The 50,683-nt window shown below is 69.6% G+C and carries 49 protein-coding genes and 4 pseudogenes; 27 read left to right on the forward strand and 26 right to left on the reverse strand.

Going from position 1 to position 50,683, the window contains the following annotated elements:
• The coding region (locus ABZV91_RS21665) for a nitronate monooxygenase (protein WP_355244509.1) at positions 1 to 568 on the forward strand (568 nt) is incomplete at its 5' end.
• A 249-nt stretch (positions 569 to 817) separates the two neighbouring features.
• Here ABZV91_RS21665 and ABZV91_RS21670 read toward each other — a convergent pair.
• Both ABZV91_RS21670 and ABZV91_RS21675 read right to left on the reverse strand, forming a co-directional pair.
• The gene (locus tag ABZV91_RS21670; RefSeq protein ID WP_355244512.1) at positions 818 to 1,186 is read right to left on the reverse strand and encodes a hypothetical protein; all 369 of its coding nucleotides are present in this window, start codon (positions 1,184 to 1,186) and stop codon (positions 818 to 820) included.
• Positions 1,187 to 1,284: 98 nt separating this feature from the next.
• On the reverse strand, positions 1,285 to 1,440 hold the full coding sequence (locus tag ABZV91_RS21675; RefSeq protein ID WP_085995534.1) for a DUF6131 family protein: 156 nt from the start codon (positions 1,438 to 1,440) through the stop codon (positions 1,285 to 1,287).
• A gap of 668 nt (positions 1,441 to 2,108) precedes the next feature.
• Here ABZV91_RS21675 and ABZV91_RS21680 point away from each other — a divergent pair.
• Complete coding sequence (locus tag ABZV91_RS21680; RefSeq protein WP_355244515.1) at positions 2,109 to 3,146, forward strand: cupin domain-containing protein; 1,038 nt, start codon at positions 2,109 to 2,111, stop codon at positions 3,144 to 3,146.
• 365 nt (positions 3,147 to 3,511) lie between these two features.
• Here ABZV91_RS21680 and ABZV91_RS21685 read toward each other — a convergent pair whose 3' ends face one another.
• Together ABZV91_RS21685 and ABZV91_RS21690 are read right to left on the reverse strand one after the other, a co-directional pair.
• Positions 3,512 to 4,168, reverse strand: a complete 657-nt coding sequence (locus tag ABZV91_RS21685) for a MerR family transcriptional regulator (protein ID WP_355244518.1) — start codon at positions 4,166 to 4,168, stop codon at positions 3,512 to 3,514.
• A 57-nt stretch (positions 4,169 to 4,225) separates the two neighbouring features.
• Positions 4,226 to 4,609 carry a hypothetical protein gene (locus ABZV91_RS21690; protein WP_355244521.1) on the reverse strand — a complete coding sequence of 128 codons (384 nt, stop codon included), beginning with the start codon at positions 4,607 to 4,609 and terminating at the stop codon, positions 4,226 to 4,228.
• Positions 4,610 to 4,841: 232 nt separating this feature from the next.
• Here ABZV91_RS21690 and ABZV91_RS21695 point away from each other — a divergent pair, with 232 nt between their 5' ends.
• Positions 4,842 to 5,747, forward strand: coding sequence for a LysR substrate-binding domain-containing protein (locus ABZV91_RS21695; RefSeq protein ID WP_355244524.1), 906 nt, complete (start codon positions 4,842 to 4,844; stop codon positions 5,745 to 5,747).
• 11 nt (positions 5,748 to 5,758) lie between these two features.
• Here the strand turns inward: ABZV91_RS21695 and ABZV91_RS21700 are convergent, their stop codons facing one another.
• From ABZV91_RS21700 to ABZV91_RS21725, 6 genes are read right to left on the reverse strand one after another with little or no spacing between them, the layout of a single operon-like run.
• Positions 5,759 to 7,027 carry an LLM class flavin-dependent oxidoreductase gene (locus ABZV91_RS21700; RefSeq protein WP_355244638.1) on the reverse strand — a complete coding sequence of 423 codons (1,269 nt, stop codon included), beginning with the start codon at positions 7,025 to 7,027 and terminating at the stop codon, positions 5,759 to 5,761.
• 44 nt (positions 7,028 to 7,071) lie between these two features.
• Positions 7,072 to 8,028, reverse strand: a complete 957-nt coding sequence (locus tag ABZV91_RS21705; protein ID WP_355244527.1) for an LLM class flavin-dependent oxidoreductase — start codon at positions 8,026 to 8,028, stop codon at positions 7,072 to 7,074.
• 1 nt (position 8,029) lies between these two features.
• Positions 8,030 to 9,670: an ABC transporter substrate-binding protein gene (locus ABZV91_RS21710; protein WP_355244530.1), complete on the reverse strand. Its 1,641-nt coding sequence runs from the start codon at positions 9,668 to 9,670 to the stop codon at positions 8,030 to 8,032.
• The gene (locus ABZV91_RS21715; protein ID WP_355244533.1) at positions 9,667 to 11,289 is read right to left on the reverse strand and encodes an ABC transporter ATP-binding protein; all 1,623 of its coding nucleotides are present in this window, start codon (positions 11,287 to 11,289) and stop codon (positions 9,667 to 9,669) included. Before ABZV91_RS21715 ends, ABZV91_RS21710 begins: the two co-directional genes overlap by 4 nt.
• A gap of 1 nt (position 11,290) precedes the next feature.
• Positions 11,291 to 12,136 carry an ABC transporter permease gene (locus tag ABZV91_RS21720; RefSeq protein WP_355244536.1) on the reverse strand — a complete coding sequence of 282 codons (846 nt, stop codon included), beginning with the start codon at positions 12,134 to 12,136 and terminating at the stop codon, positions 11,291 to 11,293.
• Positions 12,133 to 13,113: an ABC transporter permease gene (locus ABZV91_RS21725; protein WP_355244539.1), complete on the reverse strand. Its 981-nt coding sequence runs from the start codon at positions 13,111 to 13,113 to the stop codon at positions 12,133 to 12,135. Before ABZV91_RS21725 ends, ABZV91_RS21720 begins: the two co-directional genes overlap by 4 nt.
• 548 nt (positions 13,114 to 13,661) lie before the next feature.
• Here ABZV91_RS21725 and ABZV91_RS21730 point away from each other — a divergent pair.
• The 5 genes and pseudogenes from ABZV91_RS21730 to ABZV91_RS21750 all read left to right on the forward strand — a co-directional run bounded on the left by ABZV91_RS21730 (position 13,662) and on the right by ABZV91_RS21750 (position 19,594).
• Positions 13,662 to 14,879: an acyl-CoA dehydrogenase family protein gene (locus ABZV91_RS21730; protein WP_355244542.1), complete on the forward strand. Its 1,218-nt coding sequence runs from the start codon at positions 13,662 to 13,664 to the stop codon at positions 14,877 to 14,879.
• A gap of 163 nt (positions 14,880 to 15,042) precedes the next feature.
• Entirely contained in the window at positions 15,043 to 16,650 is a 1,608-nt protein-coding gene (locus tag ABZV91_RS21735) for an ABC transporter substrate-binding protein (protein WP_355244545.1), read from the forward strand.
• Positions 16,647 to 17,198, forward strand: a pseudogene (locus ABZV91_RS21740) (ABC transporter permease); the annotation flags it as partial. The gene ABZV91_RS21735 and the pseudogene ABZV91_RS21740, both read left to right, overlap by 4 nt.
• A gap of 110 nt (positions 17,199 to 17,308) precedes the next feature.
• Positions 17,309 to 18,421, forward strand: a pseudogene (locus ABZV91_RS21745) (LLM class flavin-dependent oxidoreductase); the annotation flags it as partial.
• Between the two features lie 39 nt (positions 18,422 to 18,460).
• Positions 18,461 to 19,594: an LLM class flavin-dependent oxidoreductase gene (locus ABZV91_RS21750; protein ID WP_355244640.1), complete on the forward strand. Its 1,134-nt coding sequence runs from the start codon at positions 18,461 to 18,463 to the stop codon at positions 19,592 to 19,594.
• Between the two features lie 106 nt (positions 19,595 to 19,700).
• Here ABZV91_RS21750 and ABZV91_RS21755 read toward each other — a convergent pair whose 3' ends face one another.
• A complete protein-coding gene (locus ABZV91_RS21755; protein WP_355244548.1) occupies positions 19,701 to 20,423 on the reverse strand; it encodes an SDR family oxidoreductase in 723 nt (240 codons plus the stop codon).
• Between the two features lie 90 nt (positions 20,424 to 20,513).
• On the opposite strand from ABZV91_RS21755, the gene ABZV91_RS21760 reads away from it, so the two are divergent.
• Both ABZV91_RS21760 and ABZV91_RS21765 read left to right on the forward strand, forming a co-directional pair.
• Positions 20,514 to 20,948: a MarR family transcriptional regulator gene (locus ABZV91_RS21760; RefSeq protein ID WP_355244551.1), complete on the forward strand. Its 435-nt coding sequence runs from the start codon at positions 20,514 to 20,516 to the stop codon at positions 20,946 to 20,948.
• 446 nt (positions 20,949 to 21,394) lie between these two features.
• Positions 21,395 to 22,101: pseudogene (locus ABZV91_RS21765) on the forward strand (SDR family NAD(P)-dependent oxidoreductase).
• Between the two features lie 256 nt (positions 22,102 to 22,357).
• On the opposite strand, the gene ABZV91_RS21770 reads toward ABZV91_RS21765, so the two are convergent.
• From ABZV91_RS21770 to ABZV91_RS21795, 6 genes and pseudogenes are all read right to left on the reverse strand, one after another.
• Complete coding sequence (locus ABZV91_RS21770) at positions 22,358 to 23,704, reverse strand: LLM class flavin-dependent oxidoreductase (RefSeq protein ID WP_355244554.1); 1,347 nt, start codon at positions 23,702 to 23,704, stop codon at positions 22,358 to 22,360.
• Positions 23,701 to 24,447, reverse strand: a complete 747-nt coding sequence (locus tag ABZV91_RS21775) for an ABC transporter ATP-binding protein (RefSeq protein ID WP_355244557.1) — start codon at positions 24,445 to 24,447, stop codon at positions 23,701 to 23,703. The genes ABZV91_RS21770 and ABZV91_RS21775 overlap by 4 nt, the downstream gene beginning before the upstream one ends.
• On the reverse strand, positions 24,423 to 25,223 hold the full coding sequence (locus ABZV91_RS21780; protein WP_355244643.1) for an ABC transporter permease: 801 nt from the start codon (positions 25,221 to 25,223) through the stop codon (positions 24,423 to 24,425). The genes ABZV91_RS21775 and ABZV91_RS21780 overlap by 25 nt, the downstream gene beginning before the upstream one ends.
• Before the next feature lie 59 nt (positions 25,224 to 25,282).
• Positions 25,283 to 26,371, reverse strand: coding sequence for an ABC transporter substrate-binding protein (locus tag ABZV91_RS21785; protein ID WP_355244560.1), 1,089 nt, complete (start codon positions 26,369 to 26,371; stop codon positions 25,283 to 25,285).
• 124 nt (positions 26,372 to 26,495) lie between these two features.
• Positions 26,496 to 27,401 (reverse strand): annotated as a pseudogene (locus ABZV91_RS21790) (alkaline phosphatase D family protein); the annotation flags it as partial.
• 93 nt (positions 27,402 to 27,494) lie between these two features.
• Positions 27,495 to 27,680: a hypothetical protein gene (locus ABZV91_RS21795; protein WP_355244563.1), complete on the reverse strand. Its 186-nt coding sequence runs from the start codon at positions 27,678 to 27,680 to the stop codon at positions 27,495 to 27,497.
• Positions 27,681 to 28,141: 461 nt separating this feature from the next.
• Here ABZV91_RS21795 and ABZV91_RS21800 point away from each other — a divergent pair, with 461 nt between their 5' ends.
• Both ABZV91_RS21800 and ABZV91_RS21805 read left to right on the forward strand, forming a co-directional pair.
• The gene (locus ABZV91_RS21800) at positions 28,142 to 29,095 is read left to right on the forward strand and encodes an ATP-dependent DNA ligase (protein ID WP_355244646.1); all 954 of its coding nucleotides are present in this window, start codon (positions 28,142 to 28,144) and stop codon (positions 29,093 to 29,095) included.
• A gap of 148 nt (positions 29,096 to 29,243) precedes the next feature.
• Positions 29,244 to 30,680 (forward strand): glycosyltransferase family 39 protein, encoded by a 1,437-nt coding sequence (locus ABZV91_RS21805; protein ID WP_355244566.1) that lies wholly within the window; start codon positions 29,244 to 29,246, stop codon positions 30,678 to 30,680.
• Here the strand turns inward: ABZV91_RS21805 and ABZV91_RS21810 are convergent.
• Positions 30,677 to 32,020, reverse strand: coding sequence for an APC family permease (locus ABZV91_RS21810; protein ID WP_355244569.1), 1,344 nt, complete (start codon positions 32,018 to 32,020; stop codon positions 30,677 to 30,679). The two genes, ABZV91_RS21805 and ABZV91_RS21810, sit on opposite strands and share 4 nt — an antisense overlap.
• 99 nt (positions 32,021 to 32,119) lie before the next feature.
• Here ABZV91_RS21810 and ABZV91_RS21815 point away from each other — a divergent pair, with 99 nt between their 5' ends.
• On the forward strand, positions 32,120 to 33,556 hold the full coding sequence (locus tag ABZV91_RS21815) for an MFS transporter (RefSeq protein WP_355244572.1): 1,437 nt from the start codon (positions 32,120 to 32,122) through the stop codon (positions 33,554 to 33,556).
• A 350-nt stretch (positions 33,557 to 33,906) separates the two neighbouring features.
• Here the strand turns inward: ABZV91_RS21815 and ABZV91_RS21820 are convergent, their stop codons facing one another.
• Complete coding sequence (locus tag ABZV91_RS21820) at positions 33,907 to 34,200, reverse strand: hypothetical protein (RefSeq protein ID WP_355244575.1); 294 nt, start codon at positions 34,198 to 34,200, stop codon at positions 33,907 to 33,909.
• A 134-nt stretch (positions 34,201 to 34,334) separates the two neighbouring features.
• On the opposite strand from ABZV91_RS21820, the gene ABZV91_RS21825 reads away from it, so the two are divergent.
• From ABZV91_RS21825 to ABZV91_RS21835, 3 genes are read left to right on the forward strand one after another with little or no spacing between them, the layout of a single operon-like run.
• A complete protein-coding gene (locus ABZV91_RS21825) occupies positions 34,335 to 34,757 on the forward strand; it encodes a phage holin family protein (RefSeq protein WP_355244578.1) in 423 nt (140 codons plus the stop codon).
• A complete protein-coding gene (locus tag ABZV91_RS21830) occupies positions 34,754 to 35,146 on the forward strand; it encodes a DUF3618 domain-containing protein (RefSeq protein WP_355244581.1) in 393 nt (130 codons plus the stop codon). Before ABZV91_RS21825 ends, ABZV91_RS21830 begins: the two co-directional genes overlap by 4 nt.
• Positions 35,143 to 35,400, forward strand: a complete 258-nt coding sequence (locus tag ABZV91_RS21835; RefSeq protein WP_355244584.1) for a DUF4235 domain-containing protein — start codon at positions 35,143 to 35,145, stop codon at positions 35,398 to 35,400. The genes ABZV91_RS21830 and ABZV91_RS21835 overlap by 4 nt, the downstream gene beginning before the upstream one ends.
• A 110-nt stretch (positions 35,401 to 35,510) precedes the next feature.
• Here the strand turns inward: ABZV91_RS21835 and ABZV91_RS21840 are convergent, their stop codons facing one another.
• Positions 35,511 to 37,037, reverse strand: a complete 1,527-nt coding sequence (locus ABZV91_RS21840; RefSeq protein ID WP_355244587.1) for a sulfatase-like hydrolase/transferase — start codon at positions 37,035 to 37,037, stop codon at positions 35,511 to 35,513.
• Between the two features lie 409 nt (positions 37,038 to 37,446).
• Positions 37,447 to 38,283 carry a LysR family transcriptional regulator gene (locus tag ABZV91_RS21845; protein ID WP_355244590.1) on the reverse strand — a complete coding sequence of 279 codons (837 nt, stop codon included), beginning with the start codon at positions 38,281 to 38,283 and terminating at the stop codon, positions 37,447 to 37,449.
• 189 nt (positions 38,284 to 38,472) lie between these two features.
• Here ABZV91_RS21845 and ABZV91_RS21850 point away from each other — a divergent pair, with 189 nt between their 5' ends.
• Positions 38,473 to 38,754, forward strand: coding sequence for a hypothetical protein (locus ABZV91_RS21850; protein WP_355244593.1), 282 nt, complete (start codon positions 38,473 to 38,475; stop codon positions 38,752 to 38,754).
• Positions 38,755 to 38,778: 24 nt separating this feature from the next.
• Here ABZV91_RS21850 and ABZV91_RS21855 read toward each other — a convergent pair whose 3' ends face one another.
• From ABZV91_RS21855 to ABZV91_RS21865, 3 genes are all read right to left on the reverse strand, one after another.
• The gene (locus ABZV91_RS21855; RefSeq protein ID WP_355244596.1) at positions 38,779 to 39,156 is read right to left on the reverse strand and encodes a hypothetical protein; all 378 of its coding nucleotides are present in this window, start codon (positions 39,154 to 39,156) and stop codon (positions 38,779 to 38,781) included.
• Positions 39,143 to 39,598, reverse strand: a complete 456-nt coding sequence (locus ABZV91_RS21860) for an OB-fold domain-containing protein (protein ID WP_355244599.1) — start codon at positions 39,596 to 39,598, stop codon at positions 39,143 to 39,145. The genes ABZV91_RS21855 and ABZV91_RS21860 overlap by 14 nt, the downstream gene beginning before the upstream one ends.
• A 358-nt stretch (positions 39,599 to 39,956) precedes the next feature.
• Positions 39,957 to 40,562, reverse strand: a complete 606-nt coding sequence (locus tag ABZV91_RS21865) for a TetR family transcriptional regulator (RefSeq protein WP_355244602.1) — start codon at positions 40,560 to 40,562, stop codon at positions 39,957 to 39,959.
• 172 nt (positions 40,563 to 40,734) lie between these two features.
• Here ABZV91_RS21865 and ABZV91_RS21870 point away from each other — a divergent pair, with 172 nt between their 5' ends.
• Genes ABZV91_RS21870 through ABZV91_RS21880 form a run of 3 tightly spaced genes read left to right on the forward strand, consistent with a single transcriptional unit; the run spans position 40,735 to position 42,324 of the window.
• A complete protein-coding gene (locus ABZV91_RS21870) occupies positions 40,735 to 41,958 on the forward strand; it encodes an alkane 1-monooxygenase (RefSeq protein ID WP_355244604.1) in 1,224 nt (407 codons plus the stop codon).
• Positions 41,958 to 42,137, forward strand: a complete 180-nt coding sequence (locus tag ABZV91_RS21875) for a rubredoxin (protein ID WP_355244607.1) — start codon at positions 41,958 to 41,960, stop codon at positions 42,135 to 42,137. Before ABZV91_RS21870 ends, ABZV91_RS21875 begins: the two co-directional genes overlap by 1 nt.
• 1 nt (position 42,138) lies before the next feature.
• Complete coding sequence (locus tag ABZV91_RS21880) at positions 42,139 to 42,324, forward strand: rubredoxin (protein ID WP_355244610.1); 186 nt, start codon at positions 42,139 to 42,141, stop codon at positions 42,322 to 42,324.
• A gap of 13 nt (positions 42,325 to 42,337) precedes the next feature.
• On the opposite strand, the gene ABZV91_RS21885 is transcribed toward ABZV91_RS21880, so the two are convergent.
• On the reverse strand, positions 42,338 to 43,624 hold the full coding sequence (locus tag ABZV91_RS21885; protein ID WP_355244613.1) for a helix-turn-helix domain-containing protein: 1,287 nt from the start codon (positions 43,622 to 43,624) through the stop codon (positions 42,338 to 42,340).
• Positions 43,625 to 43,785: 161 nt separating this feature from the next.
• Between ABZV91_RS21885 and ABZV91_RS21890 the strand changes: the two genes are divergently transcribed.
• The 6 genes from ABZV91_RS21890 (at position 43,786) to ABZV91_RS21915 (ending at position 49,298) form a co-directional block, all read left to right on the forward strand.
• Positions 43,786 to 44,736, forward strand: coding sequence for an AMP-binding protein (locus ABZV91_RS21890; RefSeq protein ID WP_355244616.1), 951 nt, complete (start codon positions 43,786 to 43,788; stop codon positions 44,734 to 44,736).
• Between the two features lie 531 nt (positions 44,737 to 45,267).
• Positions 45,268 to 46,158, forward strand: a complete 891-nt coding sequence (locus ABZV91_RS21895; protein ID WP_355244619.1) for a manganese catalase family protein — start codon at positions 45,268 to 45,270, stop codon at positions 46,156 to 46,158.
• Positions 46,159 to 46,187: 29 nt separating this feature from the next.
• Positions 46,188 to 46,772 (forward strand): hemerythrin domain-containing protein, encoded by a 585-nt coding sequence (locus ABZV91_RS21900; RefSeq protein WP_355244621.1) that lies wholly within the window; start codon positions 46,188 to 46,190, stop codon positions 46,770 to 46,772.
• A 128-nt stretch (positions 46,773 to 46,900) separates the two neighbouring features.
• The gene (locus ABZV91_RS21905) at positions 46,901 to 47,644 is read left to right on the forward strand and encodes an MBL fold metallo-hydrolase (RefSeq protein ID WP_355244624.1); all 744 of its coding nucleotides are present in this window, start codon (positions 46,901 to 46,903) and stop codon (positions 47,642 to 47,644) included.
• Between the two features lie 210 nt (positions 47,645 to 47,854).
• The gene (locus tag ABZV91_RS21910) at positions 47,855 to 48,373 is read left to right on the forward strand and encodes a hypothetical protein (RefSeq protein WP_355244626.1); all 519 of its coding nucleotides are present in this window, start codon (positions 47,855 to 47,857) and stop codon (positions 48,371 to 48,373) included.
• Positions 48,374 to 48,542: 169 nt separating this feature from the next.
• Positions 48,543 to 49,298, forward strand: a complete 756-nt coding sequence (locus tag ABZV91_RS21915; protein ID WP_355244629.1) for a ZIP family zinc transporter — start codon at positions 48,543 to 48,545, stop codon at positions 49,296 to 49,298.
• 19 nt (positions 49,299 to 49,317) lie between these two features.
• Here ABZV91_RS21915 and ABZV91_RS21920 read toward each other — a convergent pair whose 3' ends face one another.
• Positions 49,318 to 49,785, reverse strand: coding sequence for a nuclear transport factor 2 family protein (locus ABZV91_RS21920; RefSeq protein WP_355244632.1), 468 nt, complete (start codon positions 49,783 to 49,785; stop codon positions 49,318 to 49,320).
• Between the two features lie 150 nt (positions 49,786 to 49,935).
• On the opposite strand from ABZV91_RS21920, the gene ABZV91_RS21925 reads away from it, so the two are divergent.
• Positions 49,936 to 50,592 (forward strand): PaaI family thioesterase, encoded by a 657-nt coding sequence (locus ABZV91_RS21925; RefSeq protein WP_355244635.1) that lies wholly within the window; start codon positions 49,936 to 49,938, stop codon positions 50,590 to 50,592.
• Positions 50,593 to 50,683 lie beyond the last annotated feature (91 nt).

Here is a 50,683-nt window from a genome sequence, read left to right on the forward strand (position 1 = left end):
CCGCGCCGACGCCCTGGTGGTCGTCGGCGCGGAGGCCGGCGGGCACCCGCCGCCCGCGATGGTCACCACGCAGGTCCTGGTGCGCGCGGTGGCTCGCGCGATCCCCGATATCGCGCTGATCGCGTCCGGCGGGGTCGCCGACGGCGCCGGACGCGCCGCGATGCTCGCGCTCGGCGCCGGGGCGGCCCAGTTCGGTACGCGGTTCCTCGCCAGCACCGAGGCGACCGTTCACGACGCGTACAAACGCGCGGTGCTCGGCGCGGGCGTGGACGCCACCCGCACGGTCGGGCACGGCCCCGGGATCATTCGAGCCCTCGGCAACGACTTCACCGCGCGCATGCTCGAACTCGAGGCGGACGGTGCCGATGAGACGTTGCGGCGCAAAGTCTTCCAGGAGTCCACGCTCAAGGACGCCGCTCTGTACGGTGATGTCGCCGAGGGCAGGGTCGAAGCGGGCCAGTCCGCCGGCCTCGTCGACGAAGTGCTGCCCGCGGCCGAGATCGTGGCCCGGATCGTCCACGAATACCGGGCGGTGCGGACGGGGCTACCGCCGGTCCTCGAGGCCTGAGCCGGATCGACCGCGGCGGCTCGCACGGATCGATGATCAGGAGTGCGGTCTCACCACTGGGGTAGGCGTGCGCGGCGGCCGACGCCGCCTCGCTCCGCCCCGCCTCGGTGTCATCGGGTGGGGTGCTCGCTTCCACGGCTTGCCTCCGCCCTGAGTGCCGATCGCCGGTACCGTCACGACGGTCCGACGGCCGGACCGTTCATTCCGCTACAGGTGCCGCGGTTCCGTTCGGACCGGTTCCGCACGTCGCTAGGTGGTGCCGTGCTTCTTCTGTTCCGGATCGATCTCGTCGGCGCGCTGGAACTGCTGGTCCAGTTCGTCGCGGGAGGCCGCCGCCTCACCACGATGCGCGGCCGCCTGCTGCTGGAGACCGGCCGCCCGGGCTTTCTGGGCATCGGCCTCGGCCGCGGCCGCGCGTGCCTTGGCGGCGGTCTCGTCGGCGAGTGCTTCGCGCTGCCCGACCCGGTGTGCGCGTTCGGCCGCCTCGTCGCGGAGATTCTCCGCCTCGATCCGGCGGTGTTCTCTGCGCTTGTTCGCGGCTGTCCAGATCAGTGCGGCAACGATCAGGACTGCGACAACCGCGATGACAACGATCGCGACAATTGTGCTGGTCGCCATTTCTGTTCCTCACCTCGCGTGTGATTCGTCCATGACATCGACGACAGTGGCCATCGGCCGGCGGTGGGCACGGTCGCACGGCACCGTTTCCGACGGCGTCAGTAGTAGTGGCGTCGCCCGCCGACCGCGCGGCCCATCGACCCCAGTGCCAGAAGCACCAGCCCGATGATGAGAACGATGATTCCGATGATCCACAGGATCTGGATGTTGAACAGGAATCCGATGACCAACAGAATAATTCCGAGAATGATCACGACAGGACCTGGATTCGGTATCGGGAATTGCGGGACCAGAGGCCGCTGGGTACCCCGGTGGTCCGTATCGAGTGTGCCGGCGTGCGCTGCTCCGCGGGCGGCCTCGCGGGGCCGGCAGCCGCACCGCGGGCCCGCCACCGAGGCACGCGGACCGGGGGAGCGGCTGTCCGGGAGCGTGGTGCCGAAGGCCGGAGCCGACGGGATGTCGGCCGGCCCGTAGCGAGACGGAAGCGTTCGGGTTCGCAAGGAATGTATGCGGTGGAGCGGGTGGGACACGCGGGCACCAGAGGTTTGCCGACCACGGCATCCGCGCTCTTCATATCGCTCACCACACCCATCACCAGCTGCAACGAGCTCGACGTTTCAGGTCTTCAGTACACGCCTGGCCCTGGGCAAAGTCAACGTCGTCGCGCGACGCCCCGGCGGACTCGACGGACGCTCCCCGGTCACCACCTGGCGGCCGGGGAGATCACCGGGATGAGGGACAAGGGGAAGGTCGACCGGCTCCCGGGCTACGGGCCTCACCGGTGGACGCCTCATCCCAGGAGCGGCCTGCCGCCCCGGCGTGGCGACTCGCCGGGGTGGGCGCCGCACCGGCGTGCCGACGGTCTGCGGTCCGCCGAGGGCGCATGATCGATAGGGGGCCATCGGCGCTCGAGGAGGGATCCATGCGCAGTCCATCGGTCCACGTCGCCTCGCTGTGGCAGGGCGAGGAGATCTATCGCAGCGAACTCGGCACGCTGACCAGACTCACCGCCGACAATTTCCCGATCCTCTCGGGACTCTCGATCAAACGCCTCACGCTGGCCCCTGGAGCCTTCCGCGAACCGCACTGGCATGCCAATGCCACCGAGCTCACCTATTGCACGGCCGGCCGGGCGCTGGTCTCGGTGCTGGACGACGGAAGCCGTTTCTCCTCGTTTCTCGTCACGGCGGGGGAGATGTTCCATATCGACTCCGGCGCCCTGCACCACGTGGAGAACATCGGCGATACCGACGCCGAGTTCATTCTGGCCTTCCGGCACGAACGTCCCGAGGATTTCGGTCTGAGCGCCGCCGTCGGCGCGATGACCGATGCCGTGCTCGGCAACACCTACGACCTGCCCGCGGCGGCCTTCGCCGATATCCGCCGCAGTACGACCGCGCGCCTGGTGGCACGGCGCGACGGCGAGCCGGATATTCCTCCCGGCGCCCACTTCGGCGACCCGCACCACTTCGCCGTCGAGGCCATGCCCGCTCCGGTCGATTCCCCGGTCGGCTCGGCCCGCACCGCCCGCCGGCAGTTCTGGCCCGCGCTGCACGATATCTCGATGTACTCGCTGCGGGTGCGTGAGGACGGCATGCGCGAACCGCACTGGCATCCGGTGACCGCCGAAATGGGATACGTCCACCAGGGTTCGGCCCGGATGACCATCATGGACCCCGACGGGACCCTGGACACCTACACCGTGAACGAGGGCGAGGTGTACTTCGTCCCACGCGCCTATCCGCACCATATCGAGGTGATCGAGGTACCCCGGGTCCATCTGCTGATCTTCTTCGACCAGCCGACCCCGGCCGATATCGGGTACCGCGCGTCCATGAGCGCCTATTCGCGCAAGGTCCTGGCGGCCACTTTCGGTATCGCACCGGACGAACTGCCGGAGCTGCCCTTCACCCCGGCCGACCCTCTGATCGTGACACGGAACAACTCGCTCGATACCTAGCCGGGCGAGTACCGGGCCCACCGCTCGCGCAACCCGGTGTCGCGTGACCGACACCGGCGGGCGACCTTGGGGCCGGGCTGTCCGCCGGGTCACATCGGCCGACCGGAATAGTCCGGGCGACCCACCGGTTGGAACAGCTGTCGGCGTCCGGACAGCCCCGGGCCTCACCCCTTTGTCGCTACGAGCGACCACTCGCCGAGAGGCGCTTGTGGGACGTCGGCACCCGAGTCGCGATGCCCGTGGGCGTCCGGCTCGACGCCGCCAGGTGGTTCACTTGGCGGCGTTTTTCGTCGATGGCCGAGGCCGGGTGCCGGGTTTGCCCGGTCAGCGCCGCGTGGCGCCGCCCGCGCCGGGGCCGGATCGTCTCAGTTCCGGCCGAAGCGTTTCCGCGAGGCTTCGGCGTGCGCCACCCGCCGCAGCGCGGCCAGCAGACTGTCGCCGAGTACGGTGCCGACCACCGCGCCCTCCACGATGTTCTCGGCCGAGCCCAGCCGGGCCAGGGCCTCGATATCGGCGGCGGCCACCCGGTCGGCGTGTTCTGCGTAGGCGGACAGGTTGTCGAGCGGCCATTCGTGCCCGACCGCCCGGTACGCGCACAGCACCTTGGCCAGTGCCTCGATGAGCGGTGATCCCGGTGGCGGCTGCCAGCCGCGCTCGGTGACCACCTCGTCGATCCGGCGCGCGGCCCATTCGCGGTCGGCGTCGCCGACGGTTTCGGGGGACACGGGCGGTAGGCCCGGCTGGGCGGTGCCGAGTACGTCGTGCAGCGAGCTCCCGGGCTCGTCGATCGCGGCGAGGACTTCGCGGACGGCGGCCACCGAGAGTCCGGCCACCTCGGTGAGCGCCCGCACGAGCGCGAGCCGCCGCACATGCGCCGGGCCGTACCGGGCCTGGTTGGGGCTGGTCAGTTCGCCGGGCGGCAGGAGTCCTTCGCGCTGGTAGTACTTGATGGTCGCGATCGCGACGCCCGACTCCCGGCTCAGTTCCGCCATCCGCATCCGCTGCCGCCTCTTCTCTCGCATCGTCCCGGTCCGGCGATCATGTCAGCCGTCGCATCGGCCCGGCGGTCCGGTCGCGGCTCACGCGGGCGCCGGCCGGGCGCGCAGCCAGGCGAGCAGGAAGGCCGCGGCGAAAGCCAGATGGACGACACCGAATACGGCGGCCACGTCCCGCGCTTCGCCGCTGAGTACACCCCAGACGTCGTTGAGGGCGACCACGCCGAACCCGGTCAGATCGGCCAGGAGCACGGTGTTGCGGATCGTGGCGGGGGCGAGCCCGCGCGACATCCAGTTCAGCACCGCGATGCCGAGGAACGGGCCGCCCAGGAGGCGCAGCAGCGCGATCAGTTCGGGGGAGGCGTCCGCGGGTACCGCGCCGACACCGAACTGCGCGGGAACGAGCAGCAGCGCGAGTCCGATCGCCGCGAGGTAGAGCGCGGCGACGGTGAGAAGTGGTTTGTGCATGCGGGGGATATCCTGTCCAAGCGCCGACTCCGGTGGGGATCGGCAGGTCCGGTGGGCCGCCGGGTCCGTCCGGCCCATTATGGATAGTTAAAGTATCCATAATGGGAAGCTACGCTATCCGTTCGTGGCTGTCCAGGCGTGGATATGTGCTTCGGCGCAGTCGGATCGAAAGGATTTCCCGTACAACCTCGCCTGCGGACAATGTTTTCGTCGTCTGCGAAACGAGGATTCCATGTACGATATCCGCCGCCTGATCCTGTTACGTGACCTCTCCGAACGTGCCACTATGACGGCGGTTTCGGAGTTGCACGGCATCACCACCTCGGCGGTGTCACAGCAACTGCGCATTCTCGAGGAAGAGGTCGGTACCGTCCTGACACGCCGGGAGGGCCGGGTCCTGCGCCTGACCTACGCCGGCCGGGTGCTGGTGGACCACACCTTCCGGATCGTTGCGGCGCTGGAAGAAGCCGAGAGCGCGGTGGCCGCCACCGCGGAGCAGGTGACCGGCGTCCTCACTCTGGCGACCTTCCGCACCGCGCAGACCCGGTTCGCGCTCCCGGCCGCCGCCGAACTGATGCGCGAGCATCCCGGGCTGCGGGTGCGGGTGGTGGAACTGATGCCGGTGGAGTCGGTGCCGGCCGTGCGGCGCCAGGAGGTGGATCTGGCGATCACCTACGCGTATTCGTTCGGCACCCGGGATCTGCCGGTGGGTCTGGCCTCGGAATTTCTCGGCGACGATCCGCTGGTGCTCATCGCGCCCGCCGGACTACGGGAAGAGGTGCGGCTGCGTGGGCTGGCCGCGGCGCGCGACGCCGACTGGATCGCGGCGCGCGACGGCGCGCCCTCCATCGCCTCGGTCATGTTCGCATGCCGCGAGGCCGGTTTCGCGCCGCGGATCCAGCACCGCAGCGGAAGTTTCGACGCGATGGCCGAAATGGTGGCGCACGGCCTCGGGGTGGCCATCGTCCCGGAGATGTCACTGTCCGGTGAGCATCGGCCACTGGTGGCCTGCCGGGTGGCCGACAGTGTCCGGCGGGTCGGCGTCACCTATCGGCAGGCCTCGGCGGGCCGGCCCGCGGTGGCCGCCGCCATCCGGATCCTGCGTGGTGTCGAGACGCCCCGGGAGCTGGCGTCCTGACACCGCGGGGGTCAGGCGGCGGCGTGCGCGGCCACCGGGCCGATGCCGAATCGCTCCCGCAGGGTCCGCTCGGTGTATTCGTAGCGGAACAACCCGCGGCGGCGCAGGATCGGCACGACCTCGTCCACGAATATCTCCAAACCCTGCGGGAAGGCGTCGGGCATGAGATTGAACCCGTCGGCGGCCCCCGCCCGGAACCATTCCTCGAGGGTGGCGGCGACATCCTCGGGGGTGCCGATGATCCGGCGATGCCCACCCGCGCCGAATTCGAACAGCGCGTCGCGCAGGGTGTAATCCCGGCCGCGGGCGGCGATCCGGTCCCGGATACCGCGCACCAGCGATTCGCGGAAGCCGAGGGATCCGGTGAAGGCATCCGGATCGTCGAGATCGGCCAGGATGTGCTGCGGGAACGGGTCGTCCAGGGGGAGTCCGGTGAGATCGTGGCCCAGAGGCGCGCCCAGGCGGGCGAATTCGGCGGTGGGGTCCTGGAGTTCGCGTGCCGTCTCGTAGCGGCGCCGGGCCTCGGCATGCGTACTGCCGATGATCGTGATCAGCCCGGGCAGGACGGCGATATCGCCCCGGGGCCTGCCGTGCCGGACGGCCCCCTGTTTCACCTGCTCGTAGTGTTCGAGACCGGCCGCGAGCGTCATCTCGGCGGTGAACACGGCGTTGGCGGTGCGGCCCGCGAGTTCGCGGCCCTGCGGCGAACCGCCGGCCTGCACGATCAGTGGGTGTCCCTGGGGCGAGGCGCCCAGCGGGAGCCGGCCGGCGATCTCGAAGAATTCGCCCCGGTGGGTGAGTTCCCCGCCCGCGACCGCCGTGCGCCACAGGCCGAGTACGACATCGACGAATTCTCCGGCCCGCCGGTACCGGGTCGCCCGGTCGGGGGTCGCGGTGAGCCCGAAATTTCCCGCCGCCGCGGGGTTGTAGGTGGTCACCGCGTTCCAAGCGGCCCGGCCGCCGCTGAGATGGTCGAGGGCCAGCAGTCGTTCGGCCAGTTCTACCGGATCGTTGAAAGTGGTGGACAGGGTGCCGATGAGGCCGAGGTGACGGGTGGCGGCGGCCACGGTGGCCAGGATGGTGGTCGGCTCCAGGGCCCGATCGCCGGGTTTGCGCCGCGGATCCTCGCGCAGGGCCGGGTTGTCGGCGAGGAAGAGGGCATCGAGGGTGCCACGTTCGGCGAGTTGCCCGATCGCGGCGAAATAGTCGCCGGTCGTGGTCGCGTCGCGCGGCAGGCCGGAGAGCTGCCACGCCGCCGGGCTGATCCCGAGATCCAGCACATTGATATTCAGAACGATATGGTCGCGTGCCACGACGGACTCCTTCACGCTGAGGTGTAGACCGGTCGCCACGGGAGTGGATCCGGCTCGGGTCGCCGCGAGATGCCGAGATGGTCGCGCAGCGTCGGTGCGGCGCCCGCCGCGGCGTCACGCAGCCGGATCAGCCCGGCCTCGGTCAGCGCGGGCAGGGTCGTGTCCAGGAAATCGGGGAGGTCGGCCAGACCCACCCGGATCAGCACCCCGGTCACCCCCCATGCCTCGCCGGCCAGTTCCGCGATCCGGGAACGCACCCGGGTGCTCTCGCCGAGCAGGCGGACATGGGTGGTCACCGCCGGTGCGGCCGGAACCGCGAGGGCCCGGTCCCGGGGGGTCACGAAGGCGATATCGGTGACCCCGATATGACCGCCGTCGCCGAGCTCGTACGCCCAGCCGACCAACGGCTCGCCCTGTGGTGTGGTGGGTACGTTCAACGGTCCGGTCGTCGGGAAGGCGCCGGTGTGGTCGGCGTAGCGGACCTCCACCTCCGGGGTGCGTTCGGCGGGCGGGTGGGTAAGTGTTTCCAGGGGCCAGGTGCGCCACAGGGCGCGGGCGGCGGTCACCGCGTCGGCGAGCAGTTCGGCGCCCACCGGACCCGCGGCGGCCGCCCAGGTGCCGTGGCGCGGTGCGCCGAGCGCGAGGTGCTGGTCGGTGCGCAGCGCCAGCCAGCCGGCCCGCCCGCGCGAGATGTGATCGAGGGCCGCGACCCGGCGGGCGATATTGAACGGATGGTCCCGCTGCGGCGCGGCGGCCACCACGAGGCCCAGACCGCTGGTGCGGCGGGCGAACAGTGTGCCGAGCAGGGCGGGGTTCAGCGAGGCGCCGGTGGCGGCGGCCCGGTCGGCGCCGAGTACGAGGTACCCGATCCCCGCGGCGTCGAGGCGTTCGGGCAGGTCACCGAAACCGTTGCGGGCTTCCCCGGCGAGCTGGCCGTCCGGGATCTGCAGGCCGAGTACGAGTGGCATCTCAGTCTCGCTTTCCGGATCCGTCGTCGATCCAGGCGTTGTAGAACCAGGGCACCGAATTCGCGGCGTGGGTCAGGCCCCGCACCCGCGGCGCCAGCCCGAAGATCTGGGTGTCCTCGAGCAATGGGACGGTGTAGGCGTTGTCGATGACGTAATCGGTGTACTCGCGCAGAATCCGATCGCGCCGCCCGGGATCGGTCTCGACGAGCTGGGCCCGCAGCAACCGGTCGATGGTCGGGTCGGCGCCGTCGAGGGCGTACAGATCGCCGCCGCCGCTGTCGTAGTTCTGCCACAACCGCACCGGATCCGGGGTGGGCCAGCCGTTGCGGCGCAGGCCGACCTCGTCGGCGATACTGGCGGTGGGATAGTTCGCGAAGTCGGTCTGGCGCACCACGAGATCGATACCGACGCGGTGCAACTGCCGCTGGATGAGCTCGTACATCGGCCGCGCGGTGTGGTCGTAGACATCGACGTAGACGAGGACCGACAGGCGTTCGCCGTCCTTGGTCCGGTAGCCCTCGGAATCCCGGGTCCCCCAGCCGGCCGAGTCGAGCAGTCGCTCGGATTCACCCGGGTCGTAGCGGACCACATCGGAGCGGTCGCGGTAGCCGGGGAAGTTCTCGGTGACCACATTCTTCGCCGCACGCCAGTTGTCGGTGTAGAGCGTGCCCAGGATCTCCTGCCGGTCGATGCCGAAGTTGATCGCCCGGCGGACCCGGATATCGCGCAGGAACGGAGCGGTCTGCCGGATATCCAGGGTATTGGCCAGGCCGGGAGTGCGCAGGCCGCGCACCTCGAAACCCTCGCTGCGCAGCAGGGTCTCGTCCGGCGGCTGCGCGTACCGGATCACATCGCCCTGCCCGGCGCGCAGCGCGCCGACCCGGATACTGTCCTCGGTGACCGGGATGACGGTGACCGTGTCCAGATAGGCTTCCCCCTGGTGCGGGGCGGTGGCCGGGGCCCAGTCGTAGCCGCGGCGTTTGGCGAGGACGACCTTTTTGTCCGGCACCTCGGATTCGACCACGAACGGACCGGAACCGATCAGGTTGGTCGGCACCGACTGGGTTTCCTTCGACGCCTCGATGGTGCGGTCGGCGACCAGACCGGCGGTATTCATCGACAGCACCGGGATGAACGGTGTGTAGGGCTGCTCCAGCGTGACCGTCACCGTCCGGGCCCGGGCGTCGGAGGTGATGGCGACGCCCGATTTCGGGAGCATCGGATTGGGATTGATGCCCTTGGCCTTGTCCCCGGTGAACTGCCATTCCAGATTGCGTTCGACCGCGCCGGCATCCAGTTTCTGGCCGTCGCTGAAGGTGACCCCGTCGCGGATCGTGAAGGTGTACACGGTGCCGGATTCGTCCAGGGTCCATTTCTCGGCGATCCACGGGACGAACCGGAAGGTGGTGGGATCCTGGTAGACGAGCCGGTCCAGTACCTGATCCTTGACCAGGCTGTTCTGCCAGTAACTGACCTGAACTTGCATCGAGGCCAGGGCTTCGGCGTCGAGATAGGTGAGATGGCCGCCTCGGCCGGGGGTGACCGGGCGCTCGGTTTCATCGGTCACCGAGCAGCCGGTGGCCACGGCGGCGACCAGGAGCGCGGCGGTCGCGGCGTGGACCGCGCGGGCGAGGAAACTCATGCCGCGCTCACCACCGCACCGGAGCGGGGGACCGCGTCGAGCAGTCGCCGGGTGTATGCGTCCCGCGGCGCGGCGAAGACCTCGCGGACCGCGCCGCTCTCCACGAGGCGGCCGTTGTGCAGCACGCTCACCTCGTCGGCGATCTGCCGGACCAGAGAGAGATCGTGTGAGATGAACAGCAGGGTCAGGCCCAGTGTCCGTTGGAGTTCCAGTAGCAGGCCGATGGTCTGCGCCTGGACGGTCACATCCAGCGCCGAGGTCGGTTCGTCGAGCACCAGGATGCGAGGGCCGCCGACGAGCGCCCGGGCCAGCACCACCCGTTGCCGCTGACCTCCCGACACCTCCGCCGGGCGGCGGGCGCCGATCTCCGCCGGGAGACCGACCCGCTCGAGCGCGGCGACCGCCGCCGCGCGCCGGGTCCGGCGGGTACCGACCCGGTTGACGGCCAGCGGCTCGGCCACCGCGTCGGCGATCGGGAGTCGCGGATCCAGTGCCGCGAGCGGGTTCTGCTGGACCAGGGTCAGGACCCGGGCCCGCTCGCGGCGTTTGCGGGGCGTGGACCAGTCCTCCGCGTCCAACGGGACGCCGTCGATATCGATCGTCCCCGAATCGAAGGTGGTGAGCCCGGCCAGGATCCGGGCCAGTGTCGTCTTACCGGATCCCGATTCACCCACCAGGGCGTGCACCGACCCTTCGGTGACCGTGAAACCCACAGCGTCCAGTACCGGTGTGCCCGGGTGGAACGCCTTGCCGACGTCCCGGATCTCGAGGACGGGCCGGGCGTCGGGCGCGGGCGCCGGACGGACGTACCGATCCGGTGACAGCGCGGGCGCATCGTCGATGAGAGTGCGGGTGTAGGAGTCGGTGGGGGCGCGCAACACCCGCGCGGTCTCGCCGGTTTCGCGCACCACACCGTCGGAGAGCACCACGACCCGGTGGCTGTGGTTCTCGGCGAGGGCGAGATCGTGGGTGATGAAGACGACCCCGAGCCCGCGTTCCCGGCGCAGATCGTCGAGCAGGTCGAGGATGCGTCGCTGCACGGTCACATCGAGGGCGGAGGTGGGTTCGTCGGCGATCAGCAGATCGGGGTCACCGGCGATCGCGATGGCGATGAGCACTCGCTGTTGCTGGCCACCGGAGAGCTGGTGCGGGTAGTGACGCGCGCGGACCTCCGGGTCGGCGATGCCCACCCGGTCCAGCAGTTCGATCGCGCGGCGCCGGGCTCCGCGCGCGTCCGCCAGGCCGTGGGTCAGGAGTACCTCGGCGATCTGATCGCCCACCCGTTCGAGCGGATCGAGCGAACCGAGCGGGTCCTGGGGTACGAAGCCCACCGCGCTCCCGCGGATATCGAGCCAGCCGCGGCGATCGAGCCGGGTGAGTTCGCGGCCGTCGAGCCGGACACTGCCGCCGACCACACGGCCGCGCTCCGGCAGCAAGCCGAGTATCGCGCGGGCGACGGTGGATTTGCCGGAGCCGGACTGCCCCACCACGGCGACGATCTCGCCGCGGTCGACGCCGAAGGAGACGTCCGCGACCACCGGCCCGGCGCGGCGCGGGCCCGCGGTGTCGTAGTCCACGCTCAGCCGGGATACCGCCAGGAGCGGATGCTGCGATGTCATATCAGCCGACCTTCTTCCGGATCAGGTGTGCGAGCCTGCTGAAGGTCATCACGGCGAGCACGATCGCCAGCGACGGGAACAACACCAGGGTCGGATGGGAATTGATGTAGTTGCGGCCCTCGGAGATGAGCAGGCCCCATTCCGGTTGCGGCGGTTGCGCGCCGTAACCGAGGAAACTCAGCGAGGCGATCGCCAGGATCGCGGTCCCGAACTGCAGCGCGGCCAGCGACAGCACCGCGGAGTAGGAATTGGGCAGGATATGCCGCAGCAGCAGGCGCAGATGGCCCGCGCCCATATGCTCGGCGGCCTCCACGAACGGCAGGTGGCGGACGGCCAGCACCTCGGAGCGCGCCAGCCGGGCGAAGACCGCGACGGAGGAAACACCCACCGCGACCGCGGCATTCACGGTGCCGAAACCGAGCGCGACGATGATGGTGATCGAGAGCAGCAGGGTCGGGATCGAGAGCAGCACATCGACGATCCGGCCCGCCACGCTGTCCACCGCGCGCCCGAAGTACGCGGCCAGCAGTCCGAGCGCGGTACCGGCGACCAGGCCGATCAGGACCGCGATGAACGAGCCGCTGATCGTGGCCGCGGTCCCCGCGACGACCCGGCTCAGCAGATCCCGGCCGAGATGGTCGGTCCCGAACGGGTGCGCCACGCTCGGCCCCGACAGCGGTGGCGCCAGGTTCTCGGCGAGCGGATCGTAGGGTGCGACGACGCCGGGTATCAGGATCATCGCCGTGATGAGGACCAGGAACGCCAGGGCGGGAACGTCCCAGACGTTCAGTGGGAGTTCTCGCCGGCGCGGGACCCGGATGTCCGGGTTCGCGGTCGTCGCGGTCATGCCGGTGCCCCTTCCGTCGTCCGCGCCGCGGTCATGCGGCGCGGAGTATCTGTGCTGCGGATCCTCGGATCGATGAGCGGATACACGAGGTCGACCAGCAGATTGACGACCACGAAGGTGATGGATACCGAGATGACGACCGCCTGGATGATCGGCGTGTCCTGATTGCGCACCGCGGTTTCGGTGAGATAGCCGATACCCGTGCGGTTGAACACGGTCTCGGTGATCACCGAGCCGGCCAGGAGTTCGCCGACGGTGATGGCGACGATGGTGACCGTCGGGATCGAGCCGTTGCGCACCACGTGCCCGAAGACGATGCGGTACGACGGTAGCCCTTTGGCGCGCAGGACCTCGACATACGGTTGCCCGTAGGCGTTCGCGAGACCCTGGGCCAGGATCTGGGCGATCGGCGCGGCCACCGGAAGGGCCAGCGGGAGTGCCGCGAACACCACCGACCGCAGTCCCTGGTCCCGGACCGCCGACATCCAGCCCAGCTGGAAGGCGACGAGTTGCAGGACCAGCAGACCGGAGACGAATGCCGGCACCGACAGGAAGATCGCGGGAACAGTGCGAGCGATCTCGCGCACCGGCGCCCACGGCGCGAACACCGCGGCCATGGCGATGGCGAAACCGATCAGCGCGGCAAGTACGAAGGCGACCGAGGCGAGCGCGAGCGTGGACGGTATCGCTTCGCCGAGGAGCCGCGAAACGCTCTGCCCGCTGTTGAGCGAGTAACCCAGGTCCCCGGCGAACAACCGGCCGATCGACACCCCGAATTGGATATAAGCGGGTTGGTCGAGCCGGTAGTACGCGCGCAGCGCCGCGGCGTCCTCGTCGGTGATCGGGTTCTCGGGATTGGAGATCTGCTGCTCTATCGGATCGCCCGGCAGAACGTTGAGGATGAAGAACACGGCCGAATAGGCCAGGGCCACCACGAGGAGGGCCTGGCCGATACGACGCCACAAATAGCCGGACACGAAACGGAACCTATCTCCGGCGTGGTTCGGGAACCACAATTTCTCTCGAAAGGAGAATTAATACACTCGTGAAATTCGACTTAACCCTCGAATGCCGGGCCGGAGGTCGCCGTTCACCACGCTGTTGTGCACTTTTCGCCGGACCTGTCGCCGTGTTCGAAGTTCTCTCGAAAAAGCTGCGCCGCAGGCTGAATCGGTCCGGCCGGGCAGCGGGACGACGCCCCGGCCGCTATCCGCGCATAAAATCCCGCTGATTGCAAGGCTTTGCTTTTTTACGGGCGCGGGTGCAGTGTCGGAGTCGATGGGTGGAAGGTCGAGAAATTCTGAACGGAATTCGTAGCGGAACCGCCTTGTCGACCGGAGAGCGAGCCGACGACAATAGATCCGCCGCCGGTTCATCGATCCGGATGGAATTCGTTCCGCGGCCCGGCCGTCATCCATCCGCCCGCGCATCGCGTATCGCCGTCACCGCGCGCCGGTGACGATCGGACCCCCAGCCCGCCGACCGCGACCCACCGCGCCGGCAACTCGATCCGGAGGAGAACTCCATGTCCAGTACCGAGACCGTTGTCGCGCCCGTCCCACAGCCCGGATCCGGGGAACTCACCGAGCTGGTCACCGAGATCGCCGCCGACGCCGCCCGCCGCCGGGCGGCCGGTGGCACCCTGCCACCCGACGCGGCGATCGCGGCGATCAAACGGCTCCGGCTGGGCGCGGTACGGGTGCCGGTCGCCGACGGCGGTGGCGGATGGTCCGTCGCGGAACTGTTCGCCTTCCTCATCGACCTCGCCGAGGCCGACCCCGATGTCCCGCACATCCTGCGGGTGCATTTCGGTTTCGTCGAAGAGCTCTACCGGTTACCGCGCACCGAGCGTAAGGACGCCTGGTTGCCGGAAGTGGTGGCGGGCAAACTGTTCGGTGGCGCCCTCACCGAACTCGGTACCAACCCGGTCGGCGACTATACCTACGACAGCACACTCACTCCGGCCCCCGTCGGCTACCGGCTCGACGGGCGCAAGTTCTACAGCACCGGAGCCCGCTACGGCGACTACATCCGGGTCACCGCGAACGCCCCGGAGATCGGCGTACTCAGCGCGATCGTCCCGGTCGACCGGGAGGGAATCGAGCACATCGACGACTGGGACGGTATCGGCCAGCGGCACACCAGCAGTGGTACGACCGTATTCACCGAGGTGGCCGTGTCGGTGGCGGAGACGCTGCCCTTCCGCGACCTCCGCGCGCAAGACCGCCCACGTCAGTCCTTCCCACAGCTCTACCTGCACGCCATCGCCGCAGGGATTCTGCGTTCGGTGGCGACGGACGCCGCCGAACTGGTGCGCTCGCGGGTCCGTAATTTCGTCTTCGCCAATACCGAGGAACCCCGCCACGACCCGCAGCTGCTGGCGGTGATCGGCGAGCTCGACGCGGCCGCCTTCGCCGCGGAATCCATCGTGCTGGCCGCGGCGGCGGCTCAGGATCTCTCCTTCGCCACGGCCCGGTCCACCGGGATCGATCCGGCACTGGAGAGCGACTCCTCGCTGCGGGCCGCCCAGGCCAAGATCGTCATCGAGGATTTCGCCCTGCGCGCGGCCGGCCGGATCTTCGATGTCGGTGGCGCCTCCGCGACCCGCGGGGCGGCCGCGCTCGACCGGCACTGGCGCAACCTGCGCACTCTGTTCTCGCACAACCCCGCGGCCTACAAGGCGCGTGCCCTGGGAGACCTGCGGGTCAACGGTGAACCGCTGCCCCTGGCCGGCCACTTCTGACCGACCCCGGCCCGAAAGGTTTGGATTCAGAGTGATCGAGACCGGCGACGCCACGCCGGTCGCTCCATAACGTCTTGTCCAGCATCCGGGAGTCCGCCGCGCGGCGGCACCGACCCGACGATGCCGCGGCCGGTCCCCGGTGCGGTGCGATCCGGAGAACTCGATGAAACGACCCGTGGCCCTGTTCGGGGTATTCGCCGCGACGTTCGCCCTCGCGGCGTGCGCAGGTGGGGTGACCCAGACCGGTGTCAGCGGTCCGCCGCAGCCCGGCGGCACCCTGCGGTATGGACTTTCCCAGGCCCCGACCTGCTCCGATCCGGCGCAGGGCGGTACCAACCAGACGATCTACGTCACTCGCCAGATCGCCGACTCGCTGACCGATCAGGATCCGGGGACCGGTGAGATCCGGCCGTGGCTGGCGCAGCGCTGGGAGGTGAGCCCGGACGCGCGGACCTTCACCTTTCACCTGCGTGACGGCGTCACCTTCAGCGACGGCACCCCGCTGACCGCGGAATCGGTCCGTGCCACGCTCGATTCGATCGTGCACGTCCTGGGCGGCGCCAAAGCGCCGCTGGCGGCCACCTACCTCGCCGGCTACACCGGCACCGACGTGGTGGACCCGCAGACCGCGCGAGTGCGTTTCAGCACCCCGAATGTCCAGTTCCTGCAGGCGACCTCGACCCCGCAGCTCGGCATTCTCGCGGCCGCCACCACCGCGGAGGAAGCCGAACAGCGCTGCCTCGGCGATACCATCGGCAGCGGCCCGTTCACCTACGGCGAGTACCGCCAGGGTGATTCGGTGACGCTCGTCAAACGCGCCGGATATCAGTGGGGCTCCGCGGTGTTCGGGCACCAGGGTGAGGCCTACCTGGACCGGATCGAATTCACCGTCGTCCCGGAGTCCGGGGTGCGCACGGGCAGTCTGGTATCCGGTCAGCTGGACGCGACCAGCGACGCCCTGCCGCAGGACGCGCCGCAGATCGAAGCCGCGGGCGGGCACGTGGCCACCGCCTCCAACCCGGGAATCACCTTCGGTCTGCAGCCGAATGTGACGCGAGGCCCGCTGCGCGACCGCGCGGTGCGCACCGCGCTGCTGTCCGCGGTCGACCGGCAGGAACTCGTCGACACGGTGCTGGGTCCGCAGTTCCGTCCGGCGACCGGTCCACTGGCCCATACGACGCCCGGCTACCTGGATCTGAGCGGCGAACTCGGCCTCGATATCGACGCGGCGAAGCGGGCGCTGGACGCGGCGGGCTGGATCCCGGGCGGAGACGGGATCCGCGCCAAGAACGGTGAACGGTTGTCGTTCGGCGTGCTGTTCAGCGCGGCGTTCGCCGGGAACCAGGCCATCCTGGAACTCCTCCAGCAGCAACTGCGGGTGGTGGGCGTGGACCTGCGGCTGGAACCGGCCGCCAACGCCGACTACACGGTGCGGCAGAACACCAAGCATTTCGACACCATCTACTACAACGTCACCCGCGCCGACGGCGATATCCTGCGCACCAATTTCGGCCTGGACGCCCGTAACCTGAACGACCGCGGCGCGATCCCGCCGCTGGACGCGGCGCTGTCCGGCCAGCTGGCCACCGTAGACAGCGCGCAGCGGCTCCAGCTGATCGGGCAGGCGCAGCGGCTGCTGCTCGACGAGGGTCTGTGGATCCCGACCATCGAACTCTCCCAGGCCATCGGGGTCGCGAACACCGTTCAGGGCTTGACCTTCGAGGCCTCGGCGCGTCTGCAGTTCTACGACACCTGGCTGAGCGGCCGATGACGACACCGACCCGGTATGTGCTGCTGCGTGTGCTCCAGGCGGGCGGTGTCCTGTGGGCGGCCTTCACGGTCTCTTTCGCGGTGTTGTACCTGCTCCCCGCCGATCCGGTGCAGCTCGCCGTGGACGCCAACCCCGGTACCCCGGTCGACGCCGCCGCGGTCGCCGAACTGCAGGCCCGCTACGGGCTGGACAAACCGGTGTGGGAGCAGTACGCCACCGCGATGGTCCACGCGGTGCGCGGTGACCTCGGACATTCGCTGAGCACCGGCCAGACCGTCGTCGAGGCCATCGGGGAGGCGCTGCCCTCCACGCTGGCGCTGGCCGGTACGACCCTGGCGCTCGCCGTGGTGTTCGGCGCCGCGCTGGCGTTGGCCGCGTCCTACACCGAACGCACCTGGTTGCGCGACCTGCTGACCGCGCTGCCGCCGGTCGGGGCGGCCATGCCCACCTTCTGGGTCGGCCTGCTCCTGCTGCACCTCTTCTCGTTCCAGTTGCGCCTGGTTCCCGCGTTCGGGGGCACCGGGTTCAGCGGCACGATCCTGCCGGCCGCTGGCGCTGGCCGCCTTCGTGGACCGGGTACCGGCCCCGCTCACCACCCTGCGCGGCAGGCTCGGTCTGCCGCGTCCGCGCAACCGCTACGCGACCGAACGGGGCTGATATGCCGAAAACGCAGTCGGGTAAGCAGATCCATCTCGCCGCCCACTTCCCGGGCGTGAACAACACCACCGTCTGGACCGATCCCCGATCCGGTAGCCAGATCGACTTCGGATCCTTCGCCCACCTGGCCCGGACGGCCGAACGCGGACTGTTCGATTTCTTCTTCCTCGCCGAGGGGCTGCGGCTACGCGAACACCGCGGCCGGATCCACGATCTGGATGTGGTCGGCCGTCCCGATACGTTCACGGTGCTCAATGCCCTTGCCGGGGTCACCGACCGGCTGGGCCTGGCGGGCACCATCAACACGACCTACAACGAACCGTTCGAGTTGGCGAAGCAGTTCACCACCCCGCTCCCCGAGTTCGGCTATCGCAGTGACCAGTTCGATATCGAGGGCACATTCGTGCTCCCGCGCAGCCCACAGGGATACCCGGTGCAGTTGCAGGCCGGGGATTCCGAGGAGGGCCGGGAGTTCGGTGCCGCCACCGCGGACGCGATCTTCAGCCGGCACGGCGAACTCGCGGAGGGACAGCGGTTCTACACCGATATGAAGGGCCGGCTCGCCAAGTACGGCCGCCACCGCGACGACCTGCTGATCCTGCCCGCGGCCACCTTCGTGCTCGGCGACAACCGGGCCGACGCCGAGGAACGCGCGCGACACATCCGGACTCAGCAGGTCGGTCCGCAGACCGCCATCGCCTTCCTGGAACAGGTCTGGGGCCGCGACCTGTCCGGCTACGACCCCGACGGCCCACTGCCCGATATCGAACCGCTCGACGATGTGACGATCACCCGGGGCCGGGTGCGTCACGCCCGGGATCCGCGCGCGGTCGCCGAGCAGTGGCGGGCCCGGGCCGAAGCGGAGAACCTGACCATCCGCGAACTGATCATCGAGGTCACCGCGCGTCAGCAGTTCGTCGGATCACCCGCGCAGGTCGCCGCCGAAATCGACCGCTACGTCCAGGAGGACGCCGCCGACGGATTCATCCTGGTGCCCCACCTCACCCCCGCCGGGCTGGACGAATTCGTCGACGAGGTGATCCCGGAGCTACAGGACCGCGGCACCTACCGCACCGAGTACACCGGCGCGACCCTGCGCGACCACCTGGGTCTGCGTCATCCCCATCGAGCCGACGAGAAAGCGCGTAGCCTCATGACGGTACCTCTGTCCGTTCTGGACCTGTCGCCGATCAGCACCGGATCCACCGCCCGGCAGGCGATCCGCAACACCATCGACCTGGCCCGGCACGCCGAGGCGTGGGGGTACCGGCGGTTCTGGGTGGCCGAACACCATTTCGTCGCGGTCGCCTCCTCGGCACCGGCCGAACTGATCGCCCTCATCGCCGGTGCCACCGAGACCATCCGGGTCGGTTCGGCCGCGGTCCAGGCCGGGTACCGCACCTCGGCGTCCATCGTCGAATCGTTCGGCACCATCGACGCCCTGCACCCCGGCCGGCTCGATCTGGGGCTGGGTCGGTCGGCGCATCGGATCGGACAGCTCCGGTCCCCGTCCGCCCCGGCCGCGTCCGCCCCGCAACGGCCGACCGAGATCCGCGACGGGGTGGTGATCCCGCCGCCGTTCGCGCCCGACGGGATCCGCGACACCACCCGGCTCGTGGCCTCGCTGGACGCGCTGCGGCTACCGGGCGCCGAACCGCTCGACTACACCCGGCAGGTCGAGGAGATCCGCTCCCTGCTCGCCGGCACCTATTCGACCGCAGACGGCGTCGACCTGCACGCCGTGCCCGGGGAGGGCGCCGGGGTCGAATTGTGGTTGTTCGGCAGCAGCGGTGGCGAGAGCGCTCGGCTGGCCGGTTCGCTGGGCCTGCCGTTCGTGGCCAACTACCACGTGTCCCCGGGCACCGTGCTGGAGACCGTCGAGGGCTACCGGAAAGCGTTCCGGCCCTCGCCGCGCTATCCGGAACCGTATCTGGTGGTTTCGGCCGACGTCGTGGTCGCCGCGCAGGAGTCGACCGCCCGGCATCTGGCCTCCACCTACGGGCACTGGGTAGCCAGTATCCGTAGTGGCGCGGGGGCCGCGGAATATCTCGACCCCGCTACCGCACCGCCGCTGACCGACGATCAGCGGCGGCTGGTCGACGACCGGGTGAACACCCAATTCGTCGGAACCCCCGGTTCGGTCGCCGCGCGCCTGTCCGCGCTGCGCGACCTCACCGGCGCCGACGAACTGGTCGTCACCAGCGTCACCCACCGGCACGAGGACCGCCTCACCTCGCACCGCCTCCTGGCTGAGGAGTGGGGCCTGACCCGCGCCCGCGCCGCGTAGCCGCGCCACCTACCCGGCCACCCCGGTGACCTCGACACGCGTCGGTGGTCGTTCGTCCATGCGGGGACGGCCGGTCGCCGGGCGGAGGAGCGGACCGCAGTCGAGCTCAGAAGGCCCCGCCCGAGGCCGGGATGGACGCACCGGTGATCCACCGGGCCTCCTCGGATACGAGGAAGCCGACGATATCGGCGATATCGTCGGGTTCGCCGACTCGGCCCATCGGAATCGTCGCGGCGATCCGGTCGATCTGCCCGACCCCCGCGGCGGCCAGTGCGTCGGTGTGTACGGCGCCGGGCAGCACACTGTCGACCGTGATCGCGCGGGGGGCGAGTTCCCGGGCGAGCACCCGCACCAGCTGTTCGGAGGCGGCTTTGCCGGCCGCGTAGAGCCCGGAGCCGGGCCGGTGGGTGATCGTCGCGCCGGACGACACCAGCACGATCCGCCCACCGTCGCGCAACCGGTTCGCGGCCTCGCGCAGGACGTAGAAGGTGGCTTTCGTATTGATCGCGAACTGCTGGTCGAAGTCGTCGTCGGTGGCCTCGGCGAGGGGGGAGAAGCGGGCGATGGCGGCGTTGCTCACCACGATGTCGAGAGCGCCGAATGTCTGCTCGGCGGAGTCGAAGAGGGCGCGGACCTGTTCGGGATCGGTGATATCCGACCGGAAGGCCAGCGCGCGGCCGCCGCGGGCCTCGATCGCGGTGACGACCTGCGCGGCGGCCGCCCGGTCGGTGCGATAGTTCACCGCGACCGAGGCGCCGGTGTCGGCGAGTCGCCGGGCGATCGCCCGGCCGATCCCGCGGGAGCCTCCGGTGACCACTGCGACGGGCACGGTTACCTCCAAAAGTAGGTGATATGGATAGTCGACATACTCGACTAACTATCGTGCCCAGTCAACTGTCGATCAACTAAACTGCTCGTCGTGGCAGTGAACGATCACGACCTGGTTGCCGCCCTCGGCGGGCTCTATCGTGAGGTCAACGCGTTCTATGGGGCGATAGCCCGCGAATTCGGGCTCACCGCACAGCAGATCGCCCTGCTCTGCCTGGTGCAGGCCCAGCACCCGACGTTCGGCGAACTCGCCGCCGCGCTCGGTTGCGACAAGACCAATATCACCGGCATGGTGGACCGACTGGAACGCCGCGGTTACGTGGCACGGCAACCGGATCCGGCCGACCGCCGGATCAGCCGTGTGGCGCCGACCGCCGCGGGCGTAGCGATCGGCGCGGATATCCAGGCGGCCATCGCCGGAAAACTCGCCGCCACCCTGCCACATGTCGCGCGGATCGAACTGGCCAGCGCCGCAACCGATCTGGTCGCCGCCCTGGCCGACCGCGGCGGAACGCGCCAGGTGTAGTCGCCCGGACGGTATGGCCGGGTGCCGTGAGCGGTTCCGAAGCTCGAGACGCGCCGGCGCCCGGCCCGTGAATATGCGGAACCTGAGTGGCCTTTGCCGTGACCGGCGCGGCAAAAGCATTGGTACAACTGGGTCGCCGAGACCCCACCGGCGACGTGGTCGGGCTGTTGGGGCTGCGAAAGAAGCCGTCACCCCGAGGCGGGTACGGGCTCTACCGCCATCACCCCCGGACTCACCGCCTCGCGTCGCTCACCCCTCTCGACGGGCCCGGCGAAGCTGGACGGCGACTCGAGGAGCTATCGGCGTGTACCCGGAGCGGCGCCGTTGCGGGCCGCCACCTTCCCGGCTACCGGGAAGGACTCCGCGGGACTCCCGGCCGGTCCGGTTCAGTAGCGGAACGTGTCACACGATGCGCTGGGTGATCGGTCGGGCAGTGGAGGGAGTCGATGGTGGGTCCGGAACGAATCGTGGTGGTTACCGGTGCCAGTCGCGGCGCGGGCAAGGGAATCGCTGTGGCCCTGGGGGAAACCGGGGCAAAGGTCTTCGTCACGAACACGGCCGCCTCGATATTCTGGTCGACAATGCCTTCGCTGTGCCGGATGGCCTGACCGAGAAGGGGCCGTTCCGGGAGAAGCCGCTGACGCTGCTCGGCCCGTTGGACGTCGGTATGCGCTCGAGCTACGTCGCGAGCTACTACGCCGCACCGTTGCTGGTGGCCGATGGTGGTGGGTTGGTCGTGAACACCTCGTCGTTCGGTGGCACCTGCTACATGCACGGGCCCGCCTATGGTGCGGGCAAGGCGGCGGTGGACAAGATGGCGCACGATATGGCCGTCGATTTCCGTCCGTGGAACGTAGCGGTGGTCTCGATCTGGATGGGTCTGCTCATGACCGAACGCACGCTCGCCGGATTCGCCGCGAATCCGGGCGCATACGACGGGCTTGCCGCGACCGCCGAGTCGCCGGAGTTCACCGGCCGCGTCATCGACGCCCTCGCCCGCGATCCGGAATTGATGAACCGGTCCGGTCGGGTGCTCATCGGCGCGGAGATCGCGCAGGAACTCGGCGTCGAGGACACGCGGGGACAGCGCCCACCGTCGCACCGCCTGTTCCTCGGTGACCCTCCGGTGTTCTCCGACGCGGTCATCGACTGAACGCGATACCACCACAATTCGCTCGTCACCTCGGAGCGGGCAACGCTGGTCGGCCGCCGAGCCGGAGCCGAGCCGGGGCCACTGCCACGCGCCTACCGCAACGCAACCGGCGCCGCCGCGGTCGGAAATGCGCAGGGCAGTACCGACCGCGCAGAGGAACGACTCACCATCCCTCATTACTACTACAGGGTGTAGTGAAACTGTGCCGGTGGCCTCATACGGTCACCACCTCGCGGGGCGACTACAGCCGTCGCCGCTACCCGGCCACCGGTTGCGGCGCGTAACGGCTCGCCGGTTTGGGCAGGCCGAAATGGTCGCGCAGGGTGGTGCCGCTGTACTCGGTCCGAAACAGCCCGCGCTGCCGCAGGATCGGAACCACGGTGTCGGCGAAGACCTCCAGGCCGCCGGGGTAGTAGGGCGGCATCACATTGAAACCGTCCGCGGCGCCGGAGCGGAACCACTCCTCGATGGTGTCGGCCACCTGCTCCGGGGTGCCCGCGAAGACCCGGTGCCCACGCGCACCCGCCAGCCGGTGCAGCAGACCGCGCAGGGTCGGCCGTTCCCGCTGCACAATCCCGGCCACCACCTGCCGCCGGCTCGCCGAATTGTCGGTGACATCACCGGCGTCGGCGAACAATTCGACCGGCACCGGTTCGTCGAGTTCCAGATGCCGCAGCGATTCGTGTGCCAGCGATTCCAGCTGCTTCAAGCCGTATTCGGGCACGGTGAGCTCGTTGAATTCCCGTTCCAGCTGCTTGGCCTCCGACTCGGTGCCCGCGATGAACGGGCTGATCCCGGGCAGGATCTTCACGTGGTCGGGTTCGCGGCCGAAATCGGCCGCCCTTTGTTTGATATCACGGTAGAACGCCTGGGCGTCGCTGAGCCGCTGATGCGCGGTGAAGATCGCCTCGGCGTACCGACCGGCGAAGGCGCGACCGTCGTTGGACGCTCCCGCCTGCACAAGGACCGGGTACCCCTGCGGCGTGCGGGCCGCGTTGAACGGTCCGCGTACCCGCAGGTGTTCGCCCGCGAAATCGATGGGATGGATCTTGTCCGGGTCCGCGTACCGGCCGCCGGCCCGATCCAGCAGGATCGCGTCGTCCTCCCAGCTGTCCCACAGCGCGGTGACCGCGTCGACGAATTCCCGGGCCCGGGCGTAGCGCTCGGTGTGATCGGGATGGCGGTCCAGCCCGAAATTGGCCGCGGCCAGATCGGTGCCGGTGGTGACGATATTCCAGCCCGCCCGGCCGCCGGAGATATGGTCCAGCGAGGAGAACAGCCGGGCCAGATTGTAGGGCTCGTAGTAGGTGGTGGACGCCGTGGCGATCAGACCCAGATGCGTGGTCGCCGCGGCGATCGCGGTCAGCAGTGTGATGGGTTCGAGCCCGGGCGCGGCGTTGTAGGCCACATTGGTACGCAGCGCCGGTCCGTCGGCGAAGAACACCGCGTCGAAGGTCGCGGCCTCGGCGGTCCGGGCGATCTCCTGGTAGTAGCGGACATCGTAGATCCGGTCGGGGCGGCTTGCCGGATGGCGCCAGGCCGCCTCGTGGTGCCCGGCGGGATAGATGAACGCGTTCAGACTCAGCCGGCGGGGTTCGGTCATCGGGCATCGTCCTCGTACGGAGTGGATTCGGTGGAGACACCGAGCGCGGCCAGGAGTCGTTCGCGGTAGTGGGCGACGGCGGGATCACCGTGCCGGCGCGGGCGGGCCTGCTCGATGGACAGGTCGACGGCGATGCGGCCCTCATCGAGGACGAGCACCCGGTCGGCGAGCAGCACCGCCTCGTCCACATCGTGCGTGACCAGTAATACCGCGGGGCGGTGCCGGGCGCAGAGATCTTGGAGCAGTCCGTGCATCCGGATCCGGGTGAGCGCGTCCAGCGCGCCGAACGGTTCGTCGGCCAGCAGCAGCGCCGGTTCACGCACCAGGGACCGGGCCAGCGCCACCCGCTGCTGTTCACCGCCGGACAGTTCCCGCGGCCAGGCCTTCTCGCGGCCGGCCAGGCCGACCTCGGCCAGCGCGTCCCGGCCGCGCTGCGCGGCGCCCGGACCGCTCAGGCCGAGCGTGACATTGTCGAGCACCCTGATCCACGGCAGCAGCCGGGAATCCTGGAACACCACCGACCGCTCCCGGGGGACCGTCAGTTCACCGTCGCCGGCGACATCGTGGTCCAGTTCGCCGAGTGCGCGCAGCAGGGTGCTCTTACCGGAGCCGCTACGACCCAGCAGCGCCACGAATTCGCCCCGCGCGATGTCGAGATCGACTCCACGCAATACGATCCGGTCCCCGAACCCGCGCCGCAGCGCGCGAACGCGGACGGTCAGTCCGACAGTGTCTGTCGCCATGCCAGTGCCCTCCTCTCCAGCGCGCGGACGGCCAGGTCACCGAAGAGCCCCAGCAGGCCGTAGATCACCAGTCCGACCACGATCACGTCGATCTGCCCATAGGTGCGCGCCTGGGTCATCAGATAGCCGATACCGCTGGTGGCATTCACCTGCTCCACCACCACCAGGGCCAGCCACGAGATCGTGACCGCCAGGCGCAGGCCGGTGAAGAAGCCCGGCAGGGAACCGGGTAGCGCGACCCGGCGGATGAAACCCCACCGGGACAGGCCGACCGTCCGCGCCAGCTCCACATAGCGCGCGTCGACCCCGCGCAGGGAGGCGTGCGTGTTGATGTACACCGGCACCAGCACACTGGCGGTGATGACGACGAGCTTCATCTCCTCCCCGATCCCGAACCACACGATGAACAAAGGGATCAGCGCGAGGGTCGGAATGGAGCGTTTGATCTGCACCGGGCCGTCCACGAGGGCCTCACCGATCCGGCTCAGGCCGGAGACCAACGCGAGAACCACACCGATCGACACCCCGAGCACGAGACCGATCGCGGCCCGCTGCAACGAGGTGAGCAGATTGGACTGCAGGGTGCCCTCGGCGATCAGATCACCCGCTGTCCGGGCCACCTCCCACGGCGGAGGTAGCGTCTCGGCGTCGAGGACGCCGGACAGCGAACCGATCACCCAGGCGGCCAGCAGCAGTACGGGGCCCAGCGCGAAGCCGAACGGAATCGGCCGACCGGGTCCGAGGCGGACCCGGCGCGCGGTTCGGACGGACCGCACCGGTGATGCGAGCGGGGCGGAATCCCCCCGTACGCCCGCGGAGATATCCAAGGTGGCCACTACTGCGCCTCCCGTTCGAATCGTGCGCCCACGGCGGGCACGGTCTCGCTGATCACCTGGTCGAATCGGGTATCGAAACCGTCCGCGGCCTCGACCTTGCGCGGCAACTGACCGGCCGCGTCGATGACGTCGATGGTCGCCTGCTGCGCGTCGATCAGCTTCTGATCCAGATGGGGGAAGGTGAACTCCCCCAGCGAATCGACGATCCGGCCGGCATCGTCGGCGCTGAGCTTCTGATTCTCGATGTAGTAGATACGGGCCCACTCGTCCTGATGGGTATTGGTCCAGTGGAACGACCGCACGAAGGCTCCGACGAGGGCGCGCAGCGCGGCGGACTTCGCCGGATCCTGGGTCGCTTCCCGCCGGGAGTACAGATAGCCCAGGCCGTGATAGATACCGGTCGTTTCCGAATCGGCGATGACGCTCGCGCCCGGAGTCCGCAGGAAGCGGGTCAGCCGCGGCTCGTTCAACGGCGCGATATCGACCTGTCCGGTGCGGACCGCGTCGTTGAAATCGGCCAGCTGCAGCCGCACCAGCTCGACATCGGAGGTGGACAGGCCGGCCTTGTCCAGCGCCCGCAACACCGCAGCCTGCTGGGCCGTCCCCTCGGCGTAGGCGATCTTCTTACCCGCGAGATCGGTCAGGCGGGTCGCCGTGACACCCGGCGCGACAGCCAGTTTGATCCCCGTCGGATCGGTCTGGTATGCGGCGATGATCGGCACGTCCTGACCGGCGGCGAGAGCGTGGATCGGCGGTACATCGCCCACCGGCGCCACATCCGCCGCGCCCGCCCGGAACGCCTCCAGGATCTCCGGGCCGCCGATGAAATTCGCGAACTCCACCTCGAACGGCAACTTCTCCAGTTCACCGGAGGCGCGCAGCGCGGTCTGGAAACGCTCCTGCTGGTCGGCGACCACCAGAGTGGTGCCCGGCGGAATTTCGGTGGGCAGCGGCGTATCCAGCGCCGCGCCCCCGGGCCCGTCACTGCTGGTGCACCCGGTCAGCGCCATCCCGGCAGCGGCGACGGCGAGCAGCATCGCGGTCGACCGGAATCGGAGACGCGCGGCAAGAGAACGAGACTGGTGCATATCGGCATTGAAACAACGCCGCGGTCAGGAGGGAATGATTAATAAGACGGTGATCCGAACTGTATCCATCCGCCCCGCTCCGGAGCCGCGGACCGAGGTGGCCCGACCACGGGGGCGACCGTTAGCTGCGCAGATCCAGCATGGACAGTTCGGCGAGCGAGCCGAACCGTAGCCGCCGGTAGATCCGGGTCTCCCCGGCGGTGGTCTCCAGCCGGACCGGCATCCATTCCCCGTACGCGCGGATCGAGGCGGCGCGCCGATCCGCCCTGCTGCCCTCGGTGCCTGGGTCGTGGTTCTCCGCGCCGCCGGACCAGGCGTTGTTCGCGGATTCGTGGTCGTCCCAGGTGCAGATGAACGGCACCCGCGCGTGCAGAGCCATGAGGTCGGGGTCGGTCTTGTACTGTCCGTGCCGGATCCGGTAATCGGCGAGCGAGACGATCTCGTGCACCGGTTCGTGCTGCCGGACCGTCCCGGCGCGGCCCTCGAAGGATCCGGAGCGGTACTCGTAGAGGTAATCGCCCAGATGGACGACGGCGTCCAGATCGTCGCGGGCGGCGAGGTGGCGATAGGCGGCGAAATAGCCCGCCTCCCAGTCGGCGCAGGAGACCACACCGAAACGCAGGCGGGCAGGGGAATCCGTATCAGCGGGAGCGGTGCGGGTCCGGCCGACCGGCGACGTCGCGCCGAGGGCATGGAACCGGTAGTGGTATTCGTGCCCCGGGGCCAGGCCGCGTACGTCGACCTTCACCGTGTGATCGGAATCCGCGTCCGCGGTGAGCGAGCCACCGGCCACCCTCGTGGTGAACCCGGCGTCCTCGGCGATCTCCCACCGGACGGTGGCCGGGGCGCCGATTCCCGATCCCGGCAGGGCCTGTGGTCCGACGGTCACCCGGGTCCAGAGCACGACGCCGTCCGGCAGCGGATCACCGGAGGCGACGCCGTGCCCGAAGACCGGACTCTCCGCGGCCGCGGCCGGTAGGGGTACCGCGGCTGCCGCCGCCCCCGCGCGTAGTACGGTCCGGCGGTCCAGTGCGACCGGGACTCCGATGTTCGAAACGCTGCCGTTTCCGCTCACGTTCTCCGATCACAGCCGATCGCGCGGAAATCGGCAAATCGGGGGGCATCAGGCCGCGTCGGCATCCCGGTTACGGAGTTCGAGGGTTACCCGGCGGGTGAGATAGCCGGCCGCCCACGGGGCGAATTCGCGGGCGATCCAGGCGCTGTGCCGGTCGTCGAGTCCGAGGAGGCGGCAGACGTGTCGCAGGTCCTCGCGCATCCACAGGGTGTCGCGCTGGGTGATGTCGCTCATTGCTGCTCCGATGTGCCGGGAAATGGTAGAAGCGCGTTGTCCGGACATCGGTATTGCGGCACCGGATGTTTCGTGGGCCGGTCACCGACGGCCGCCGTCACCGGCGGATGTCGTCACCGGCGGATGTCGTGATCCTGGTGTTTCGAGTGCTTCTGCTTGCGGCGGTACTGCTTACCCGACGGGATCGGCCGCGCGGCGTTGGACGAGCGCCGGGCGTGCCGGCGTCGCCAGCCGGTCAGATCCGGGCGTTCCTCGGGTGGTCGGGAGTCGGGGGGAGTCGGTGTCGGGGTTCGTGGTGGCACAGGGTAACCCTCCGGATCGTTCGCCCGGCGCGCAACCGAAATATCGTCCTGCCGCAGAGTGGCGGCCCGGTTCCGGAACCGCGAGCGCGGCATGCGCGGACGCCGCCACGGGGACGGCTCATGGTTGACCCCGGTGGCGCCGGCGGGCAGGGTGAGGCGATGGCCAGTGACGAGGTCCGCCGCGGCGTTCCGGTGACGAATCCGGACCAGCCGCTGTTCGACGGCGCCGAGGCGACCAAGCGAGACCTGCTGGACTATCTGGAGGCCATCGGGGAACGCCTGGTGCGGGTACTGCGGGACCGCCCACTGTCGGTCGTGCGCGTCCGGCCGGGGCAGGAACCGTTCATGCAGAAGAACCTGCCGAAGTACACGCCGGAGTGGGTCCGGCGGACCACTGTCTGGGCGGAGAGTTCGCGGCGCGAGATCTCCTATGCGCTGTGCGATGATATGCCGACCCTGCTGTGGTTCGGCAATCAGCGTGCCGTCGAATACCACCCGACTCTGGTCACCTCCGATCCCGGCCCGGGGCCGACGCATCTCGTTCTCGACCTCGATCCGTCACCCGGGCAGACCTTCCGGCACGCGGCCGAGGCGGCGCGGTTGATCCGAGCGGCGTTGACGGACGCGGGTTTGGCCGGGGCGGTGAAGACCAGCGGAGCCAAGGGTGCCCATGTGTTCGTGCCGATCACACCGGGCACCCGCCATGAGGACGCGGCCGCGGCGACGCGGGCCATCGCCGCCCGGGCCGAGCGCCTCGATCCCGGTTTCGCCACCACAGCGTTCATCAAGGAGGACCGCGGGGGCAAGGTCTTCCTCGACCCGACACGTACCGGCGGCGCGACCGTCGTCGCGGCCTACAGTCCGCGTATCCGACCCGGGGTTCCCGTGTCGTTCCCCCTCGACTGGGCCGATCTGGACGAGGTGACGCCGGCGGACTTCACGATGCGTACGGTGCCGGCCCTGGTGGCGGATACCGACCCCTGGTCGGCCGCCATGCCCGAACCGCAGGTGCTTCCGGGCGATCTGGTCGCGGAAGGCCATACCATTCCGATCCCCCGGGTCCAGGCGATGCACGAGGGCAAACGGCGTGCGCGTGCCCGCCGGACCACCTGACAACGCCGCCTCGCGGACAGCGACCGGCGGCCGCGGAACCGTGCCGTCGCGGCATTCCGGATACCGAGCGAGCGGCCGGACGTCCGTGCGAGGATCGATACGGGCGCAGCGGCACACCGGTCCGCCGCCGGCAGCATAGGACGGCGGAATGTACTGGGTGGCGGGTCTTTTCGCGGTCGTGCTGGCCGGGTGTGCCGGCCGGTACGGATACCACCGGGACGAGATGTACTTCCTGGCCGCGGGCCGGCGGCTCGACTGGGGGTACGCCGACCAGCCGCCGCTGGTGCCGTTGCTGGCCCGGGCGATGGCCGCGATCGACGCGGACTCACTGGTGGTCCTACGGCTCCCGGCGATCGTAGCGGCCACCGCGGTGATCGTGTGTACCGGCTGGGCGGCCCGTGAACTGGGCGGCGACCGGGCGGCACAGACGCTGGCCGCCGCGGCGGCGGCCTCCTCCGTGCTTCTGCTCGGCGGCGGTCATCAGCTCGGCACCGTGATTTTCGATCTGGCGGTGTGGTCGGCGCTGGTGGTGACGGTATTGCGGCTGCTGCGGCCGGAATCGGATCGGCGCTGGTGGTTGCTCGCCGGTGTGCTGGCGGGGATCGGCTTGCAGAACAAGACACTGCTGGCGTTACCGCTGCTGGTTCTCGTGTGCGCACTACTGCTGCTCGGCCCCCGAAAAGTGTTCGCCACCGGGTATTTTCCGGCCGCGCTCGCGATCGCCGCGGTGATCTGGGCGCCGAATCTGTGGTGGCAGGCGCGCAACGGACTACCGCAAATCGAAATGAGCCGAGCCATCGCAAGTGGTTCGTCGGGCACCTCGGACGGCCCGGCCGCCTTCGTGCTGCTGCAATTCGGCCTGATGGGGCCGCTGCTGGTGGTGCTGTGGGGCGCGGGTCTGTGGTGGCTGGCCCGGCAACCTCGCTACCGCGCCTTCACGCTCGCCTACGCACTGCTGTTCGTGGCGTATCCGGCCGCCGGTGGCAAGGCCTACTATCTGGGCGGGATGTATCCGGTGCTGCTGGCCGCGGGCGCCACCGCACTGGCCCCGGTGCTGCTTCGCGCCCGTGCGCGCCGCGCCGCGACGGCGGCGGTTCTCGCGCTGAACGCGGCGGTATCGGCGGTACTGTTCCTGCCGGTTCTTCCGGTGACCGCCCTGCGCGATTCGCCGATCCTCGCTCTCAACTACGATGCCGGCGAAACGATCGGCTGGCCGAGGTTCACCGACCGGATCGCGGAAGCCAGGGACCGGCTGGCGCCGGACGCGGAAATACTTACCGCCAACTACGGCGAAGCCGCGGCCATCGAACGTTTCGGCGCCCCGCACGGCCTCCCGGTCCCGCACAGCGGTCACAATGCCTACTGGTGGTGGGGGCCACCGGCCGATTTCCGTCCGATCCTCACCGTCGGTCTCACCCGCGCGGAGGTCGCGCGTTTCTGCGCCGATTCCGCTCCCGAAGCGGCGGGCCGAATCGACAACGGGCTCGGAATCGACAATGACGAGCAAGGAGCGGCGATGTATGTGTGCCGTACCGTCCGCGCGCCCTGGGCGCGGCTGTGGCCGGCGCAGCGGCAGCTGGGTTAGCTCTCTCGCCGTTCCGGGGCGTTGCGCGCTCCGGAGGGCACCGGTCCGGATTCGCGGGCGCGACGCGTCCGCACGAGTTGGGCACCGCCCACCACCAGACCGAGTCCGAGCAGGATCAGGCCGCGCGCCCACACGGCACCGTCGATCCGTGTGAACAAGAACAGACACGACGCCAGTCCGAGCCAGGGCGCCACGGTCGGGACTCGGAACGCGCCCGTGCCGTCCGGTTCCCGGCGCAGCAGGAGCACGGCCGCGTTGACCGCCGTGAACACGACCAGCAGGAGCAGGACCAGGGTTTCGGCGAGAGCCGCGATCTCGCCGGTCAGCGCCAGCAGCAGCGAGAGCGCCGTGGTCGCGAGTACGGCCACCCAGGGGGTCCGGCGGCGTGGGAGCAGCCGGGCCAGGACCCCGGGCAACAGACCGTCGCGGGCCATCCCGTAGGCGAGGCGGGAGGCCATGATGCCGGTCAGCAGTGCGCCGTTGGCGACCGCCACCAGCGCGATCACGGCGAACAGGCGTTCGGGCACCCCGCCGGCCGCCCGGACCACCTCCAACAGCGGACCGCTCGACTCGGCCAGGACCTCGGTGGGTACGACCGCCGCGGCGACCATCCCGAGCAGCACGTACACCAGACCCGCGGTGAGCAGCGCGCCGAACAGTGCCCGCGGGTACGCCCGGCGTGGATCCCGCACCTCCTCGGCCAGATTCACCGACGTCTCGAACCCGACGAACGAGTAGTAGGCGAGTACCGCGCCCGCGAGGGTGGCTCCGACCGCGCCGTGCTCGGGGGTGCCCAGCTCGACGAGCCGGCCGGGCTCGCCGCCGCCGCGGACGAGAACCCAGGCGCCCAGTCCGATGACCAGGAGCAGACCGCCGACCTCGACAGCCGTGGCGACCATATTCGCGCCCAGCGACTCCTTGACACCGCGGATGTTGAGCAGGGCAAGGACGCCCAGGAACAGCACGACGACGGCCGCGGTGGGCAGGGTGATCAATTCGGCCAGATAGTCCGAGGCGAAACCGCGCGCCAGCGCACCGACCGAGACGACACCGGCCGCGAGCATGCAGAATCCGATGAAGGCGCCCGCGGCCGGTCCGAGCGCCCGGGTCACGTAGTGGGCCGAGCCGCCCGCGCGCGGGAACCGGGTGGCCAGCTCCGCGTACGAGCCCGCGGTCAGGCAGGCCAGTACGAGCGCGGTGAGCAGCGGCACCCATACCGCCCCACCCGACTGCGCGGCTATATCGCCGATCAGCACGTACACCCCGGCGCCCAGCACATCGCCGAGCACGAACAGGTACAGCAGGTGGGTGGGCACGGTGCGCCGCAACGTCGTCGCCATAGCGCCCGTATACCCGCGGTGCGCCGCTCTCACCAGTGTGTTCGCCCACCCCGGCGGGTGGCCCGGTTTGTCACTTCCGCGAGCGGGAAGACCCGCCCCATGACGACGGTGCGCACCCGGATCCCGGCCCGCCTCGACCGGCTCCCCTGGGCACGCTGGCACTGGATGATCGTGGTCGGGCTGGGCTCGGTGTGGATCATCGACGGTTTCGAGGTCACCGTCGTCGGCAGTATCGCGGCGAAACTGTCCGAGCCCGACAGCGGGCTGGCCATTTCCTCGGCGCAGGTGTCCGGGCTCGCGGCGGCGATGTACGTGGCCGGTGCGTGTCTCGGGGCCTTGTTGTTCGGCCGGCTGACCGATCGCTACGGCCGCAAGAAGCTGTTCATCGTCACGCTGGTGGTGTATCTCGTCGCCACCGCCATGACGGCGTTCTCCTTCTCGGTCTGGTGGTTCGTCCTGTTCCGGTTTCTCACCGGGCTCGGTATCGGCGGAGAGTACGCGGCCATCAATTCCGCGATCGACGAACTCATTCCGAGCAAGTACCGCGGACGGATCGATATCGTCATCAACGGCACCTACTGGCTGGGGGCCTCCGGTGGGGCGCTGCTCTCGGTCGCGGCACTGAATCCGCAACTGTTCCCGCCGGATATCGGCTGGCGCCTCATGTTCGGTATGGGTGTGTTCTTCGGACTCCTGGTCCTCGTGGTGCGGCGGCAGGTGCCGGAGAGCCCCCGGTGGATGTTCATCCACGGCCGTGACCGGCAGGCCGAGGAACTGGTCGACGAGGTGGAGGAACGAGTTCGCCGGGATATCGGTGCCGACCTGTCACCGGTGACGGAGACACTCGAGGTGCGGCAGCGGCGCTCCACCGGGTTCGGCGAGATCGCCTCGGTCATGGTCCGGAAGTATCCGCGGCGCAGCGCACTCGGGTTGGCGCTGTTCATCGGCCAGGCGTTCCTCTACAACGCGGTCACCTTCAATTTCGCTGTCATCCTGAGCGAGTCCTTCGATGTACCCAGTGATCGCACCGGTTACTTCTATGCCGTCATGTGCCTGGGTAGTTTCTGCGGGCCGCTGCTGCTCGGCCGCTATTTCGACACCGTCGGCCGCAAACCCATGATCGCGGGCTCCTATCTGGGCTCGGGAGTGTTGTTACTGCTCACCGCGTTACTGCTGCTCCGCGGTGATCTCACCGCCGTCACCCTCACCGCCTGCTGGACCGCGGTGCTGTTCGTGGCCTCCTGCGGCGCGAGCTCCGCCCACCTGACGGTGAGCGAGATCTTCCCGATGGAGACCAGGGCGATGGCCATCGCGTTCTTCTACGCTCTGGGCACCGCCGCGGGCGGTATCGCGGGCCCCTTGGTGTTCGCGGAACTCACCGGGGACGGTGACCCCGGACGCACCGCGCTGGCCTTCACCATCGGTGCGGTGGCGATGATGTTCGGCGGCATCGTCGAGCTGCTCTTCGGGGTGCGCGCCGAACAGCGATCATTGGAAGCTCTTGCCGCTCCGTTGAGTTCGCGGCACACCGGCTGAATCCGCCCGCCCGGTGGGTGTACCCGGACCGCGCGGCAGCGGTGCGTTCACGCACTTCCCGTTCCGAAAGTGCCCGAGCAGGCGGTCCCGGCCACCGGCCGATCCTGCACTGTCACCCGGACGCGCTGGTTCCGGATCACCGACAGCACGCCGCGGGAGCACCGGGCGGATCGGGCTGATCTCGGACCGGCCCGGCAGCCGGGCCGGTGCCACCGGCACCGGCCTACCTGGTCCGGATGTGGCGGGCGGTCGGAGTGGCACGGCGGATGGCGGCATCGTCCGGCGGTCGTCGAGTGACCGCCGCGGGACGCTCGGCGGGCGTCGACGAGTAGCGGGCGTGGCCGCCCGGTTCACCGGCCCCGGCGCAGCACCGGACCCCGCTCCGCGGGCGGTCGATCGGGCTTCGCCGGGCCGGGCGCGTGGTCTCCGGCGCGCGCCGCTCTGCCGCAGCCGCGCTCGTGGCCGGGCGATCCCTCCTGCCGGCGCCGCTCCGCCGCGTCCGCGCGGGCGACCGGGCCGAGGCCGGGCCGGACCGGGTGGTGGCGCGGGTCGACGTAGAGCAGGGCGCCGGTGACGTGCACGAGCGCCCGACGGTGGTGGTCGACCGGATGGGTGTGGGCCTCGCCGACCTCGCGGATCCGCACGCGGTCCCCACCCGCGTGAACCGGGCGGCCCGCATTCACGGGCGCCGACCGCGGGCCGGATCGAATTCCGCCCGTGGTGGTGTCGTTTGGCCCGGGATCCGGCGGGTATCCGCCCGCCGGACAGGAGGTAGCACATGACTCGGACGGCACAGCCGCCTACGCGGCAGTCAGGGGACGACCGGTCGGTCGGCGAACTCGTCGATGTGGCCACCATCCAGGTGAGCAGGCTGGTGCGTGACGAAATGCGCTTGGCCCGGCTGGAGATGCAGGAGAAGACGAGCGCGGCGGCCAAAGGCGCCGGGCTCGCCGGCGCGGGCGGGCTGCTGATGTTCTACGGCGGCGCGGCAGTGATTTCGGCCGTGGTGCTGGCATTGGCGCTGGCGCTGCCGGGGTGGGCCGCGGCGCTGATCGTCGGCGCCGTATTGCTCGTCGGTGGGGCCGGCCTCACCTGGCTCGGTAAACGGAACATCACGGCGAGCGCGCCGCCGGTGCCCACGGACGCCATGGCAGGCGCACGCGCCGATATCGAGACCGTCACCCACAGGAGGTCGCGATGACCGAGAACGGAGGACGCTCCGTCGACAACGACCGGGACGCATTGCGGCGCGACCGCGACCAGGTCCGCGAGGAACTGCGGGAGACCGTGGACGAACTGGCCGGGAAGTTCGATGTGCGGGCGCGGGCGGAGGAGACCGCGCACCACGCCGCGGACGAGGTGCGGCAGCGGGCCGGGGAGGTCGAGCGCACCGTCCGCGACCGCGCCGGTCAGATGCAGACCCGGGCCCATCACCTCCTCGAACGGGCAGAAGGCCGCACCCCCGAGCCGGTGGCGGCGGGGGGCCGGAGAACGGCTGACCTGCTGCGCGGCTATCCGGTGCCTGCCGTGACGGCGGCCCTCGCCGCCGCACTCGTGGCGTGGTTGATCGTCCGGGGGAGGAAAGCATGAACCTGCTGTACAAGCCGATCGGCACCGTGGCCGGGGTCCTCGGCGGTATGGCGGCGCAGGCGGTGTTCCGCCGGCTCTGGCGCCGGACCGCCGGGCAGGACGAAGCGCCGACGGCGACCTCTCCGGAGTACGGCTGGCGTGAGGTCCTGTTCGCGGCGGCCCTCCAAGGCGCTGTGTTCGGTCTGGTCAAAGCATCCGCCGATCGTGCCGGGGCGCTCGCGTACCACCGGATGACCGGGAAGTGGCCGACCTGAGAAGTCCGGAACGGTGGATGCGCGGCCGCTGACCGGGCCTGCGGTGTAGCCACGCCGGTGCGCGGCCGCGCGGCCCAACCGGTCCGATCGCGGTGCCGCTGAGCCGGCCGTCAGCGACAGCCGGCCCCGGCGCACCCGGTGAGGGCGGCCAGGCGCTGGTCGAGGGTGGCGACCAGGTCCGCGTGCGCGGCGCGTCCTGCCGGGGTCTTGATGAGGTTGGTCAGCTGGTACGGGTCCGTGCGCAGGTCGTACAGCTCGTATTCGCGCTGGTCGAGCGGGCGTTCCCGCTCGTACCAGCGGACGTAGAGGTATCGGTCGTTACGGACGGCGCTCCAGGACGGCATATCGAGTGTGTAGACAAGCGGGGTGTCGGTGCCCGGAATGTTCTCCTGGGCGATGCCGTCGCGGCCCTCGCTACCCGGACCGCCGTACTCGGCGACGAAGTCGCTACGCCACCCGACGGTGTCGCCGGCCAGCACGGGCGCCAGTGAGCGGCCGTCGATCCGCTCGGGGTTCGGGAGGCCCGCCCAGTCGAAGACGGTCGGGGCGAGATCTGTGGACAGGGCCATGGCGTCGCTACGGCCGGGCCGGATCCCCGGCCCGGCGATGGCGAGCGGCACCCGCAGGGATTCCTCGTAGGGCGCCATCTTCTGGGTCAACCGGTGCGCGCCGAGACTGTACCCGTTGTCGGAGGTGAAGATCAGATAGGTGTTGTCGAGTTCGCCGGTGCGATCGAGGGCTCCGACGATCCCGGCGACCATCTCGTCCAGAGATTTCAGCGCCCCGAGACGGTTGGTGTAGTCGGGGTCGTTGGTCACGGTGATGGTCGCCGCCCGCGGGTCCGCGGTATCGATCAGCCACGAGGGCTTGTCCGACACGTCGGGCTCCTGATAGTTCGGTGAACGCGGCGCGGCCGTCGGCCGGGTCTCGGCCAGATGCCGGGGCGCGGGCGGAATCGGGAAATGCGGAGCGGTGGAGGCGGCGTACCAGAAGAACGGCTGTTTCGCGGCGGCGGCATCGGTGATGAACCGCTCGGATTTGGCGCGGATCACGTCGGTTTCGTAGTCCTGCGGCGCGACACCGTATTTCACGAACGTGCCGTTCTCGTTCAGCGTGTAGTTGTAGCCCGAGTACAGGAAGTTGTCGACGCCGGCGTACCACTCGTCCCAGCCGGGCGGGATGTGTCCGGGGTCGTCTTCCAGTCCGTTGAGGTACTTGCCGGCCATACCGGTTCGGTAACCCGCCCCGTGCAGGGTGGTGGCGATGGTGTGGGATTCGTTGCCCCGCGCGCGAAAGGTCGCGAAGCCGCCGACTTCGCCGGCATTGGTGAGAACACCGGTGTTGTGCCCGTACTCGCCGGTCAGGATGGAGGCGCGGGCCGCGCAGCAGATCGGCATCGGTGCGAAGGCGTCGGTGAACTCCATTCCGCGATCACGGATGAGCTCGGCGGTTCGCGGCATGGCCTGCCACACCGGGGTGGTCGCCGAATCCAGGTCGTCGGCGAGGATCACGACCACATTCGGCCGCTGGTCGCCGGACTCCGGGGCGGCGGACACCACCGAGACGCACCCGGTCGCCGCCAGCAGCACCGCGACCACCGCGGACAGGGAATTACGCACTGACCGAGCAGAACCCATGAGAACTCCTCGTGAGCGTTGGTCGACGGCCGTCCGAGCGACGCCCGGTATCCCGCGGCCACAACCCTAGCCCAGTGAGCCGGTCGGATACGTCAGCGCTACCGAGAACCGCGCAGGTCAGTGTCCGCGCCGGGCCGAAACCGGCGACACTCCTCTCGGTGGTGCGGTCGTCAGCGCGTGGCCGGGTCGCGGAGCCGGTGACGATGTCGACCACGGGGTTGCGCAGCACGACGACCGCGAACCCGGAGATCCTGGTCCCGATGATCACCGGAACCGGGGCTCATCGAGGCCGGGCGCCGGGGCGACCGCCTGGCTCGAGCGCCACTCCGGACCCGCGGGGCCGCGGCCGAAAGATCGGCCGGCCGTGGACTTCACAGCGGGAGGGCGTGATTCGCCGGTGCCGGATCGGTCAGCGGCCCCCGAACGCGGGCGCGGCACACCGCGCCGCATGCCCGGGGCCGTGCTCGGGGACGAGGACGGTCCCGGTGATGGTCAGGGGCGGCTCGAACGGTATCGCCGTCACCCGGGTGGCGCCGAGCTCGGCGCTCTGATCGGCGGGCAGCACTGTCCAGCTGCGCGGGTCCGAGCCGATCTCGACCACGGTGTCGCGCGGTGCGCCCGCCGGACGTCCCGGCTCGTACCGGACCCCCGTGCCGCGCACCGCGGCCGCGACCGCCTCGTGCAGGTGCCGATCGAGCCGTCGCGCGGGCAGCCGGAGTGCGGTGCCGGCCAACTCGGCCGGTCCGACGGTGGGGCGGCCGGCGAGCGGGTGCCGGGCGGACACGATCGCCAGCAGTGGTTCGGTCCAGGTCGGGATGGCTTCGATCCCGGGTTCGGTGGGTTCGCCGCGCGCCGGCACCAGATCGAGTTCGCCCCGGCGCAGGGCGTTGAGGCGGGCGGTGAGGGGCAGGTCGACCAGGACCACATCGAACGGTGCACCGTTGCCGCGCAACGTATCGATTCCGTGTTCCAGCCGGGCGGTGAGCCCGGCGGCGGCACCCATGCGGAGGTTGGCGGCGGGCGGTTCGGCGGCCAGCCGGACGTGTTCGGCGGCCGCGAGCGCTGTCCGTGCGGCGTCGAGCACTCGCGTGCCCGCCGCGGTGAGCCGGACCCGGCGCGAGGAACGATCGAGCAGCCGGACCCCCAGCTCTCGCTCCAACCCGGCGATCTGCTGGCTGACCGCGGGCTGGGCGATGTGCAGCCGTTCGGCGGCCCGGCCGAAGTGCAGCTCCTCGGCCACGGTCACGAAGTAATCGACTGGGGCTGCTCGGCGCGCATCTACGGGAACACGAGGTGAGTCCGGAAACCGCCCGGCAACTCGAGGAGGCCGGCTACGGCACGCTGTGGCTGGACGCGTCGTCACCCGCGGACCTGGCGCTGGTGCAGCGCCTGCTCGACGCGACGACCCCGCTGCGGGTCGCGACGAGTGTGGTGAATGTGTGGACCGCCGACACTCCGGGTCGCCAACTACGCCGCCAATCTGCGCCGGCTCGGTTACACCGACCAGGATCTGGCCGGTTCCGGCAGTGACGCGCTGATCGATGCGCTGACCGCGCATGGAGACGCCGCCACCGTCGCGGCCGGTCTCACCGCGCATCTGGAGGCCGGGGCGAACCAGGTGGGCATGTATCCGCTCGGCTTCGACCCGATCGCCACTCTGCGCGGCGTCGCGGACGCGTTCTTCGCGGTGCATACGCCGTCCCCACCCGGCGCCTGACCCGCCGCGACGCAACCGCCGGATTCACGACATGTGATCGCTTCCGTAGGGTCTCGCGGTCACCGGAGTCGTTTCCGTCTCGCGGTCCGGCCGCCAGGCCTGGGTCAGCAACATCAGCAGGTGCTGTTTCAGCTGAGATATGCGCGGATCGTCGGACCGCCGAGTGGCCAGCGCCGCACCGGTCATCCGCAGGAACTGTTGCCGGGTGACGCCGAAATTCAGGAAGAGTTCCTCGGCGGTGGCGCCGCCGAACGGAGCCCAGCGGATCGCGAAGACGAGCACCGGCTTCGTCCCCGGAAGCAGGGACTTCGTGCCGTCCAGGGCAGCGCACTGCCGTAGCGCGGTCCGTACCCATGCGGTGGCGACGGAGAAATCGGTGGACGGCCGGTCAGGTGCGGACATGTTCGCCTCCGGCGCGGCCGGCGGCGCGATGGCCGGGGGTATCGGTCGCGGTGGCGACCGTGAAGACGGGGAATCTGCCGTCGTGGGGCCGCGGGCGGAAGCGCACCCGGACCGGGCCGCTGCTGACCAGGGGCACGGTCCCGTCGATGGAGGTGTAGACCCACGGGCCTTCGTCGAGTTCGACCACGGCGATCGTCAGGGGCATCGTCTCTCCGCGCCCACCGATGACGCCCCGGTCCACCACCCGCCACGACAGGATCGAACCGGCGCCGCGGGAGGGCACCCATTCCAGGCTGTCGGAAGCGCACGACGCGCAGTCGACGGTCAGCGGTGCGTACAGGCGATCGCACTGTGCGCATCGGCGGATCATCAGGATGTCTTCCCGGGGCGGAGCGCCCGCGTCACCGTTGATGCCGGTGTGCTTCGGAGCAGAGGGGTACATGGAGACCTTGACCTTCGCTGAGGGGGCCGACGGACTTCTTCAGCCTGCCCGCGGGGGCGTGGTCTCCATCACGGTCGAATGACCCGGGGTATACCTGTTTGTGACGTGAAGCCCGTCATTGTCGCGATCCGGCGGCCGTGTCGCCCAGTCGGGCGAGAGCCGCCGACGGGGCTTCCCGGGCGGCCGTCGGCCGCGCGTGCGCGGCAGGAAGGCCGCGATACCGGCTGACCGGAGTCCGGTGGCCGGTGCGAGGCGCGGTCCGGAGGGAATGTAACGCCCGTCAGGTGGCTGCGGCCCGAGAGCCCGTCGGCCGCACGGTCCGGTGACCGGAGACGCCGGGCGGTCGCCGGCGCCGCGCCTAGGGTTCGTGGTGGAACAGTGGCCCCGCGACCAGGGCTATCTGGGCGACGGCGTGGTCGATGGTGCCCGCCGGCTGGAAGAGATGACTCAGCGCGAGGCGTACCACCGCTTCCACCCGGGTGCCGATCTCCGACTCGTCGAAGGCGTCGAGGCGGTACCGGGCGCGAAGAATGGCGGTGAATGCGGCGGTGGCTCGGCCCAGGACGGGCTCGGGTTCGGTCATCAAGGTGGGCAGCAGGGTGGTGTCGGCTCCAGACCGGCCGGCCAGTACGGCCTTGAGCAGGGTGTTGTCGGCCGCGGTGCGCAGGGTGTATTCGGCGGCGGCGGTGATTCCGGCGAGGAGGTCGCCGGGCTCGGCGGTGACGGTCTCGGTGACGCCGGCGAGGAAGGAGTCGAGTTCCGCCGCGATCACGACCTCGGCCAGATCCTGTTTGGTGCCGATCTCCTTGTAGAGCACGGGGCGGCTCACGCCGACCTCCTTGGCCACCCGGGACATGTTGACCGCGCCCCACCCCTCGGTGCAGACCAGCTCGCGCGCGGTGACGATCACCCGCTCCCGCAGTAGTCGGCGCATCTCGTTCTGGAAGTTCGGCGCGTCAGCCACCTCATCACCTTACATTACCTACATGGGTGTTCGACTATTGACAGAGAATTTTCGAGTGTATGTAATGAATACACATATAGGAGAAGTGTAAACGGCCGGTGGGTCGCGCCCCGGGCACCGGCCGAAGCGTCCGTCGCGGAGCGGCGGCCGCACGGAAGTGAGGAGGGCGACGATGACGACGTCCGAGCAGAGTGAACGCGGTGAGGTGACGCCGCAGTGGCGCGACCGGAAGCGGTACCTGTGGTTGTTCGGGCTGGTGGCACCGACCTCGCTCGGCCTGGCCGCGGTGCTGGTGTGGGCGTGCCACCAGCTGGGGTGGGACCGGGCGGCGGCGGTGTGGTGGTGGATCGGCCCGCTGCTGGTCTATGTGCTGCTTCCGATCCTGGACCGGTTCTTCGGGCCGGACGGCCAGAATCCGCCGGAGGAGGTGATTGGGCGCCTGGAACGTGATCGCTACTACCGCTGGTGCGTCTACGCCTTCATCCCGTTCCAGCTGGCGAGCCTCGTGTTCGCCGCCTATCTGTGGACCGCGCCGGACCTGTCCTGGCTGGGAATCGAGGGCGGGCTCGGGCTGTGGTCGAAGATCGGCGTGGCGTTCACCGTGGGTGTCATGGGTGGCGTGGGGATCAATACCGCCCACGAACTCGGTCACAAGAAGGACGATCTCGAACGGTGGCTGTCCAAGATCACGCTGGCGCAGACCGGTTACGGGCATTTCTACATCGAGCACAACCGCGGACATCATGTCCGGGTCGCCACCCCGGAGGACCCGGCCAGCGCCCGGTTCGCCGAATCCTTCTGGAGCTTCCTACCGCGTAGCGTCCGGGGCGGGCTGCGGTCGGCGTGGGCGCTCGAGCGCACGCGGTTGCGGCGTATGGGCAAGGGCCCGTGGACCGTTCGCAACGATGTGCTCAATGCCTGGGCGATGACCGTGGTGCTGTGGGGCGCGCTGGCCGCGCTGTTCGGCCCGGGTGTGCTGCCCTTCCTGCTGCTGCAGGCCGTCTACGGATTCTCGCTACTGGAAACCGTGAACTATCTCGAGCACTACGGTCTGCTGCGGCAGCGCACCGAATCCGGCCGATACGTCCGATGCACGCCGGAACACAGCTGGAACTCCGATCACCTCGTCACCAATATCTTCCTGTTCCATCTGCAGCGGCACAGCGACCATCACGCCGCGCCCACCCGGCGCTACCAGACCCTGCGCAGTATGGACGGCGCGCCCGAACTGCCCGCCGGATACGCCGGCATGATCACCCTGGCCTATTTCCCGCCGCTGTGGCGGAAAGTGATGGACCATCGCGTACTGGACCACTACGGGGGCGATATCACCCGGGTGAACATCCAGCCGAGCAAGCGGCACCGCGTGCTCGCCCGGTACGGGGTCGCGGGCTGATGGCCGTCTTTCGCTGCCCGGTCTGCGACTACCGCTACGACGAGACCACCGGCGCGCCGCGCGAGGGCTTCCCCGCGGGTACCCCGTGGGTGGCGGTTCCCGACGACTGGTGCTGCCCGGACTGCGGTGTGCGGGAAAAGATCGACTTCGAACCGGCCGGCCCGACGAGAGGACAGTGAGATGACCACCGGCTACAAAGTGTTCCAGTGCGCGCAGTGCGGTTTCGAATACGACGAAGCGCTCGGCTGGCCCGAGGACGGTATCGCGCCCGGCACCCGCTGGGACGATATTCCCGACGACTGGTCGTGCCCCGATTGCGGAGCGGCGAAAGCCGATTTCTTCATGGTCGAGGTGGACCGCACCTGATCGGGGTCCGGACCTATCGGTTCGGTTCCGGCCGCAGGATCGGCGGGCCGTACCAGTGACACACCAGCAGGGCGAGCTCGACGTCGAGCCGGTCGGCGCCGATCGGGCGGCCGCGCCGCGCGATGGCGCGTCCGACCCGGTACTTGACGGAGTTGGAATGCAGATTCAGCTCGGCGGCGGCGGCCTTGTAGCTGGATCCCGTGCCCAGGAACACACGCAACGTGTCGCGCAGGCGCGCGTCGTGCTCGGTGTCGCAGGCCAGGTCGCCGAGAACTTCGCTCACCCAGTGGCGGGCCTCTTCGACAACGCCGCCGAGCAGTGCCGCCGTCGTCAGTCCGGGGTCGTCGGCGGCGACGACGGTCGGTGGAGACTGCTCGTGAACCAGGGCGACCGAGCAGGCACGTTGCGCGCTGCGGTGGGAGCGCCGGAAGCCGTCCACACCGGCGGCCAGGGTGCCGATCGCGATATCCGGGGCGTCGCGGCGGGTGGACACATACTTCCGCACCGCCGCCACCAGGTCCGCTCGTGCGGACCGGTAGGGCAGCCACGCCCAGACGCTGATCCGGTCGGCGGCGATGACCAGCGGGTTCGATGCGGTATCGAGAGCGTCGGCCAGTTCCCGGACGAACCGCTGCAGGTTCGGGACGGCATCGCTGTCGATCTCGGCGTCGGGGCACCACAGGACGAGGGCGAGGTGGTGCCAGCGCAGCGGGTAGCGGATCGCCTCGGTGACCGCGTCGACATCGATGGCATTGGGGCTGCCCAGTACTTCGCGCGCCCGTACCGCGCGGATGTTGTTCTGGCTCTCCAGCCACTGTTCGCGCTCGTCGTCGTAGATGTCGAGAACCTGTTCGGTGATGTGGTCGATATATTCGAACAGCGTGGGAGTGATGCGTTCGACCACGCTGATCCGTTCGGCGAGCGGGATGGCCATCGTCTGCAGTTCGGCGTACACCATCTCGGTCAGCCGGCGCTGTCCGATGCGGTAGGCGCGGGCCAGTGCGTTGGCCGGTACGCCTTGCTGAGCCAGGCGTCTGGCGTAGTCCACGACGGCGGGCGCGGCCTGGGTATCGGCGACGGAGAGGTGGTAGCGCAACGCGTGCAGCACGGTGGCGATATTCGCTTCGACGCTCTCCCCGAGCAGGTCGCCGGTCTGCGGATCGTGTCGCAGATCGGCGATGTCGTCCTCGATATAGGTGCGGATGGCCGCGCTGATCTCGCTCACCCGATCGTTCATCCGGGCAGCTGTCGCCGCGATGAAGCGGTCTGCGCACGCGGTGTCGTGACGTGCGGTCGTCACACCGTCAACCGTACCCCCGGTCCGGCCGCCCCCAGGTGCCGTTCGCTTGTTCTCCGGAGACAAAGACCGCCGTGGACTTCATCGGCGCGTGACGGCGACCGGGCAGCCCGGAATTCCTACCGTGGACGCACGAACCTGCACCACTGCCCCGAGGATCGCGAATGAACCTTGCAGTACTCCCGGATTGCCGTGCGGTCATCGCTCCCTATGCCGCGGCCGTCGCCGACGACAGCACCGAACTGAACAACGCCGCATTCCTGGATGCTGTGCGGCGGGCGACCACGTCGCTGCGCGCCGCCGGCATAGCGACCGGCGACGTGCTCGCGGTCGTCCTCCCCGATACCGCGGCCTTCGTCGTCACGCTCTTCGCCGCGTGGCGGCTGGGCGCGGCCGTCGCCCCTCTCGACCCGGCGCTATCGGTCGACGAAGCCGATCGCCGCCTGGTTCGGGCGAACGCCCGGGTCCTGGTCGCCACGCCCGAATTCGCCCGCGTCCATCCGGGCGGAGTCGTAGTCGCTGTGGACAGCCTCACCGCGGCCGAACCCGACACTGCCGAACCGGCGCGAGTGGACGACGACGCGCCGGCACTGCTGATCCACGTCGAGCGGGCCGGCGCCGAGGCGGAGCTCGCCGTGCTCGACCATATGAACCTCAACGCGCTGTGCCGATTGGCGATCGAGATCTTCGCACTCACCGGCACCGACCACAGCCTGTCCATCCAGCCGCTGTCCCACGTCGACGGCATCGCTCTGGGAGTTCTGTCGCCACTGCTGGCCGGGGGCGGTACCACCATCGCCGGCCCGTTCGATCCCGCGACCTTCTTCGACCGGGTCGAGGCCGCTCGCGCCACCTGCTTCGCGGCGGCCCCGCCCGTGTACCGGCAGCTGTCCGAGTTGCCCGCCGGGATACGGCCGCATATTCCGTCGGTGCGGATCGCCATCTGCAATACCGCGCACACCGGCCCCGCGCTGCGGGCGGCGTTCGAGCACCGCTACGGCATACCGATCGTGCACGACCACGGGCTGGCCGACTTCCCGCCCCGGACCCGGCCCATCCGTCCCCCGAGCCCCGGGACCTGCCCGCCCTCGACGCGTTCGTGCGGCGCTCGATGAACCGGGGAATCATTCGCCCGTCCCCACGGCGCGAAATCCGGCCGCGCCCCGGTGCTACCGCCTCCGTCGACGGCGAAGCCGGGCGAGGCGGGCGCGGGAGCCGGCCATGACGCGCCGCCACCACGGGTCCAGCCGGCTCGGGTCCGGCCACTCGACCGCTTCCTCGTGATCGCCCGGCGCCGGTCGCCGATGTTCGAACTCGTCCGCCACTGATGTCTCCTCCGTTCGCTGGTCGCGATACCCGTGCCCACACCCCGGAAACTCGACGGCGGCGACGAACACGCACTCGCGATGTCCCCGCGGGGTGATGCGGGGTCGCCTACGGTGGGCATCGCGCTCAGGGATGCGATGCGGCCGAGTTCGGGGGCGCGCACCGGTCCGGCGACCGGGCGACTCGGTGCGTATGTGCCGCCTGCCGACCATCCGAGTACGCCGTCGCCTCTTTTGTCTCGGGTCTTCCTGCCTTGCTGTTTTCCCGCCGCGGTCCCGGGTAGACGCCACGGACCACGGCACCGACCATGAGGAGAGCGAGTGTTCATCCATAACAAGGATCTGCAATTCGAGGTGCGGGTCGAGCGCCCGGACCCGCGGTTCGCCACCCTCCTGCAGGAGCAGTTCGGTGGCGCCAACGGGGAGCTCAAAGCCGCGATGCAGTACTTCAGCCAGGCCTTCGTGCTGCGTCGCAAACATCCGAAGATGTACGACCTGTTCATGGATATCGCGACCGAGGAGTTCAGTCACCTCGAAATCGTCGGCAATATGATCACCATGCTGCTGGACGGCCTCAACGATGATCTCAAACAGGCCAGCGAGCATTGCGATTGGATGCCGGTGGTCGCCTCGGCCGATGGGAAAGAGCACGCGATCCATCAGGTGGCGACCGATCCGCTGTTCCTCGCGTTGCGCGGTGGCGGCCCCGACGTCGGCAACTCCGCCGGAGTGCCCTGGACCGGCGCCTATGTCAACTCCAACGGTGAGCCGTCGGTGGATCTGCGCAGCAATCTCGCGGCGGAATCCCGCGCCAAGATCGTCTACGAATACCTGAAGCAGTTCACCGACGACCCCGGTGTGCAGGACACGCTGTCGTTCCTGATGTCCCGGGAGGTAGCGCACTTCCAGCAGTTCACGGCCGCCCTCAACGAACTGCCGGTCAATTTCCCGCCCGGCGCGCTGCCCGGCGACGACCGTTTCCAGAACATGGCGTTCAACATGTCCAACGGTGACGGCAGCGCCCGCGGACCGTGGAACGAAGGACAGGGGCCGTGGCCGGCGGGCGTGGAATGGGAATACGTCGCCGACCCGGTGCGTGACTGGCTGGGCACCGGTCACCGGGAGAACCAGGGTCCGGCCACCAACCCCGAGGGCAGCCCCGCGGTCGCGGGCAGCAAACCGTTCACCCACGAACAACACGGGCCCGCCTGAGCCGCAGCGGCGGGGCCTGGGAGCACACCATGGACGCATTGACCTTCCTGCGTGCCGACCACGAAAGCGTGCTCGGCATGATCGAATCACTCGAACGCGGTCGCGGCACCAGCGAGACCGAGGTGCGCAACCGCGGACACCTGGCCACCAGCCTGGTGATCGCCGCCTCACAGCACGAAGCGGTCGAAGAACAGTTCTTCTGGCCCGCGGTCCGCAAAATACTGCCCGAGGGCGACGAACTCGCCGATCACGGCGTCGGCCAAGAGGAATCGGGTAAACAACTGCTCCAGCGGATCGAGGACTCCGAAGCCGGGTCCCCGGAATTCGAGCAGGCGCTGACCGATTTCCTCGTTGCGATGCGCGAGCACATCGACTACGAGCAGAACGAGGTATGGCCGCGGTTCGCCGCGGTCGAGCCACCCGAGGACATGGCCGATCTCGGTGAACAGATGGCGGCGGCCAAGAAGAACGCACCGACCCGCCCCCATCCGAACACTCCGTCCGGTCCAGGAGCGCAGAAGACCGTCGGGTTGGCGGCCGCGGCCACGGACAAGGTCCGCGATATGGCCGGCGGACGGAAATCGGACGAACCGGCCGACCCGCCCGCGCCGTGAGCCCCCGTCGGCCGCCGGCTCCCACGGCGGCCGACGGGACTCGTCGCCGGCACGAACGTCGGAGCCGGGAAAGTTGGAGTGAGACCGGGCAGCGGTTTGCCCCCCGGCGCGCCGGGTAGTTCGGCCGGATGGTGAAACGCGAGGTCGCCGACGGGATACACCGGATCGAGCACGCCGCTGTCAATGTGTACCTGATCGAGGACCAGGACGGTGTCACGCTCGTGGACACCGGGCTGCCCGCGACTTTCCGTCACATCGTCGCCGCTTTGCGGGATATCGGGCGGACCCCGGCCGACATGCGGGCCGTTCTGCTCACTCACGCGCATTTCGACCACGTGGGTTCGGCCGCCCGCGTCCGCGACAGGTGGGGTGTGCCCGTTTTGGTTCATGACGGCGATCGTGCGCTGGCGGCTCATCCGTATCGGTACACACGCGAACGCAATCCGCTCCGATATCCCCTCCGGTACCCGCGCTCGGTCACGGTGCTGGGAAGGATGGCGCTGGCCGGGGCGCTCGTCGTGCGAGGGCTCGCTGACATCCTGTCTCTCGAGGCCGGCTCCCGATTACCGGTACCGGGCAGGCCGCGGGTGGTGTTCACACCCGGCCACACTCTCGGCCACTGCGCCCTGCACCTGCCCGAGCGCGATGTGGTGCTTTCCGGCGATGCGCTGGTCACCCTGGACCCCTATACCGGTGGGAAGGGGCCGCAGATCGTGGCGGGCGCGGCCACCGCCGACAGTCCGATGGCGTTGGCATCATTGGCCGCCCTGACCGATACGGGAGCGCGTTCGGTGCTGCCGGGCCACGGGGAGCCCTGGACCGGGGGCGTGGCGGCCGCGGTGGAGTTCGCGGTGCGGGCCGGGCCGCACTGAGGGTCGCGAGACCCGGATCGGTGTGCCGCGGTCGTTTCGGTCTGTGACCGCAGTGCCCCTGGGACGCGTCCGGTCGACGGCTACCGGGTGCCAGAGCAGGCACCCTTCACTTCATGATCACGGTTTAGTAACAGCGACCGTGGGTAGCACGGCCGATGTCGGCGCTCCGAGACAGTCGGGAGCGGAGCAAGGCGAAGGTGAGGAGCCGTGATGGCGAACGGATACCACGAGTCGGAACTCGAGTCGGAAGTGTTACCGCTGTCGGGGATGCGATTACAGTGGCGCGGCGCCGACCGCTGCTTCCGGGTCACCCAGCCGCAGCCGGGTGGGGAGATCGTGACCGAGGCCGGAGCGGACGAACTGCTGTGGCGGCCGTGGTCGGGGCGCGCGGATATGGCCGTCGGTGTGTCGGGCCCGATCAGCGCCCGTACCCCGGGCCGATGGTGGGTGGTGTGGGGCGAGTACGTGGGGGAGCCGGTGAGTGTCACACTCGCCGACGGCGCGACACCCCCGGTGCTGATCGTGGGCGGATTGTGGGTCAGCGAATGGACCGGAGCCGAACAGGCCGCGGTGGTCACCACGGCGACGCGGCGTACCGACGTGCGATTCGCTCCGCCGTCGTTCCTGCCCCCACCGCTGACCACTCTGGGCGACGGCACCAGCAGTTGCTGGGTGCACGTGGAAACCCCGGCCGCCTTCCGGCCGCGCCGCACGGTCGCTCCCGCATAGACTGCCCGGCCGGTCACCACCCTGTCGAACCCGTTCCGGGGCGCGGTGTCTCGTGTGCCCGTGCGGTGGTCAGGGAGTCACCACCCGTTTCGCCACGGTGGGCGCGGGTAGTCCAGGGATTTCGATGACCGGTGTCCCGGGGCGCCGGGTGTGAGGAGACGATTCGCGCGTGTGGGATGTGGTGGTCGCGGGTGGCTGGGGGTTGCTGGCGGGGTCTTCGTTGCTGCTGGGCGCCCTGGTCGGGTATCTGGCTCGGATACCGGTGGCGATCGTGGCCAGTGTGATGGCCTTCGGCAGTGGTGTGCTGCTGTCGGCGGTGTCGTTCGAGTTGATCGCCGACGCCCATGAACAGGGTGGAATGGCGCCCACCGCGTTCGGCGCGATCGCCGGAGCGCTGATCTACACGCTCGCGAATATCGTGCTGGCCCGGCGCGGTGCGCGGCACCGCAAACGCTCGGGCGACCAGCAACCCTCGGAGTCCGAACAATCCGGTTCCGGGACCGCGATCGCCCTGGGCGCGTTACTGGACGGCATCCCGGAGTCGATCGTCATCGGGACAACCTTGCTCGGGGGCGGCGCCGTCAGCGCCGTCACCGTTGCCGCGGTGTTCATCAGCAATGTTCCCGAAGGGCTGTCCAGCGCCTCGGGGATGCGGCGCGCCGGCCGGGGGCCCGGATATGTGTTCACCCTGTGGTCCGGTATCGCGGTGATCAGCGGCGCGGCGGCGATGGCCGGGTACGGCTTGCTCGGTGGTGCGTCGGCGACCGTGCTGGCCGCGATCACCGCGCTGGCCGCCGGTGCGATCCTGGCGATGATCGCCGACACGATGATCCCGGAAGCGTTCGAACATGCTCATATCTGGATCGGGTTGATCACCGTATCGGGTTTTCTGACGGCGTTCGCACTGTCCCAGCTCGGTTCCTGAGGACCGTGCGCCGCCGCGATCAGACCGTGTGCTCGCGCGGCGCCGCCCGGGTCACCGGCACGTCCTCGGCGAAATCGACCACGATTTCCCGCCGGGAGAACAACCAGGTACCTCCGATACGGGCGAAGGTGTCCTGATATCGGAGGGCGAGGCGATGGTCGCGGTGGCCGTCCCCGCGCGGGTAGAGATGGTGTGCCGTGCAATAGGTCTCCCCGCGGGCGTCGTGGTCGGTCGCGATCTCGAGCACCTGCTGTTCGACGACGTGCCGGGTGGCGACCAGGTGTGATACCGACTCCACCACCGATCGGGCCACCGGTTCCCGCCCGCGCAGTTCACTCGACGCGTTCGTCCGGTTGGTTTCCGGTGGTAGCACGAACACCACCTCCGGCGCGAACAGCGCCACCAGCGCGGTGGTATCCCGGCGGTCGACGGCCTGCGCGTAGCGCGCCGCGAGCGTGAGCACGGCAAGACGGTCGGTGGGGTCCATAGGGTCCATCTCAGCGCGAATCGCGCCCGGAACGAACCGTCCTCTCGGTGGGTGGGACCTCGCCACCCCCGCCACCGGCGCGCACCGCTAGCCTCCGGGTCACGCCGCGAGACAGCGAGCGGCGCCTACCCACGCCACCAGGGAGGTTCGATGAGCCGCGATCCGAACATTCGTCCGCGGGTGGACGATTCCCCGGACGGCACGGTGCTGACCTCCGCGCCGGGGGATACGCCGGTCGACCGCGCGACGGCCGCGGCGCGGCGGGTGGTCGACGCACTGCTCCGCACCGACCGCGCGAACGCGAACCTCGATCGGGTGGCCGAAGAACTCGACAGCATCGCCGACCATCTCGGGCAACACGCCCCGGCGGTCGCCGAACGCCTGGTCGATATGTGGCACGGCGAGGGTGTGATCCGCCACGACCCCGTTACCGGCCCGGAGAACGCCCTCGCGCCGCCGCTCGTGCTCACCGGGCGGGGGGACGGATCGGTGGACGGGGTGGTCACCCTGACCATCCCGTATCAGGGGCCGCCGGGGCATGTGCACGGGGGAGTGGCCGCGCAACTGCTCGATCACACTCTGGGAGTGGCCAATACGTGGGCCGGATGCAATGGCCCCACCGCGCAACTGAATGTGCGGTACCACCGGCCGGCGCCCTTGTTCGCGCCGCTCACGGTGCGTGGCCGGATGGTCTCGCAGGAGGGGGTCAAGATCAATTCGGTCGGCGAGATCCGGACCGCCGACGGGACGTTCTGTGTCTCCGTGGAAGGCCTGTTCATCGACAAGACGGTCGCCCGACCACGCTAGTACTCCAGCCGCACTTGGTTATGTTGTGCGGTATGTTCTTTCGTCGTGTCGATGGGCGAGGACCTGGCTGCGTGGGTGGCTGGGCTGGATG

Source organism: Nocardia sp. NPDC004568 (assembly GCF_040609955.1).
GTDB lineage: Bacteria > Actinomycetota > Actinomycetes > Mycobacteriales > Mycobacteriaceae > Nocardia.

Bases quoted from the DNA above. Each gene is read 5' to 3' on its own strand.
- ABZV91_RS21670 (WP_355244512.1), bottom strand. From the start codon at position 1,186: ATGGCGACCAGCACAATTGTCGCGATCGTTGTCATCGCGGTTGTCGCA.
- ABZV91_RS21680 (WP_355244515.1), top strand. From the start codon at position 2,109: ATGCGCAGTCCATCGGTCCACGTCGCCTCGCTGTGGCAGGGCGAGGAG.
- ABZV91_RS21685 (WP_355244518.1), bottom strand. From the start codon at position 4,168: ATGCGAGAGAAGAGGCGGCAGCGGATGCGGATGGCGGAACTGAGCCGG.
- ABZV91_RS21690 (WP_355244521.1), bottom strand. From the start codon at position 4,609: ATGCACAAACCACTTCTCACCGTCGCCGCGCTCTACCTCGCGGCGATC.
- ABZV91_RS21695 (WP_355244524.1), top strand. From the start codon at position 4,842: ATGTACGATATCCGCCGCCTGATCCTGTTACGTGACCTCTCCGAACGT.
- ABZV91_RS21705 (WP_355244527.1), bottom strand. From the start codon at position 8,028: ATGCCACTCGTACTCGGCCTGCAGATCCCGGACGGCCAGCTCGCCGGG.
- ABZV91_RS21710 (WP_355244530.1), bottom strand. From the start codon at position 9,670: ATGAGTTTCCTCGCCCGCGCGGTCCACGCCGCGACCGCCGCGCTCCTG.
- ABZV91_RS21715 (WP_355244533.1), bottom strand. From the start codon at position 11,289: ATGACATCGCAGCATCCGCTCCTGGCGGTATCCCGGCTGAGCGTGGAC.
- ABZV91_RS21720 (WP_355244536.1), bottom strand. From the start codon at position 12,136: ATGACCGCGACGACCGCGAACCCGGACATCCGGGTCCCGCGCCGGCGA.
- ABZV91_RS21730 (WP_355244542.1), top strand. From the start codon at position 13,662: ATGTCCAGTACCGAGACCGTTGTCGCGCCCGTCCCACAGCCCGGATCC.
- ABZV91_RS21735 (WP_355244545.1), top strand. From the start codon at position 15,043: ATGAAACGACCCGTGGCCCTGTTCGGGGTATTCGCCGCGACGTTCGCC.
- ABZV91_RS21750 (WP_355244640.1), top strand. From the start codon at position 18,461: ATGACGGTACCTCTGTCCGTTCTGGACCTGTCGCCGATCAGCACCGGA.
- ABZV91_RS21770 (WP_355244554.1), bottom strand. From the start codon at position 23,704: ATGACCGAACCCCGCCGGCTGAGTCTGAACGCGTTCATCTATCCCGCC.
- ABZV91_RS21775 (WP_355244557.1), bottom strand. From the start codon at position 24,447: ATGGCGACAGACACTGTCGGACTGACCGTCCGCGTTCGCGCGCTGCGG.
- ABZV91_RS21785 (WP_355244560.1), bottom strand. From the start codon at position 26,371: ATGCACCAGTCTCGTTCTCTTGCCGCGCGTCTCCGATTCCGGTCGACC.
- ABZV91_RS21795 (WP_355244563.1), bottom strand. From the start codon at position 27,680: ATGAGCGACATCACCCAGCGCGACACCCTGTGGATGCGCGAGGACCTG.
- ABZV91_RS21800 (WP_355244646.1), top strand. From the start codon at position 28,142: ATGGCCAGTGACGAGGTCCGCCGCGGCGTTCCGGTGACGAATCCGGAC.
- ABZV91_RS21805 (WP_355244566.1), top strand. From the start codon at position 29,244: ATGTACTGGGTGGCGGGTCTTTTCGCGGTCGTGCTGGCCGGGTGTGCC.
- ABZV91_RS21810 (WP_355244569.1), bottom strand. From the start codon at position 32,020: ATGGCGACGACGTTGCGGCGCACCGTGCCCACCCACCTGCTGTACCTG.
- ABZV91_RS21815 (WP_355244572.1), top strand. From the start codon at position 32,120: ATGACGACGGTGCGCACCCGGATCCCGGCCCGCCTCGACCGGCTCCCC.
- ABZV91_RS21825 (WP_355244578.1), top strand. From the start codon at position 34,335: ATGACTCGGACGGCACAGCCGCCTACGCGGCAGTCAGGGGACGACCGG.
- ABZV91_RS21830 (WP_355244581.1), top strand. From the start codon at position 34,754: ATGACCGAGAACGGAGGACGCTCCGTCGACAACGACCGGGACGCATTG.
- ABZV91_RS21835 (WP_355244584.1), top strand. From the start codon at position 35,143: ATGAACCTGCTGTACAAGCCGATCGGCACCGTGGCCGGGGTCCTCGGC.
- ABZV91_RS21840 (WP_355244587.1), bottom strand. From the start codon at position 37,037: ATGGGTTCTGCTCGGTCAGTGCGTAATTCCCTGTCCGCGGTGGTCGCG.
- ABZV91_RS21850 (WP_355244593.1), top strand. From the start codon at position 38,473: ATGTGTGGACCGCCGACACTCCGGGTCGCCAACTACGCCGCCAATCTG.
- ABZV91_RS21855 (WP_355244596.1), bottom strand. From the start codon at position 39,156: ATGTCCGCACCTGACCGGCCGTCCACCGATTTCTCCGTCGCCACCGCA.
- ABZV91_RS21860 (WP_355244599.1), bottom strand. From the start codon at position 39,598: ATGTACCCCTCTGCTCCGAAGCACACCGGCATCAACGGTGACGCGGGC.
- ABZV91_RS21870 (WP_355244604.1), top strand. From the start codon at position 40,735: ATGACGACGTCCGAGCAGAGTGAACGCGGTGAGGTGACGCCGCAGTGG.
- ABZV91_RS21875 (WP_355244607.1), top strand. From the start codon at position 41,958: ATGGCCGTCTTTCGCTGCCCGGTCTGCGACTACCGCTACGACGAGACC.
- ABZV91_RS21880 (WP_355244610.1), top strand. From the start codon at position 42,139: ATGACCACCGGCTACAAAGTGTTCCAGTGCGCGCAGTGCGGTTTCGAA.
- ABZV91_RS21890 (WP_355244616.1), top strand. From the start codon at position 43,786: ATGAACCTTGCAGTACTCCCGGATTGCCGTGCGGTCATCGCTCCCTAT.
- ABZV91_RS21900 (WP_355244621.1), top strand. From the start codon at position 46,188: ATGGACGCATTGACCTTCCTGCGTGCCGACCACGAAAGCGTGCTCGGC.
- ABZV91_RS21905 (WP_355244624.1), top strand. From the start codon at position 46,901: ATGGTGAAACGCGAGGTCGCCGACGGGATACACCGGATCGAGCACGCC.
- ABZV91_RS21910 (WP_355244626.1), top strand. From the start codon at position 47,855: ATGGCGAACGGATACCACGAGTCGGAACTCGAGTCGGAAGTGTTACCG.
- ABZV91_RS21920 (WP_355244632.1), bottom strand. From the start codon at position 49,785: ATGGACCCCACCGACCGTCTTGCCGTGCTCACGCTCGCGGCGCGCTAC.
- ABZV91_RS21925 (WP_355244635.1), top strand. From the start codon at position 49,936: ATGAGCCGCGATCCGAACATTCGTCCGCGGGTGGACGATTCCCCGGAC.